The following is a 57671-nucleotide window of genomic DNA, read 5'->3' on the forward strand; positions in this document are numbered from 1 at the left end:
TATGAATTACCCACAAATTGCTTTTACAGAAGCTGTGAAGGATTTCCAGGTGCGTTATGGAAGCCGGGCCAGTTATGGCCGGCAGGAGGAGTTTAGATATACTGATGGACTTACAGAAAGCGAGGCAGATTTCATAGCTCACCAGGATAACTTTTATATGGCAACCATAAGCGAAAGCGGATATCCTTACATCCAGTTTCGAGGCGGGCCAAAGGGATTTTTAAAAGTACTTGATCATGAAACTTTAGGTTTTATTGATTTTGGCGGTAACAAACAATATATTTCAACAGGAAATTTAGCTACCAATAGTAAGGTGGCTTTATTCCTATTAGATCAGGCTGCAAAGGCCCGTTTAAAAATATTTGCTGAAGCAAGTGTTTTAGATATTGATGGCAATACAGAATTATATGATAAACTTAACCTGGATGATTATAAATTTAAACCAGAGCGTATTATTCTGTTAAAGGTTAAAGCGTATGACTGGAATTGCCCTCAGCACATTACCCCCAGGTATACGGTAGAGGAAATACGGGATGAGTTTATGGCGCAGCATGAGTATATTAATAAACTGCGGACCGAGAACGCGGAACTTAAGGCGCAATTAGCATCAATTAAATGACCGATTCGCAAAATACATTTACACTGGTTGATCCGGTGAGCGGAAACCTTGCCTTTAAGTTGTTTTTATTTGAGGATAATAGTTATTTCGATCATTTACAACGAAATAACTATTTTTCGGTTATTTGGGTAAAAGAAGGATCGGGTAAGTTAAAGTCCGATTTTTCGGAGTATGATTTTGAAGAGAATAACCTGCTGGCATTTACTCCATATCAACCTTTTATGTTATCTACAGAAAAGCCAATAAGCGGAGTAGCCATTCAATTTCACCCCGATTTTTTTTGTATCCATAAGCATCATAAGGAGGTTTCGTGCAGTGGCATTTTGTTTGACAATATTTATCATCCCCCCTTTGTGAGGATTGATGAGGTAAGCGCCGCTACATTTAATGTGGTTATTGACCAGGTAAGAGCCGAAATGCAAAATAAAGGGTTAGCCCAATTTGAGATCCTGGTTTCCTATCTCAAAATTTTTCTGATCACGGCATCGCGGTTAAAAGCAGAACAGCAGGAATTGAGCCGGCATCCGGATGATGTTAATAAAGAGCCGTTTATATTGCAGAATTTGCAGGAAGCCATTGAAGCACATTACAGAACCAAACACAGCGCAAGCAATTATGCCGATATGCTCAATATTTCTGCAAAAGCATTGGCCCGTATCACCAAAGCTCATTTCAATAAGACCATTAGTAACCTCATAGCCGAACGTATTATTATTGAGGCTAAGCGGGAACTTTATTTAACCAATAAGCCTGTAAAGGAAATTGCGTGGGAATTGGGTTACGATGATGAATATTATTTTAGTCGTTTTTTTAAAACCAACGCCGATGTTTCACCACAAATGTACAGAGATACGGTAGGTTTCGGTAGGGCAAGTGGAGATCAGCATATAAACTAAAACTTATACATTTATATTTGGTTAAAATTTTAATACTAAATATTATGCCCGAATTACCAGACCTCCAGGCATTCAGCTATAATCTCAACAAAAAAATTGGCGGCAAAACCGTTAAGGAGATTATTATTGTTAATGCTAAAAAACTGAATGTTACCCATAAAGAACTTAAGGATACACTTGAGGGCCAAAAGCTGGATAAGGTATACCGAGAAGGCAAAGAACTTTACTTTAAATTCGACAAAGGTGATACATTGGCACTACACCTAATGCTTCATGGCAAGCTGTTTTTGTTTGAGGGAAAGAACGGAAATAAATACCCGATAATTGAACTACATTTTAGTGACGATACTGGCCTGGTACTCACAGATTTCCAGGGCATAGCCACCCCTACTTTAAATCCCGAAGAAAAGGAAGCGCCGGATGCGATGGAGATCGACAGTAATTTTTTAAAAACGCGGCTGGCCAAAACAAAAACCAATATTAAAACCGTACTGCTGGATCAAAAGATCATCAGAGGTATTGGTAATGCATATGCTGACGAGATTCTATGGGATGCGGGAATCTCCCCTTTTTCGGCAAGTAACAAAATTCCGGAGGACAAGTTAAAAGACTTGACGAAATCAATTGAAAGCGTTTTAACCAATGCCGAAAAATCTATCCTTAAATCAAATCCGGATATCATCAGTGGTGAAATAAGGGATTTTATGCTCATTCACAACTCCAGGAAAACACATAGCCCAAAAGGTGCTGAGATCAGGATAAAAGAAGGCACCCGGAAAACTTATTATACTGATGAGCAGGAGTTGTTTGAGTAAATAATAATCCTTAGCTCAATTATGCTAATTTCGGTATAACTGAGCTAAGGTTATTGTTTATTTCAGTTTCTTTACCAGTACATTAAAATCGGCACCAACCACCGGAATTTTCTTCCACTCGGAGCTGTTGGCATTCTTATGGAAAGTGCCGCCATTAAATAAACCACAGGCAAAACCAATATATAATCCGTTTTTGGTGGTCAAAAACTCTATCGACACTAAAATATCTCCGCTAACATTAATTTTGTATGGAGACAGATCAACGCTAACTAACTGGTGCTCTTCCGTGTTATTTTTTTTAATGATACCTTTTATCTCCTCTTTTACAAGGTTAGTATCTGATGGTAGTTTTCCATTCATTTGATAAACATTTACTTTAAATGCAATGCTATCACCTGCCCGGTTATCTGCGTGGAAATTAAGCTTAAGCAGTTCTACAGGTTTATGTCCCGCATTCATCATGACGCCAACTTGCGCGCCTTTTACAGCGGTAAAAGAAGTATTGGTTGATCCTTTTCGGGCCTTGTTCCCAATGGTTTTGGTTTTATCCTGCGCAAAACTACCTATCGCAATAAAGCAAAGTAAGCATGCAGTGATAATTTTTAAGGTTGAAGGTTTTGATAAATTGTGATATTTAAGTTTCATAAAGCAATTATATAAGATGTGTAATTAAATGGAAGACGATGGTATGCTTAAATTGGTTGCATATCACCATTTTAAATTCATTTAATTATTGTCTTAAATATAACTATCTATAAATAAGTTAAATAAGATTTTATTTTTTGATCATTTTATAATGCCTGATACCTGCTTCTTCAAATTCGGGCCCGGTTTCTTCAAATCCAAATTTTTTATATAATGAAACTGCCTGTATCTGGGCATGCAGGTAAATATAAACAGCATCAGCCGGGAGATCATCCAGGACGGCTTGTACAAGAGCTTGCCCTACACCAAATCCTCTGAATTTTTGTAATACAGCAAAACGCTCCAGCTTATAACCTTTGTCAGTTTTTCTCCACCGGCAGGCACCTGCAGCTTCACCATCAACAGTAGCTAAAAAATGATTTGATTCATCTTCAAATTCCCATTCCAATTCAGGGGGGCAATTTTGTTCAACTACAAAAACTTCTGTGCGTACGGCATATACTTTGTCAAGATTTTCCTGTGTGGTTGCTTTGCTTACTACGATTTTTGAGGGCATTGATGTAATGAGGTTTTAATTTATAGGAATTAATTTTATTGGTATGATTTTCTTCTGCAGCATCAATTGAATGTGTGCAGGTAATGTCGTCTTCCTCCTCTGCAAGTTCAGATAATTGCACATAAAATTTATGCAACAGATCAAGTTCCTGTTCGTTTAGGTCCTCAATATCAACCATACGGTTACTCGCTCCCTGGTGAGACGCTAGCAGTTCATTTAATTTTAAATGTATGGCTTTTGAATCTTTATTCTGTGATTTTTGAATCAAAAAAACCATTAAAAAGGTAACAATGGTGGTACCGGTATTAATGATAAGCTGCCAGGTGTTTGAGTATTGAAAAATTGGACCTGTAACTCCCCAAACAACAATTATGGCTACTGCGCCTATAAAAGCTGCCGAACTACCGGTGGCTATAGTTGCCCAGTTGGCAAACTTTTCAAATAAATTTTTTTTCTTTCTAGCGCTCTTTGCCATTGGTGTGTTTTTTATGTAAAGTAGATCGCCTTATTTAACAACAAAGCGCCAATACAACAAATGTACCGGCGCTTTGTTAGTTTTTAATGAATATTATAATTTACTGTTAACGTCAACGCAATTAAGGTCTTCGAAAGCAACAGCAAGTCTTTTTACAAAGGTTTCTTCACCTTTACGCAACCAAACACGTGGATCGTAATATTTTTTGTTTGGAGAATCTTCACCCTCTGGGTTTCCAATTTGGTCTTGAAGATAAGCTTCTTTTGATTTGTAGTAATCTTTTATACCTTCCCAGTAAGCCCATTGCATGTCTGTATCAATATTCATTTTTACAGCGCCATATGAAATAGCCTCACGAATTTCTGCCTGGCTTGAGCCGCTACCACCGTGAAATACAAAGTTGATAGGTTTATCGGCAGTTAAACCAAATTTTTGTTTTACATACTCTTGTGAGTTATGCAGGATAACTGGCTGTAATTTAACATTACCTGGTTTGTAAACACCGTGTACGTTACCAAAAGCAGCAGCTACTGTAAAACGCGGGCTAACTTTTGAAAGGTGCTCATATGAATAGGAAACCTCTTCTGGCTGAGTGTATAAACGTGAGCTGTCAACATCAGAGTTGTCAACGCCATCTTCCTCACCGCCGGTTACGCCTAATTCAATTTCAAGTGTCATACCCATTTTAGCCATACGCTCAAGGTATTTAGCACTGATCTCGATATTTTCTTCCAAAGGTTCTTCAGAAAGATCAAGCATGTGTGATGAAAAAAGAGGTTTTCCTGTTTCTGCAAAGAATTTTTCGCCGTGATCTAACAATCCATCAATCCACGGTAAAAACTTCATTGCAGCATGGTCTGTATGTAAAATAACAGCTACACCATAATGCTCTGCCAGCAAGTGAACGTGCTTTGCAGCAGATACACCACCTAATATACAGGCTTGTAATTTTGAATTATCTAATGATTTGCCGGCGTAAAATTGTGCACCGCCATTTGATAGCTGAATAATAACCGGGGAGTTTACCAGTTTAGCTGTTTCCATAACTGCGTTAATGGTATTTGTACCAATAACGTTTACTGCCGGTAAAGCAAACTGATGCTTTTTAGCTGCTTCAAATAGTTCCTGCACTTGATCTCCGTGCAGAACACCTTTATAATTTTTTAAATCCATGAGCTTTTATTTGGGCCTCGAAGTTATAAAATTTCTTTGTTTTAGGTAAGAAAACTTGTTATTATTGATTGAATATTAACATTTTGTTCAGCAAAATTGGCAAAGTATATTTAAAAGGTAGTAAAAATGGGATTTATATATCAAAATAATGTTTTTTACTAAAAATAAAGCCCTTTTATTGCGGATTTGGCATAAAAACGGCCTTGCGTATTTTTGATAAATAATTTTTATGCCGACAAGTTTTTTATCCCTTAGTACTTGTTTAATATTTTTCGTTTCTTTGTAGTCAATTGAAAGAGCTAGATATAGATATGGCGTGGTTTAAACGAGAGTTGAAAGGGATAATTACGACTACTGAGGAAAAGAAGGAAACCCCTGATGGTATCTGGAATAAATGCCCTAATTGTAAGAAACCTTTACATTATTCTGAGCAGGTTGAAAATCAATATGTTTGCCACTATTGTGGCTATCACCTGCGCATTGGTTCAAAAGAATATTTTTCTGTTCTGTTTGATGATAACGAGTTTACAGAACTGTTTGAAAATCTTACATCGGGCGATCCGCTGCACTTTGAAGATACCAAAAAATACACCGACAGGCTTGCTGAAACTCAGTCAAAAACGGGTTTAAAGGATGCAATACGTTCTGGTGTAGGTAAAATAGACGGACAGGATATTGTTATTGCCTGTATGGATTTCAATTTTATTGGTGGTTCAATGGGTTCTGTAGTTGGGGAAAAAATAGCCCGCTCCATTGATTATAGCATCGCCAACAAGATCCCATTTCTAATGATCTCGAAATCGGGTGGTGCAAGAATGATGGAAGCAGCATTTTCATTAATGCAAATGGCAAAAACATCAGCTAAACTTGCTTTATTATCACAGGCTAAGATCCCGTATATATCTTTATTGACGGATCCAACAACGGGTGGAGTAACTGCATCTTACGCCATGCTGGGCGATATCAACATAGCCGAACCAGGTGCTCTGATAGGTTTTGCCGGCCCGAGGGTGATTAAAGAAACTATTAAAAAGGATTTGCCTAAAGGCTTCCAAACTGCAGAGTTTGTTCAGGAACATGGTTTTCTTGATTTTATCGTTGACCGCAGGGAAATGAAAGAGAAATTAGCGTCGTTTTTGAAAATGATGAAGAATTAGGTTTATTCGATACAAAATACAAATTAAAGGCTATCCGTTTTGGGTAGCCTTTATTCATTAAAAGCAGCGAGTTATTTTGTTATCGCAGCGCATTGTGCACCGGCTCCAGGTATTTCTCTGTCAGGAAGGTCAGCAAAGCTTCCATCTTCATGCAAAACTCTTAGATTTTTTCTGTTAGGCCCAGACCTTTCCAGGTTGAATTCATTTTGGTAGGTACTCATATCAAAATTTCTGTGACTTCCTCCTACCCTGTTGTTGTAGCCCCGATTTCTATCGGGTTCTCCATAGCTGTTCATTATCATGTCCTCCTCTATATTTTATGGTTAAAATATTAGTTCTACTAAACATTTGTTTAGCACTGGTTCATGACAATATATTTATTCAGTATTAAGTAAGGCCGACCCTAACATGTGCCAGGTTTAATTTGTCGTCATAAACCCTATTGTTACTTTAACTCATTATTATCCAAATTATTATCCAAAATCGTTTTCGAATTTTAGACTGTTTTGGAATTATATTAGATGTTTACAATTTAGCGCGGTGTAGCGGGTGTTCTTATATTCCCTCTGTACCAGGTTCGTGCCCTATCATTCTACCCGTTGTTCTTCCATGCGGGCGACTTTCAAAATCTGTTTTAGCTGGCCCTACGGACGGGAATTCTTTTTTGTTGGGTGGAGTGACGTCGTTTTGTTCACTGTATGAAGTATCGGCGCCTTTTTGTGGCTGATCAACTTCTGATTGGGTATGGTAGCCTGTACCTTCGTTTTCAGATTCATGTTCCTCTGGTATTTCATCAGGGTCATCACCGTTTTTATTCTTTTTCAAATTATCGTGCCTTTGACCTGGAAACGAATTGCTTGTTCGTTTCAAATCGTTACGATTTTCATCCTGGTTATTCCGGGATTCTTCTTTATTTGTGTTCATAGGTTTTAAATTTTATATTAATTAATAAACCTATTGAATTATTATTTTGTTTTCGAAATAAGAAAATAATTTTCTAGAATTGAGTGGTTATGCTGAATTTTCGTCTTTTTTTGCAATGGCGTTTAAGAGGGCCGCCCCGCGTTCGATAGGTAGATTAGTTTATGCAAAGATTGTGTAGTGCCTGTTCGGGATGTCTAAACCTAAAAAACTCGTCGAGGTAGTTTTGTCTTTGCAAGCTCCATTGCTTTGTACAAGTTATGGTGAGCAAAAAAGAGCGGGAGAAGAATTATAAATATTCAATGCTTGAGTCAGCGTTGAAGTAAGGCAAGATCAATTGGCGCTTAATGAGCCTTACGAAGTCGTTAAAACTTCGTAAGGCTTATGAGCAAAGGATTATGCGTTAACCAAACAAAGTTCTTTTACTTTGGCAACGGTAAAATCAACTTCATCTTTTGTGTTATATTTTGAGAAAGAAAATCTAACCGAAGGCCGTGATGAGCTTGCCCCAATTGCTGTAAGTACATGTGAACCAATATCGGTACCAGAACTGCAGGCGCTGCCACCAGAAGCCGAGATTCCAGAAATATCAAGATTGAATAACAACATGTCAGCCATTTCCATTTCCGGAAAGGCAACGTTAAGCACTGTATACAAGCTCTTGTCCGCGTCAATTTCTCCATTAAAGTTTACACCAGGTATCTCGTTAGTCAATTTACCTATCATGTATGATTTTAAATTCTGGATGTGGGCCTGGTGTTGTTCCATTTCGGCATAAGCTATTTCAAGTGCTTTAGCCAGGCCTACTATACCATAAATATTTTCGGTACCACCACGCATATTGCGTTCCTGGGCGCCACCGTATATAAATGGTTTTATTTTAATGCGGTGGTTAATATGTAAAAAACCTACACCCTTTGGCCCATGCAATTTGTGGCCTGCGCAAACTAAAAAATGAGTTTTAAGCTTGCTGAGGTCGTGGCGGTAATGCCCCATTGTTTGTACAGTATCGCAGTGATAGATGGCGTTATAGGATTCGCATAGGTCGCCAATGCGATTCATATCCGATAGTGTGCCTATCTCATTATTCGCATGCATAATAGATACAAAACTGCGTTCGTTATCCTTAAGCAAGGTTTCCAGATGATCATAATCAACATTGCCTTTGCTATCAATATTAACAAAACTCAATTTTATAATGCCCGATTTTTCCATCGCTTCCAGCGTATGGAGCACAGCATGATGTTCAATATGACTGGTTATGGCATGCGTAATGTTATGATCAACAATGCCACAGCGGATTGCGGTATTATCAGCTTCGGTACCACTTGATGTGAAAAATATCTCTGCAGGCGAAGTATGCAGCAAGTTGGCAATGGTTTTGCGTGATCTTTCAACCAGGGTTCTTGCCTCACGGCCATGTGAGTGGATAGATGATGGATTACCAAAATGGCTTTCCATTACTTTATACATTTCTTTTAAAACTTCCGGATCAAGCGGCGTTGTAGCAGCATTGTCAAAATAAACACGCATCTTATCTAATTAGTGAGTTGGTGAATTTGTGCGTTAGTGACTTTTTTTTGACCTTCAATCACTAACCGTTAATTCAATAGTTAATTCAAAATTTCTTTAATATCAGCAATTATCTTATTTGCCAATCCGTTTGCAACCGTTTCTGAGTTGCCTTCGGAGTAAATACGGATAATTGGTTCAGTGTTTGAACGGCGCAAATGTACCCATTCTTTATCAAACTCTATTTTTAGACCATCAATGGTGGAGTGAGGTTGTTTATCGTATTTTTCTTCAACCTTGATTAAAAGGGCATCGATATCCATTTCGGGTGTTAAGGTTATCTTATTTTTAGATATAAAATAACCCGGATAAGACCGGCGCAAGTTTGAAACCGATTTGCCGGATTTAGCCAAATGAGTTAAAAACAGAGCAATACCAACTAATGCATCACGACCGTAATGCAGTTCGGGATAAATTACGCCGCCATTACCTTCACCGCCAATAACCGCGTTAACTTCTTTCATTTTGTTAACTACGTTTACCTCACCTACGGCCGAAGCGTGGTATTCGCCACCGGCTTTTTCTGTAACATCACGCAGGGCCCGGGTTGATGACAGGTTGGATACTGTGTTCCCCAAATTATGCTGTAAAACATAATCTGCAACTGCCACCAGCGTGTATTCTTCGCCAAACATATTACCGTCTTCGCACACAAAGCAAAGGCGATCAACATCCGGATCAACAGCTATACCTAAATGAGCTCTTTTACTTAAAACCTCTTTTGATAAAGCGGTAAGATTCTCTGGAAGTGGTTCCGGGTTGTGAGGGAAATTGCCATCGGGTTCGCAATACAATTCGTGAATAGTATTTACCCCCAGGGCTTTCAGTAAAGCCGGTACAAAAATACCGCCTGTGGAGTTAACACAGTCAATTACTACATTAAAATCAGCTTTTTTGATTGCGTCAACGTCAACCAATGGCAAAGCCAGCACAAGGTCGATATGTTTTTGCAGCCAGCTGGCATCCTGGGTTATTTTACCCAGATCATTAACATCAGCATATGTAAAATCACTGTTTTCTGCAATCTCCAATACTTCTTTACCATCGGCATCACTTATAAATTCACCATCGGCATTAAGCAATTTTAAGGCGTTCCATTGTTTTGGATTATGGCTTGCCGTAAGGATAATTCCACCTGCAGCATGCTCGCCGGTTACAGCCAATTCTACAGTAGGCGTGGTTGACAGGCCAAGATCAATAACATCAATGCCTAATCCCTGCAGCGTGCCAATAACCAGGTTGTTTACCATGATGCCGGATAAACGTGCATCGCGGCCAATAACAATTTTCTTAATGCCAGATTTTTTGACCGCCCAGGCACCATAGGCCGAAGTGAATTTTACAATATCTAGCGGTGTTAAACCATCGCCAACCGCACCACCGATGGTGCCGCGTATACCCGAAATTGATTTTATAAGTGTCAAGATGTTGTTGTTTTTTTGTACCACAAAAGTAAGGTATTTAACCAATAGCAGGGTACAAATTATATTTTTCTGCAAACGTTTGCTCAGCAAAAAATGCCCAGAATAACTCAGCAAACAGCCTTATAACATTATTATAGTTTAATGAGCATAGGGTATCCTGTAGCTAAAGCATATTTACCAGTAAACTAAAATGAGTTTAAAAGTTTATTAGCTCGCTATTATAAAACTTGTTTTAAAGTATTTAATAACTTTGAGCCGAAACTATAAAATTGACAATTACATCAATGCCAGATTATATCTTACAGCTCGACCGGCATTTATTTTACTTTATCAACCATGACCTAACGAACCCATTTTTCGATTTGGTGATGCCCTGGCTGCGTAATCCTAAATTCTGGATCCCGCTGTATATTTTCATTATTGTTTTTTGTTTGTGGCGATATAGAAAGGTAGGTGCGATTATTATTGTATTGCTGGCTACAACGGCTGGTTTTGCCGATTTTACAAGCGCCAGCATAATCAAGTACAATGTTAAGCGGCTTCGCCCCTGCCGCGACCCTGTTGTAGGTATTACTGATATAAACCGCATCCCCTGCGGATCGGGTTATAGCTTCCCCTCAACACACGCTACCGATCATTTTGCCATGGCTATATTTTTATGCCTCGTTTTTGGAAAAAAATGGCGCTGGGTGTGGTTTTTAGCAATTTTATGGGCATCGTTGATTTGTTTTGCACAAGTATATGTTGGCGTGCATTTTCCGGTAGATGTGATCTGCGGAGCCATTTACGGATCTGTAGTCGGTATCTTGTTTGCTTACCTGTTTAAAAAAATACAACCTGCGTTTTAATGGAGATCTGGAAAGTTTTAATATTGTTTTTAAGTGCCTCATGCGGCGGATTAGCCGTTTTTCTTTTTAAAGGTGATAGCCATAAAATGCTGAAACTGGTTCTCTCGTTTAGCGGGGCATACCTGTTTGGTATAACTGTTTTGCACTTAATTCCTGATGCCTATCATGGCAATGATAATTATGTAGGTGTATTTATATTGATCGGTTTCCTGTTCCAGATAGTACTGGAACAATTCTCAGATGGGATTGAGCATGGTCATATGCACAGGCATACCCATGATCTGGCTATGTTTCCTGTTGGTATTATGGTGAGCCTTTGCCTGCATGCTTTTCTTGAAGGTATGCCGTTGGCGCAGGGAAACCAAAATCAATTGGTTTATGGCATAGCATTACATCATATACCAGCCTCTTTTGCTTTAGGTACCGTGTTATTGACTAATAAACAGGGAAAACAAAAGACCGTATTTTTTATCTTGCTATTTGCTATAATGGCACCCGCCGGATATTTTTTTAGCAACGCATTAAGTACCGGTGATATTGGTAATCTGCAGCATTACTTTAACCGGATAATGGGTATAGTTATTGGAATATTCCTGCATATTTCCACCACCATCCTATTTGAATCAAGTGCCGATCATAGATTTAACTTGCGGAAGATGATGGCAGTGTTGTTGGGCGTTGCTATTGCGCTGGTTGGATTTTTGGGAGAGTTATAATATAAGTTCAAGCCCATCCTTAAAGGACGGTCGCTTGAACTTATTGTTTAATTTATGCTTTCTAACATCTTAATATACAATTCAATACCTTCCCTTATTTCATCTACATATACAAATTCATCTGCTGTATGTGAACGTGCTGAATCACCCGGACCCACTTTTATTGATGGGATATCCAACAGTGATTGATCAGATGTGGTTGGTGAACCATAAGTTGTTCGGCCTAAAGCAATACCAGCCTGCACAATAGCGTGTTCCATTGGTATGGATGATGGTTTTAAGCGAATAGATCTCGGTTTAACATCACAATTTACATGCTGGCGAATAATCTCCAATACTTCCTCGTTACGGTAGGCATCAGTAACCCGCACATCAACCGTAAATACACAGCTGGCCGGTACAACATTATGTTGCGAGCCGGCATTGATAATGGTTACAGACATTTTTATAGGTCCAAACACTTCTGATTCCTTTGGGAATTTGAAACTGCGAAACCATTCAATATCTGCCAATGCCTTGTAAATAGCGTTTTCACCCTCCTCGCGGGCGGCATGCCCCGCTCTGCCGTGTGCGGTGCAATCAAGCACCATTAAACCGCGTTCGGCTATTGCTAATTGCATTAAGGTAGGTTCTCCTACTATTCCAAAATCCAGTTTACCCAATTCTGGTATGATCAATTCCAGCCCGTTTACTCCGGAGATTTCTTCTTCGGCAGTAGTAGCTAAGCAAAAATTGTATTTTAAGTTTTCCTTATCATGAAAATAAAGAAACACCGAGATAAGTGATACCAGGCAACCGCCTGCGTCGTTACTGCCGAGACCAAAAAGTTTGCCATCTTCAATTTGGGCATCATAAGGATCGCGGGTATAGCCCGAATTTGGTTTTACTGTATCATGATGTGAATTGAGCAGGATTGTAGGCTTTGCGGGGTCAAAATGTTTGTTCCAGGCCCATATATTGTTTAGTGTACGATGGGTTGTTACTCCATGCTGCTGTAAAAATTCATTAATAAGATCGGCAGTGCGGTCCTCCTCTTTGCTAAAGGATGGTATAGATATAAGTTGCTGCAGTAAAGTAACTGCCAGTTGAAATAAATTGTTGCTATCGGTCATAGATGTTGGGCTAACTCCCATAATGTTAAGTGGGCAAAATTAATATTTTTTATGTAACGGCAGTGATAAACGGATGGTATAAAATAACCGGGGCAGCTTTAGCATTATAGCAATTAGATGGCATACATCTAAAATAAAGATAAAAAGTACCATCTTCCTGGCCGGGTAAGTTGGTAACCCACAAACCAATATTTATTATGAAAATGGTTATAAACTACATTGTTAAATCGCCTGGAAACCCAAAACACATTAACTCTCCGGAGAACCGTTAAAAAGCTACAGTAAAAAACCGGCACATCTTAAAACTCAAATTAATCCTCTTCCATTTTGGAGTGCTTCCTTGTATCGTTCATGGAAATATAGAGTACAAGGGATAAGGCAATACAAACGGTTACATACCAATAAAACCATTGTGGATGATGATGATTTTTGAATAACAAGGCGATGTATTCCGCCGTTCCACCAAACATGGATACTGCTATGGCATAAGGGAAACCTACACCAAGGGCACGCACATTTGCAGGAAATAGTTCGGCCTTAACAACAGCATTGATTGATGTATAGCCGCTCACAATGATCAATGCGCACAAAATGAGCGCAAAAGCCACCCAAACATCTTTGGTATGGCTTAATAGAGTAAGAATGGGTATAGTACTAACTGTTCCCAATACACCAAAGCCGATCAACAGGGGTTTGCGGCCTATCTTATCTGAAAGTAAACCAAAAACGGGTTGAACCAGCATAAAAACAACCAACGTAAGTGTTGATATTAATGTGGCGCTGGCTTTGCTAAAACCCGAACTGTTTACCAGGAACTTTTGCATGTAGGTGGTAAACGTATAGAAAGCCAGGGTACCACCAATAGTTAGGCCAATAACAGTAAGTACAGCTTTAGGGTGTTTGGCCAACGCACTTATGGTACCATGCATGGAGTCACTTTGATCTTTTTCTTTAGTAAATGATGCCGATTCCTGCAAATTGCGCCTGAGGTACATAGTAATAACGGCTAAAAAAGCGCCTATGCCAAAAGGGATTCTCCACCCCCAATCATGTAATTGTTGTTCGGTTAAAAATGCGCGTTGCAATAAAATGAGTACGCCGAGGGCAAGCAACTGCCCCATTATAAGCGTTACGTATTGAAAACTGGAATAAAAACCCCTACGCTTTTTGCCCGCAATTTCACTAAGGTAGGTGGCACTGGTGCCGTACTCTCCTCCTACGCTTAAACCCTGGATGATACGGGCTATTACCAATAAAACAGGAGCGGCAACACCAATAGATTTATAGCCAGGTGTAACAGCGATGATGAGCGAGCCCACGCTCATTAGTAATACCGATGTGGTGAGCGCTGTTTTGCGGCCGCGTTTATCGGCAAATGTACCCATCAACCAACCACCAATTGGGCGCATTAAAAAGCCGATAGCAAAAATACCGGCTGTGTTTAATAACTGTACAGTTTCATTTTCCTTAGGAAAAAAGGCATCCGAAAAATAGAGGGAAAATGCAGTGTAAACATACCAATCATACCACTCAACCAAATTACCCAACGAACCTGCAATAATTGATTTAATACGGCCACCTGTTGTTTTGGGAAGCGTTATAGTAGAATTAGTCATATTTTAGATGGGGTATGATCAAAGCATAAATGTAAGAGATAAATTTAATTCAAACCGCTTATGTAAATGATTCTGTTGTCAATTTATCCCCTTCTGCTAATGGTCACTACCGCCACCATAAATTGCCCCTTATGATCAGTGCTTGCTCATATCAATGGACGAGGAACTACTCCCCTCATAGTTGCCAAGGTTTTGCAGCATATCGGCAGTCATGCTTTCCAGGTCATAAGTCGGAGCCCAGCCCCAGTCATTCGCTGCCTGCTGGTCGTCAATAGATTCGGGCCAGCTATCCGCAATAGACTGTCTTAAGTCCGGTTGGTAGGTTATCGCTAAAGGTAGAAAATTGTTAATCTGCGCAGCCAGTTCTGCAGGTGTAAAGCTTATCCCGGCCAGGTTATAGGAAGATCGGATAGATAAATTTTCAGCGGGCGCGTCCATCAGTTCCATAGTGGCCCTTACAGCATCTGGCATATAAAGCATTGGCAGTCGCGTTTGCTCACTTAGGTAGCATTCGTAATAACCCTTGCCTACCGCCTGGTGAAATATATCAACAGCGTAATCAGTTGTACCACCGCCTGCTTGTGCAGAATGACTAATTAACCCCGGATAGCGCAAGCTGCGTACATCCAGTCCGTATTGTTTATGATAATACCGGCACCAATGCTCTCCAGCGGCTTTGCTTACCCCGTAAACAGTAGTTGGTTCAATAAGCGCATACTGGCCGCAAAGCTGTTTAGGCGATTCCGGCCCGAAGACAGCTATACTGCTTGGCCAAAAAACTTGCTGTAGCTTCTCCACGCGGGCTACTTCCAATACATTAAGCAAGCTCTGCATATTCAAATCCCATGCACCCAGGGGATTCTTTTCACCATTAGCAGACAGCACCGCTGCAAGATGATAGATATGGGTAACATTCAAACTGGTTACCAATTTTTGAAGTTCGTGCTTGTCCAACACATCAAGGCGGAAATACGGACCTTCTGCGGAAGAAGTTTCATCAATGCTACGGATATCTGTAGCTATCACCCTTTCACGGCCATATTTATCCCGCAATACTTTTACCAGCTCCGTACCAATTTGCCCACAGGCTCCTGTAACCAGGATAATGTCTTGATGATTCATTTATATAGGATAATAGTTGCATCAAAATTCACATTTACAACAATATATTGCTATTTAATTTTTTTATTTGGTTTATTTAATCAAAAAATAGGTTTTTTTAGGTTAAATAATGCGTAATTAATTAAGTTTGATTGTTAATGTGGAAAATCTAATCATATGCTTCATCAACTCGATAACACTGATATCAGCATCCTGAAGATATTACAGGAGAACGCTCGACTCACTAATCAGGAAATAGCCGACAAATTGCACAAAACCGCCTCACCCATATATAGAAGAATTAAACGCTTGGAGGAAGAAGGTTTCATCAAAAAATATGTGGCTGTGCTGGATCCAAAAAAAATAGACCGCGGTTTGATGGCCTTTACCCATGTACAGCTTAAAGATCACTCCCAGGATAGTTTAAGAAATTTTGAACAGGCCATTATTCAGTTACCAGAAGTATTGGAATGTTATCACATGACAGGGGCTTTTGATTTTATATTGCGTGTAGCCGTAAAGGATCTGGATGCCTATCACCAATTTCTGATGCATGAATTGTTTGGCATCATGGCCATCGGATCGGTTCAAAGTACCCTGGTGATGAAACAATCTAAACATGAAGCCGCGTTTCCTATAGATGTACCGTCGAATCCTTTTCCTTCTGCTGGTAAAAGTTAAACGGGTGTAATGAAAATAACTGCTGAGGGTTACTGTTGCTCCTGTTTAAGGATTTATTAGAATTTGATGGGTTAATGATGTTCCAAGCACTGAAATTCGTAAAAGCGGATATTATTAGTGAAATTCGTGGTATGAATTATTTTGAGTTTTATGGCATACCCGAGTCTTTCCATATTGAACCGGCTACGCTAAAAAAGAAGTTTTATGAGCTAAGTAAACTTTATCATCCCGATTTTTATGCCGGAGAAGATGAAGCTAAACAACAGGAAATATTGGAACTATCCACCCTAAATAATAAAGCTTACCAGGTTTTAACCGACCCGGCGCGCAGAATGGAGTACATTTTAAAGCTGCATGACCTGGTTTCTGAGGGTGCAAAACCACAATTACCGGCAGATTTTTTAATGGAAATGATGGATATTAATGAACGCCTGATGGAAGTTGACGACTCGGGAGAGTTAGGATCTATAACAGCGGAAGTGCTTGCTATTGAGGGGGATATTAATGAAAAATTATCCGGATTAACTGCGGGTTATACCAAGCTTGACCATAGTGCGCAGGAAGAACGCCGCATAAAAATTGCAGATATTTATTATAGACAAAAATATTTGTTGCGAATTAAAGAGAGTTTAGATACATTTGCAGCCCGCCTGTAAGGGATCAACGATCACATTACAGCATAGTAAGCCCAGCTGGCGGAATTGGTAGACGCGCTGGTCTCAAACACCTGTGGGAAACCGTGCCGGTTCGACTCCGGCGCTGGGTACTAACCGGGATCTGGTTAGAAAATTGAAGGGGTTGCTTGTAAAAAAGCAACCCCTTTTTTATTGACTTTCAGTACGTTATCATAGAACGCTGGATGGATAAAAGCGGTTCTAAACATACCATTACCATAAGTTTGATTGCCAGGCAGGGTTATTACGTTTAACTTGGATTATATTCGCGATGTATCGGATAATGACCTGTAAAAACCATAAGCTATTGTCTCCTCTTTACTAATTTGTTTTTTTGTATTCTGAAATTGGCGGAACGGTTCAATCAGATTAGTTTATCCACTTTCGTGAATTATTTGGGGGCGTTAAAGACCTCAGTTAAGGATTTTATAACCAGCGCTGAAGCCGCTTCTCCAAAATCAAGCCCGGAATAATCGGGGTTAAAGCCGCCGATAAAAGGTACTGCCATAATATAGATCCGGTCATTAAAAGCATTATATTCATCTACCGCCTGGAATGAATCATTAATCGTGATACCGGGAACATTCAGGAAATACTTGCCGTCACTATCGGTTTTAACTTTTTCATTGCCTTTATCATGCAAAGTTTTCCCATAGTTTTGATCCCGGAAATATAACCTGGCCCGGCTTACCGTTTTATTGTTGATCAGGCCAGGAAAAGGCAATTCTTCAAATGATAAATGCGGCTGTCCGATACAATCTACAAAAGTTTCAAATGCCTCATGTTTTTCCTGTCCGTCTATGCTATAGTGATATATAATACCGCCTGTTTCTACGGGTTCTACTTCGTTATCATCACCAACCGCAACAATATCCAGTACACCCGCTTCGTGCATGGCCAGCATTTCCGCCGCTGAACTTTGTGGCACATAAGCGATCACCACGGAGATCAGGGGCATCAACACTTTTTGTAGCCGGAGCATATCTTCTGCACTAAAGTATTTGGCCGGGTAATTCATAGCGAAGCTTAATACACCCAACATCTCTTTCCAATAGATCGACACCCGGCGCTTAATTGATTTTTCTGCCTCAGCATATTCTGCTGCTAACAATTGGAATGGGTCCAGCTTTTCCCGGAGCTCCATGACATCATTTACAAAATCCTCTAAAGTGAAATCTTTGATGCGCTCATAAAACTCCCGATCATTTTCTTTTATACCCTGCCTGAAATTCTTATCGAAAACATAATCGAGTGGCAAAAATCCATCATTGGTTGCTCGTACACTTTTGATTTCTTCCGCAGTCAGCACGGTATTCTTTCCAAAATGCGAGTCTTCTAAATGAAAACGCAATGCCGGCAGCAGGCCATTCCTGGAATGCATCACGATTTTAAAATTCGGTGTATCAGTTTTGACCGTGTAGGTGAGCTTACCATTTTTATCTTTAGCAAAATCACCGTTGTAACGTCCCAAGGTCCTGATGGCGTCAACCGCCGTAAGTGAAGAACCACGTACAGCTATTGGGTGGTCAGCTTTAAATCCAAGCTTGACCGGCGGATATGGTGAATCAAAGTAGCCCGGGGTCTTTCCCTCATGTTTTTTGGGCCATAAATGGCCGGTGCAAATCACGATTGCATCAAAGTCATGCTTCTCCTGGTCATTGGCAATTACCGTGGTAATTTTGGTTTCTTTATCGTCAATGATATCAGCCACCTCTGTATTAAAGAGAATATTGGTTTGAATACCCTTATCCTTGGCTATCTTTTCCAGCATTTTAAATTGAGCTGTCAAATATTGACCAAATAGCAAACGGGGCAGTGTTTTGTATTCATTGAACCGAGAGGCATCAATATGGAATTTATCTAAAGTGTCCTTAGGTACTGTGTTGATCCAATCCGCAATTGAAGTAACAATTTCAGGGATCTCATTGCCGGATACATTAGTGATATGTTCATCATTTGCCCCTTCCATACTGTAAGGCATACCCTCGCCTAAGCGGCTTCGCTTCTCAAAAATTGTGATCTCCATATTGGGGAGATCTGCATCCACCAATCTTTTATAAATAAAAAGCGCGCTCGGGCCTCCGCCTAAAATTCCGATTTTAAAGTGTTGATGTGTTGCCATAATCTTAATTTTTGAATTCGAGCTAACAACATGTGTTCCAAACAAATGTGTGAGGCAGTGACGAATAAAGTTTTGCTCAGGGAAATACATTTTAGTGTTGAACTAAATAATTTAAGCTTCCTGATACTTGTGTAAAAAATTGGTCAGTTTTTAAACAATTTGTAGAAATAATCCTTTTATAGCTCGATATGGAAACGAAAACTTTAACCCCGGAAAATAAGGTAGCCGGAATGGGCGCGATAATAACTGATAAAGGCACTTACTTCAGGGTTTGGGCACCAAACGCAGAAGCTGTATTTGTATTCGGAAGTTTTAACAATTTTGACAAGGGGGCTTGTCCATTAGAAAATGAAGACAATGGTTATTGGGCGGGATTCGCTGAAAATGCCAAAGCTGGTGATGAATATAAATACTTCCTTCAAACTCCTTTTGGAGAGTTTTTTCGGAATGACCCCTATGCCCGGCAGATGACCAATTCTGTGGGTAACGGCGTGATCTACGACAGTAACCAGTTCGATTGGGGTAATGCAGAATATAATATGCCTTCCTGGAATAAATTGGTGGTATACGAGCTACACGTTGGCACCTTTAATGTGAAGGAAGAAGGTAAGCCCGGCGACCTTTACGGCGTAATCGAAAAATTACCCTACCTGAAAGATCTGGGCATCAATGCCATTGAGGTGATGCCGCCCTTTGAATTTCCCGGTGATTTTTCCTGGGGCTATAATCCCTCCCAGCCTTTTGCTATAGAATCAGCATATGGCGGGCCGGATGCATTCAAGAGCCTGGTGAAAGCTGCGCATGAATTGGGCATTGCAGTAATTCTCGATGTGGTTTATAATCATTTTGGCCCAAGTGACCTTGACCTGTGGCAGTTCGATGGCTGGTCTGAAAATAATAAAGGCGGCATCTACTTTTATAACGATTGGAAATCAGAAACACCCTGGGGAGATACCCGCCCGGATTATGGGCGTGCAGAAGTTCGCCAGTATCTGCGTGATAATGCGATGATGTGGCTGGAGGAATACCGGGTAGACGGGTTACGTATGGACATGATCCCATATATCCGTAACGTTCATGCAGATGAAAGTCCGGACAGCATGCTGGAAGACGGTATGAGCTTATTGCGGTGGATCAACAGCGAAATTGCTGAAAAATTCCCCTGGAAACTGACCATTGCAGAAGACCTGCACGGCCTTGATGAGATAACGGATAAAGTGGAAAACGGTGGACTGGGTTTTGGCGCACAATGGGACGGCGATTTTGTACACCCCGTTCGCAACGCCATTATCGCACCCGAAGATGGGGAGCGCGATATGTTTGCCATGGAAGCAGCGCTTATCCGGCGCTACAGTGGCAATCCTTTTCACCGGGTAGTTTACACCGAAAGTCATGATGAAGTGGCAAATGGTAAGGCCCGGGTAGCTGAAGAAATCGCTGATGGTGACGTCAATAATTACTACTCTAAAAAGCGTGCTTCGCTTGGGATGTCTATGGTGTTAACAGTGCCCGGTATTCCCATGATCTTCCAGGGTCATGAATTGCTGGAGGATCAATGGTTTTCGGATACCGACCCGATCGACTGGAAACGAAAAAAAGAATTTAACGGCTTCGTTAACCTGCACCGCGATTTGATACGCTTGCGTTTGAATTATAATGGACAAACCGATGGGCTAAGCGGGGAACATTCAGAAGTAATTAGAGTGGATAATGAAAAGAAAGTCTTGGTTTATCAGCGCTGGCAGGAAGGCGGTGCAGGCGATACCACCGTGGTCGTATTGAATTTTTCAGGGCAGGCCTATGAAGATTACCGTATCGGTATGCCTGATCTGGGGCTTTGGAAAGTTCGCTTCAACAGCGATTGGGAAGGCTACGATAAGGAATTCGGGGATTTTAAGGCTTTTGACACGGAAGCAGAGCAGCTGGAATGTGATGGCTATGCGCAATCTACAAACGTTGCCGTAGGTGCTTATTCAGCTATCATTTTGTCACAGGATAAATAATGTTAATTTAAATTATTAATAAATATTAAATTATTAAACAGCGCCGGGTGTAAAGTAAAGACTAAGGGTTTATGTAGTAATAAAGTTGCCTTTAAAGGATAATTTGTTTCTTTCTAACTAAAAATCTAACTTTACTTTACATCCGGCTCGTCCTTTTAAACATTTAAAACTTGTTCAAGAAGGCTGTTTATTTATCGAATAAGTTTATATGTCTAAAAAAAAATATGACTCGGACTTCTGTGGAAGTCTTCCTTTAAATCACATTAACGTTATTCAATCTTACGGCTATTTGCTGGTGGTCGAAAATCACACCTTCAAAGTTTTACAAGTGAGTGAAAACGTGGTAGAATTATTTGATAGACCTTTACAGGAGATCATCGGAACGTTGCTTGGTGAAGAATTTGATCTAAGTCAGTTGAAGGAATTGCAGGGCCGTTTCGAAACTAAAGCCAATCAAAAAATTCCATTTACCATCATGATTAGCGACCGGAAAACTCCGGTATTGGCTCATTTCAAACCCGGCTATATCATTTTGGAAGTGGAGAAAAGCGAGGTGGAATATGAACGCACTTTCACGAAGGTTTTTGAAGAGGTGAAATATGCCATGGCGGCAATCGAATCAGCTTCATCGGTCATCGAGGTGAGCCAGGCTGCCGTCCATGAATTACGGAAAGTGACGGGCTTCGATGGCATTATGATGTACCGGTTTGATGATGACTGGAACGGTACCGTGATCGCTGAAGAAAAGGTAGATGAGCTTGAAAATTATTTAGGTCATACCTTCCCCGGTTCTGATGTGCCCAAGCAGGCGCGCGACCTTTATTTAAAAAATCCCTATCGGTTGATACCTGATCGTCAGTACGAACCGATCAGGCTGTACCCGGTGGTTAATCCGGTAACTAACGCGTTTATCGACCTTTCTGACTGTAACCTTCGTGGCGTTGCCTCCGTTCATCTGGAATACCTGAAAAATATGAACGTCAAAGCGTCCATGTCTTTCCGAGTGATTGACAATGATAAATTATGGGGCCTGATCGCCTGCCATCATATTGAACCGCTCTATCTTAATTTTGAGTTGTGCGCAATATGTGAGTTGATCTCCTCAGTAACCTCTAACCGGATCGCTGGTATCCTGCATAAAACAACGCGGGAAATAGAAAGTGATCTCCAAAATCAGCAAACTGAACTTTTCGCTCAGATCTATACGCTTAACGATATCAACAAAGGCTTATTAAATGCCGGGAGTAATAATTTGATGCACTTGCTCCATGCGACCGGCATCGTTTCAAATTTCCAAAACGATTATCAGCAGATCGGCGCTGTGCCTGACCGGGACATGATCGAAAACTTGTTTCTTTGGCTTCAAAATAAGCAGGTTGAAAAGATTTTTTATACCGATCATCTGCCGGAACTTTTTGAAGAAGCTTTACCTTATCCTGAATTGGCGTGCGGCCTTTTAGCTATTCCCCTCAATCTTGAAAGCGGCGAGTTTATTATTGCTTTTCGGCCTGAAGTTGTTCAAACTATTAACTGGGGTGGCGATCCAAATAAAACGATCAATTTTGAACCAGATGGTAAGAAATATCATCCCCGGGCATCTTTTAAGATTTGGAAACAACAGGTAAATAATACTTCCAGTCCATGGTCTAAACAGGAATTAGCAGTTGCTGAAAACTTGAGAACCTTTTTATATGAATTTATCACCAAATCTAAAGGTTAATTAAGTGACTGATATTAAACAAAATTATTTTCTGGGTGCCAGGTCCGCAGAACTTTGTGTGGTAGCTATTGGTGCGTCAGCCGGTGGTTTGGAAGCGATCAATGAATTTTTTGACCATATGCCGGAGGATTCCGGGCTTACCTTTATCGTTATCCAGCATTTATCGCCGGATTATAAAAGCTTGCTGGTAGAATTGGTGGCAAAACATACCACTATGCAGGTTTTCGAGGCAGCTAACGATCTGAAACTTCAGCGCAATTGTATCTATATCATTCCGAATAAAAAGTTGATGACCATTAAAGGTGCTAAGCTTAAACTGGCCGATAAAATAGCTGACAAATCCCCGAACACTGCGATCGATCATTTCTTTTTTAGTTTAGCCCAGGATAAAAAAGATAAAGCGATCGCCATTGTACTATCGGGCACAGGCACCGATGGTTCTAAAGGGATTGCGGCAATCAAGGAATTTGGCGGAACGGTTATCGTCCAGGAACCAACTACTGCAAAATTTGATGGTATGCCCAATAGTGCAATTACCTCCGGTAATGCAGATCATATCGCGGCACCTAAAAAAATGTACCTGGAACTGGAATCTTTTCTGAGTAAAAGAGCTGAACCGGAATTGAATGAGGACAATTTCGATAATGTTGTCCTTAACGAATTATTTCAGCTGGTAAGTGCCAGCAGTGGTCAGGATTTCGACCTCTATAAAACACCAACCATACTGCGGCGGATCGCACGGCGGATGAATGTGGTGGAAGTTGCCGATTTGAAAGCTTATGTAGAATTCCTAAAAGAAAATGATAAGGAAATTAAACTTTTAGCCAAAGATTTCCTGATCAATGTGACCAAATTCTTTAGGGATAAGCCAGCGTTTGAGATTATGGCGAAAGATATCATTCCGGAGATTATCAGTCATAAAAAAGACGGCGACCTGTTCAAGATATGGGTTTGCGCCTGTAGTACTGGTGAAGAAGCTTACACTATTGCGATACTGATCGATGATTGTTTGGATAAGGCCGGGAGGCATCTGGATGTCAAAATCTTCGCCAGTGACCTCGATGATGCTAGCATTGAAGTGGCCGCAAAGAACAGCTACCCGTTGACCATCGCCAAAGAGATCCCGTCACCACTACTGAAAAAGTATTTCATAAAAGACCGTACCTCCTATTCTGTTATTCCTGCGATCCGTAAACAGATCGTTTTTGCCAAGCATAACGTAGTAAAGTCGCCACCTTTTATTAAGAATGACCTGATCACCTGCCGCAATATGCTGATCTACATGAATAATGTGTTGCAGCAAAAGATCATGGCGACTTTTCATTTTTCCTTACTGAAAGAAGGTTATTTATTTTTAGGTTCCAGTGAAAATGCTTCGAGCATAAAAGATGGAATTACGGAGATCAACGGCAAATGGAAGATCTATCAGAAAACGGGAACCATCAATTACGGGCTACATCACACTTACACAACAGTTACGCCGCTGATCAAAAAAGCACCGGAGAAAAAAGAGGTTAGCAATGCCTTACCTGAAAATACGGTGGAGCAGGATTTTTTAAATCTGATCGTTGAAGAGTTTGATTCGGTTGCGGTATTTATTGACAAAAATTATACAGTCCGGGATACGATCGGTAATTACCGGCAATACCTTAATCTACCGGAAAAGAAGATCGATCTGAATATATTGAACCTGGTTAGCCGCAACGTCGCTGTGATCCTGAATACCGCCATTCGTAAAGCCTGGAAAGAGAACAAAAAAACCTACCTGAACAAGATCAGGATGAGCCGGGCTGGTGAGGATGTGTTTTTGCAGATCACCGTAAAGCCACCTGAGCCTGCCTCAATCCATGGCTATACCATTCTGATGCTTACGGAAAGTAAAGCTGAGCCGGGCAACAGGGAGGGCATTGCACTTTCCCCGATTGGGCCGGAAGATCAGCAGGAACATTTACTGGAAGTGGAAGCGGAACTGATCGAAACCAGATCAAATCTCCAAATGGCTGTCGAGGAAATGGAGACCACTAATGAGGAACTCCAGTCCAGTAACGAAGAACTGATGTCGGCCAATGAGGAATTACAATCCGGTAATGAGGAGTTACAGTCTTTAAACGAGGAGTTGCACACTTTAAATACGGAACACCAGGCCAAGATCAGGGAACTGGTTGAGTTGAATGATGATCTTGATAACTATTTCAAGTCAACCGATATTGGCCAGATCTTTATTGACAGCAACCTTAATATCCGCAAATTTAACCCGGCAGCGATCAAGCTGGTTAATCTGATCAACGCAGATATTGGCAGGCCAATCAACCACATTTCCCGTAACATCCAGTACGACAATTTTATTAATGATATTCACGCCGTTTTAGCAAACGGTTCCACCATTGAAAAGGAAATAGAACTTATAAACGGGGCGACCAATCTGATGCGTATTATGCCTTACATCCGAAAGGATAGGCAGAAAGACGGCGTAATAGTTTCCTTTATTGATATTTCCAGAATTACGGAACTCAGTAACATTATTTCCGGTGTATTTAACGCCAGCTCTGCTGCTATATTTGCTTTTAAAGAGATTCGCGAAGACGGCAAAAAAGTATTAGATTACAATTGTATCGCTTATAACGAAGCTGCGCTATCCTTACTATCGCAAACAAATGCTGAGTTCGACGCAAATCCTTCCTATAAGTCACTAGGGCTCATTTCAGGTACGATAAGTTTGGATAAGCTGTTTCATGTTGTTGATACTGGCAATCCTTTACAATCCGAACTCCAGATTGCTGATGGCAATTGGTACCAGGTACTGACGGCAAAAATGAATGACGGTTTTGTAATGAGCCTGACCAGGGTAACAGAAAGAAGAAACGCAGAACAAAAACTTCGTAAAAATTACCAGGAATTGATCACTGTTCGTGAAGGCCTTAAAACGCTTAACCTAGAATTGGAAGACCGGGTGAGTGAGCGAACCCGAAAGCTGGCCGAAAGTGAGGAACGGTTTAACCTGGTGGCTAAAGCGACCAATGATACTATCTGGGACTGGAACCTGGTAGACAATACGATGTGGCGGAGTGAAACTTTTGTCAGCATGTTTGGCTATGAGCGGAATGAAGAGGCCAACTCTATTAATTTCTGGTACGACAAAATTCACCCCGAGGACCGCGAGCAGGTTAAACAAAGCGTCAATGAGGCCATTAACAGCCATCAGAAACAATGGACTTCGGAATACCGGGTTCTGAAAGCCGACGGTGATTATGCGTTTATTTTGGACCGTGTCAGCATTTTGGAAGATGAATACAGTACGCCATTCCGCCTGGTAGGTTCTATTGTAGATGTCACCGCCCGAAAGGAAGCAGAGATCCGCCGTATCGAATTGCTTGACCTGATTAAAAAACAGCGCGACGAATTTTACAGCATCTTTAATAACGCGCCGGCCTTGATCACGATCAGGCGGGGTACGGATCTGATATATGAATTTGCCAATTTATCTTTCCGCGAATTTGTCGGCCAGGAAGAGTTCATTGGTCGTAAGTCGGTAGATGTGCATAACGAATTTAACCAGCTGGAACTTTCAGTAATTGAACAAACGGTGATCACCAACGGCGAAGCCTATATAGGTAAAGCCTGTCATTTAAAGAAAAAGGCGCTGGGAGATAATGATGTGGAGGACTATTGGTTTGACCTTATCATCAACCCGGTATATGCGGCTAACGGAGAAATAGATGGCATTGCTTTTTTCGGATTTGATGTAACCTCTTTGATCCGTGCTAACGAGGCAACGGAAGAGCTGATGCACAAAAAAGATGAATTTATGAGCATCGCCAGTCACGAGTTGAAAACTCCCGTTACCAGTTTGAAAGGATCACTACAGATCTTGCAGCGAATGGCCGTCAAATTGGAAAAGAACGACCAAATGATTTCATTCATTGAGAAAGCGGCTAAACAGACCGGTAAACTGACCGTGTTGCTCGATGATCTTTTGGATGTAACCAAAATCCAGGAAGGTAAACTATTATTGAATTATAGCCACTTTGATGCCTGGAGCATGGTCAAAGAAAGCGTTGACGAAGTACGGGTTCAGAGTCATTCCCATGAATTGATCATTGATGGCGACGAATGTATCATGGAGATCAGTGCTGACCGCATCAGATTAGAACAGGTGATGAATAATTTTCTGACCAATGCCATCAAATATTCTCCCAATGGTAAAAAGGTGGTCATTAAATGTGCTATCGTTAAGAATGAATTTCGGGTGGATATACAGGACTTTGGTATCGGTATACCTAAAAGTAAAAAGGATTATCTGTTTGACCGGTTTTACCGGGTGCAGGAGTCATCTACGCACTTCGCCGGTTTGGGTTTAGGATTATATATAACTGCGGAGATCGTGAAACAGCACCACGGTACTTTAGGCGTGGAAAGTAGCCCGGGTGAAGGTTCGACTTTTTGGTTTTCCGTGCCTATTCAGGGGGTTCATTAAATTTTAAAAGGTATATTTTATATATGAATTCAACAAACCGCAAAATCATAATATTTGATGACGATGAATATGTTGTATCAATCTGCCAGTATATTTTAGAAGAAAATGGCTGGGAGGTTCATTTTTATACGGACTGTATTAATGCAATTGAGAAGGTTTCAGCAGTTATGCCTGATATCATCCTCATGGATAACTGGATTCCTGATGAAGGCGGAATTGTTACCACTCAACTATTAAAAAGTTCGCCTGCTTTAAAACACACACCGGTAATTTATTTTTTCGCCAATAATGATATCCAAGCTTTAGCCAATACTGCCGGAGCGGAAGCATTCCTGGCTAAGCCATTTGATCTGGAAGATTTAGAAAGGATTATTGAAGCTAATTTGAGAAAGGATTAGACCCAAGTCTTATTATAATTACAGTGTTTTATAATGAATATCAAACCATTCGCTAAATTTCTGAAAAGTTTGATTAGCGGAATTGATCACCTGTTCATTTGTCTCCGGTAAATTCAATTTATCTAGCGCAGATTTAAAAGAAGCCCACATCTTCATCGTATCATCCCCATACCCGTTAAAAAAAGAGGTAGCGTAATTTTCAGCAATACCTAATTGCTTACCCAGCATCTTCTTAATGATCTGGCCACCAAGCGTTGAACCTTCCATGACATATAAAGCACCTAAGGCTTCTGCCGTATTGGTAATGTTGGGCAAATGGTCATCACTGGCGAACATTGGAGTTTTGGCTTTAAGAATTAGCAGATCAGAGGATAGCAAAACCGCCTTCCTTCTTTCAATATAATCAGGCAATGTTTTAGCGCTGATATGTGGATTGATCAAATTTTCCAATCCACCAAAATAGCTGTAAAATAATTGCAGCAACAAAGCATAATCTAATACACTTTGCATAGACCGCATTTTACCGATCAATTTTTTTTCCAGTTCCTGGTGCTTAACTAAAGTTTGTTCTTTTAAATTTTCTGACAGCATGTGATACGGCTAAGGTAAAGGTTTTTGCTATCGTATCACTATCTTCTTCGGTTAAAAAGCGTAGCGGATCGTACGTCAGTTCACCATATAAAAATCTACAACTATGTTTCACCACGTCAAATCTCTACAATTCGATGCCAGGGTCTAAATTACAAGACAACTATAGTACGATATTATTTTAATTTACAGATATTGGTACTATATTGCACAAATACAATTGACATTACATTTCGAAGCTATTGATCGAATCGTTGAAATGGCCTGGGAAGACCGCACCTCATTTGATGCCATTAAGCTGCAATTTGGGATTAGCGAACAGCTGGTGATCAAATTAATGTGAAAGGAATTGAAGCCTTCCAGTTTTAGAATATGGCGGGAACGGGTACAAGAAAGAAAAAAACATGGCAGTGTATCCGGTAGATTCAAATGCGACAGTCAAAGTCAAATAAGCGGTAATAAGATCAGTAAAAGAAATTAATCACTTTAATGGACACAAAAAAGATTGCCCTTGTCTGGTTTAAAACAAACCTTCGCTTGCGAGATAATGAATGTTTAGTCAGAGCGATAGCTGAAAATGATTTCATCGTGCCGTTTTATTGCCTTGATGATTTACTTTTTGCAACAACCTCGTTTGGATTTAAAAAGACGGGAGATTTCCGGCTGAAGTTTCTGCGTGAAAGTTTGAGGCAACTAGAGAATGAATTAAGGAACTTAGGTTCCGGGTTAGTTTTATTGAACGGAAATCCCGAACAGGGGATTTTTAAATTAGCTGAAGATTATGATGCTCACCGTATTTATGCCGAAAAAGAACGTGCACCTGAAGAGTTGAATACGCAGCAGAAAGTAGCTGCTGAACTTTTAAAGTTAAACTGCACCTTTTTAACTTCTGAGTGCCGTAATCTGTTGGATACAACTGATCTGCCATTTCCAATTACCAACTTGCCCGAAGTATTTACCGAGTTTAGAAAACGAACGGAAAGGACGGTTGCCATCAGGCCCGTATTGCCGATACCAGTTTCTATAGCCTCTCCTGGTCTGCCTCCTATAAATTTAGCGCTGCTTCCGGATCTGGTGATCGCAGACCCACGCGCCGTTCTGCAATATCAAGGTGGTATGTTAGCAGCACATGATCGCTTGCGGCTCTATTTTTACGATACGCAGGCATTGTCATCTTATAAAGTAACTCGTAACGGAATGGTGGGTGAAAAGTATTCCTCCAAATTTTCTGCCTGGCTGGCATTAGGCTGTATTTCCGCAAGAGAAATTTATCATGCCATCAAAGCGTATGAAACTAACCATGGCGCAAACGAATCCACGTATTGGTTGTTCTTTGAGTTGCTGTGGAGGGACTATTTTGGATTTTGTATGGAAAAAAACGGACCACAATATTTTTTAAGGGCAGCAAACCAACAACTTAAAGCGGTTGATCCCAATAAATTCAACTCGGCGTTAAATAAATGGGTTAATGGCCAAACCGGTGTGAAATTTATAGACGCCAATATGATCGAATTAAAACTAACGGGTTTTATGAGCAACCGCGGCAGACAGAACGTTGCCAGTTATTTTTGTAATGACCTGAAGCTGGACTGGCGCTATGGCGCAGCTTATTTTGAGCAGCAACTAATTGACTATGATGTTTGTAATAACTGGGGGAACTGGGCTTATCTCGCAGGTGTAGGCCACGGTCCCAAAGCTAACCGGTATTTTAACATTGCCAAACAGGCTGCAACCTACGATCCGAATAACCTGTTTCAAAATCTTTGGTTGACATGAATCACTCCGCAACCCTTATTTTCCCTCACCAGTTATTCCAGCACCATCCGGCCTTGCAAAAAGGCCGCGTTGTCTATCTGGCAGAAGAGTGGTTGTTTTTCCGGCAGTATAATTTTCACTGCCAAAAATTGGTATTGCATAGGGCGAGCATGAAATTTTACGAGGACTGGTTGCAGCAACAGGACTATACCGTTCATTATATCGAAGCCAATACTCCGGAAAACGATTGCAGGCAATTAATGGCAACCCTGGCTGCTCAGCAAATCGATCAGGTTCATATGGCTGCGGTATCAGATGACTGGCTATTTAAAAGAGTGCAGCAGGCCTGTGATCAGAATGATATTTCGCTGCGCGTTTACGATAGCCCCAACTTTTTAAATACGACCGAAAGCACGGCCGATTATTTCAGCAAAAAGAAAACTTATTTTCAAACCGACTTTTATAAATGGCAACGGCAACAGCGTAGTGTTTTGCTGGAAAGTAATGGCCAGCCCATTGGCGGACAATGGACCTATGATTCGGATAATCGGCAGAAGTATCCTAAAAAAGAAAAAGCGCCGATAATTGAATTACCGGAAGAAAACAAATTCATTACTGAAGCGAAAGATTATGTTAAAACAAATTTTCCAGATAACTACGGCGATGCATGCACACCCTGTTTGTTTGTCGTTACCTTTGATGATGCCGCTCAATGGCTGGATGATTTTTTACGGCACCGTTTTGAAAAATTTGGTGTTTATGAAGACGCTATCGTTGCTCAGGAAACCGTGCTTAATCATTCCGTGTTAACACCGATGCTTAACATCGGGTTATTATTGCCCGGCCAGATTATTGAAGCGGCATTATCCGCTGCCCAAGACTACGATATCCCCTTGAATTCTTTAGAGGGATTTATTCGCCAGGTTATGGGCTGGAGAGAGTTCATCCACCTGGTTTACGAACGAGAAGGCGTTAAGCAACGTACCACCAACTACTGGAAATTTAAAAGAAAGATCCCGCATAGTTTTTGGACAGGCGATACCGGCATTGCGCCTATCGATATCACCATCAAAAAAATCTTAAAGACAGGCTATTGTCATCATATCGAAAGGCTGATGGTGCTTGGAAATTTTATGCAACTATGCGAGTTTGATCCCGATGATGTTTACCGCTGGTTCATGGAAATGTTTATTGATGCGTATGACTGGGTAATGGTGCCCAATGTTTATGGAATGACGCAATTTGCCGATGGTGGCCTGATGGTGACCAAACCTTATATCAGCGGCAGTAACTACCTAATGAAAATGAGTGACTACGAAAAAGGCGACTGGCAAAGAATATGGGACGGGCTTTTCTGGAGGTTTTTGCATGTTCACCGCAGCTTCTTTTTGTCCAATCCGCGTTTAGGCATGCTGATTAGCACATTTGATAAAATGAGTAGTGAAAAGCAACAATATCACTTAACGGCCGCCGAAAACTTTTTAATAAAATTGGATCAGTGAAGCAGGTAAATAAGCAAGATTTACCTGCCAAAACCTGCCCGGTTTGTAGCCGCCCTTTTTCGTGGCGGAAGAAATGGGCAAAGAATTGGGAAGAGGTAAAATATTGCAGTGAAAAATGCAGAAATAGCAAGTGATCTTTTAACGATCCATGTTTTAAATAAATAGGCAGTCAAAATCACCGAAACTTTTGGCCTTTCGGCAATAAGGCAATTGATGGGCGCTAGTTGCTATTTCCCAATACGTCCAACAGGCTGCTCCACGTTACAGCATAGCGGTCATTATCCAAGGTTTCATTGCGCGCACTGAACATGCTGTGCATGTACTGGCTTTGCTGCCAGTTAGCGTATGTTAATTTTCAAGTGCATCTTCAATATTCTGTGAGCCAAGGTATATGTTAGATGTAGCGTAAAGTTTACAAAATGACCTAATTTGCTATTTAGGGACGGAGTAATCAAGGTTTTGAAACGTACAGTTTATCATCCATGTGGACATCAACCGCCTTGATTGTGTATGGCTAATCATATGTTTGGTGAGCCTGTGTAGCCGAAAAGTGGCCCTGAGAAAGGAATTTTTAGCATTGAAAATCTCTATCTTTATAGGACGTAATTCACACATTGTTAACATTTTATATTAATAAAAGAAGATTATGATAAAATATAAACATTTAGGTATACTTTTTTTTATCATGGCTGACACATAAAATGCTTGTTTTATTATTGTGCCTGCCCTCAAAATTCATCACATAACTCTCAAACAATTATTATGAAAAACCTTTCACAAATTAAAGAAACCGACAAATTCAGGAGAATTGCGGTAGCCATCAAGGTCCGATGGAAAAGAAAAGCAGATGATCTCTTTAAAAAACAGAACACTCATTTATTTTGGCCGGCAATTAAAACCAAGCGAAAGTCGCTTTTTGAATTTAATGTAGCTGACCTTAATGTCTTTAAGTTTAGTGCAATTAGTATTTGGCCAATTAATGGCTAAGGCGAGATAGAAACAGTATTTTAAGCTTAATCATCACTATTGCGGCGAACTTGAAATTTACACATAAATTAAAACTATGAATTAAATTCAATTTCATAATAACTTAAAGGCCGCTGATGCTCATGGTTTAAGATCTTATTTTTTAAACTTTTAAATGATGCTCCTGTGGAAAAACATTACGGACAAATTGTGGAAATGCTGGTTAGAAAAAAAGGATTCAGCATTAGTGAAATCGCTCGTTTAACGCATGTTAATCGTAGATCTGTGTATAATTGGTTTAATCAGAAATATTTAAAAACAGAAATAATTTACAGAATTGGACTAATTCTTAAACATGACTTTTCTTCTGAATTCCCCAATTTATTTACTAAAGAAGATTTTGGAGAAATTCTTAATTACAAACAACCAGATAGCGATGATCCAATATTCTGGGAATTGCCGACGCATCATGTATGGAAAGACCGATACATTACACTTTTAGAAAACTATAATAAACTGCTTTTAGATTTTACAAAGCTTTACGCTTCTGACAATCAAAATGACGCATCACCCTCACAAATGCGGCAATAACATGTCATAATTAAAATGTTTCAATAGCATACAGGCAGTCTGAAGGTTGCCTGTATGCATATTTATCTGGTACAAGTTTGCAATACTTAAGAATTTGGCTTGGGGTTTGGCCTTCAATTATTCTATTATTACTTTACTACTATGTGTAATGCCTGAATAGGTAACATTTATGATGTAAATACCTTTAGGTAAAAATTCGCTGTTAATATTTATTTTATTTTCTCCGTTAACAACCTCAATTGTTTTTTTGTAAACCTTTAAGCCAGTAAAATTGGTAACGATCACCTCTCCGCGATGTGCTTTAGATGCATTGAACTTTAAATTTATAGCATTTCGTGCCGGATTTGGATAAACCAACAATTCCTCGGAAACTATATCTGTAGGCGCAGCAACTGAATCTGTTGAGATAAATTTTGCCTGTGCAGACTGAATAAAGGGCGACAAGCGGTTGCATGATATGGGGGTTTCCATACTGCCACCAGGCAATTGCCAGCTAACTGATAAATTATCACCGCCGGTATTTTCTTTTTGAAGGGCCTCAATATAATACCTGGTTCCGGCCTTTAAAGCTATAGGGGCGGATTTTTGAGTTGCATATTTATTATATTGCCTTGAATAAGTATAAGCGTTAACAGTAGCTATCTTCTTTTTTTGCGTTGTTGTAGCATCTGTACTTACCCAAAGTTCGGCTACATCATCGGCAGCTAAGAAAAAGGTGTAGTTACCATTTGCGGGCGCTGTAACGTACCCCCTGATGCGTACACCATAGCTATCGCCCGTGTTCAGTGGAGATTCAAATGAAGTTAGCCTGGTTGTAATAGTAGGATGATCGGGATAGTTTTTATTAGCAGTTAAATTACTTACCAGGTTACCAGGAATATTATTGTATTGCTCCCTGGTAACATATGATTGATTACCGCAGGGCGCAGGTATAGGCATTTCTACCTTCCATATCTTGGGCGACGAGCCACCGTATTCAAGTACATATATTATATTTCCCACCATTTCCGCATCTACGGGATTGTTAAATTTCCATGCTATGCGGTGAGTTTGTATTCTATAATTGTCAGTAACGTTATCATATATAAATTGTACATGAAGTAAATCCTGACCCGGGTCTGCAAATGGACCAATTTCCTTGGATGTATCTGAAACACCCGCCGTCCAGCCCAATAAAAAACCATGCCCTTTAAACTCATCTGTCAAAAGGCTATCTCTGTCAAACACAAGCCCTAGGGGCGACCGATGGCTTGTAAATGTGGTCATTTTTAGCCCCGTTCCGTTAGCATCCAAAATTTCGCCGGTTTTAGGATCTCTAACTTTATCAGCATCAGTACCGATATTTACAATTCCCGCTGTAAAAATGCGGTTAGGCTTCTTTGGATACGCCAGATCGTTATAAAAAAAACCTTTTTTTGCGCCGTTGCAATTGGGATTAAGTAATTTATCAGTAGCTGGGTTATATCCTGCAAATTGCATGGGCGTTTCATTGCCACCCAAATTCCACGGAAAGCCGTAAAAATGGCCCTGCCTTATCCAATTTAATTCGTCTGGATCGTCTCTGTCGCCTGAGTTTTCGCATCCGTACAAATTCCCGTCGGGCCCGAAAGCCAGATCAAAACTATTTCTCGTTCCATCCGCATAAAGATACCCCAACGTCGCCAATCTTGCCGAATCATTTGGCAACACCAGGTTTGACGAATTGATGGGAATTCTAAATATCGCAGACGTAAGGGGTTCTTCTCTCAAATCTGTTTTTAAGCCCTTCCTTGTCTGAATTTCGCCGTGATCAGTTCTGGATCCACTGCTGATAAAAAGATAGTTGCTGTCCGGACTAACTACTAATCCACTATACCCATGATTATAAGCGGTGTTGGTATAACCATATTTTTCGGTTGTCATGACCTGTGTCCAGCTTCTCTTTCCTGTATTCTGCAATGTACCCTTTACAATTTTGCCTTCATAACTAATGCTATCCGCATTTCGGTTACCTATCAGGAAAAGCGATTTTCCCTTAAATGCCAATCCCTGAAGCAATGTTATTCCATGATCTGTTGCTGTGGCTCTCAACACACTGGTGTAAGTGCCGTTGCTATTCATAACCTCATAAACATCTCCGTTTTGATTTACAAAAAACAAGTGGCCAGATACGGGATCTCGGGCCAGCCTTGAGCAGCCGGTTGGTACATCTAAAAGCTTGGTGACTTTTATATCAGTCCTGAGTGAAACTGGTAAACTTTGCGCCTTCACAGATTTGATCATTACAATTTCTGACACTAACAGAAATGCTAACTGTAGTAACTTTGTGCTGCGTTTCATGATAAAGGTTATTTAGATATATGCTAGCTTATGACCAGAAATGGTAACCCAGGGACAGCTTATAGTATCAAACATTGGCTTAAGGTAAATTCAAATATTTAAACTTATCGTAAATGTTTAGATTACTGCAAGTTATAACCTATAATACAAAAATTTAACAATTAGTAATTATTGTATATCCAACTGTGAAATATTGGCAAATTTTATTCTTTTTTAATCAACTCATAATTAAATTGATTTCTTTTATTGAAGGCTATCCCGGAAATCTTGCTGTATTGTTTTATTGATGCAAACGTGTCTAAAAAAAACAAAGCTCACGACCATTAAGGTGCGTGAGCTTCTGCATTTTTGTTAATCAATAACCCTATTAACTAACTGTGAAATCAACAAGCAACTTATTAATTTGTTTATAAAAACGTATTCCTAATACTACTATTTTAACAGTTATAGCTTATTCTACTTGTAAATAATTGAAATTATAACACAAAAAAATATTCTTTAAATAAGGAAAGAGGCTGCATCTATTGATGAACCAGCCTCTTTCAACCAAGTAATAAGTTTTTTTTAACCGGTTACTTTTCTATTTATTAGCTACAAAGGTTTGTGCTACTATTTTCATTGAATATTTATCATACATGGATGTCCATTTTAATAAACCAAAACTTTTCTCGGCCGACGCTCTCTCCGGTTCATCAAAAAGCTCATAGCATAACACTGCTCCTACTTTGGGATTTTTCTTCACTTTTTTTACAAAGTTGGATAAGAAATCGCTTTGAACTTGCTCAATATTAGCAACCGCATCCGGCCTTTGACCAACCTCTGTAAACCAGATAGGTTTATTAAACAAACTTGTCAGCTTTAATGAAATATCGGGTATTTTAATTCTTGTAGCTGTTGCTTCCATATCAGAATACCAATGCCATGCAACAATATTAAATTTATTCCCGTACGATATCATATACTGAAGGAAGTAGTAATGCAACCAACCTGCATCAATCATAGTTTGAGCAGTTGGCTGTATGGATTTAATACCATCATCCAAGCCTTTTAAGTAAGCCGCCGCTATTTTAAGCTTGTTGGCGTCATAGTCTGTTGATACGTCACCATTGCCTCCTTTAAGTACCTTATTGTCAATCTCATTACCCAACTCATAGTATTTAAAGTATCCGGCATTTTTAGTTGCGGTTTTTACACCAAGCGATTTCCCGGTAGCATAAGCGCTGCTTTCGCTGGCAGAAAAATCAAGGCTTGTGGTATTAATCATCGGCAAAATTGTAACACCGTTGGCCGAAGCCGCCTTATAAAGTGGCAAAAAGATATTTGAAAGCGGGATGGAACCGTCGGAATTGATGTTAATATTTTGACGGTAACAGCTCATCCCCATTTTAGTTAGTAGTGATATTTGATCTTCCTGGCTAACTGTCATGTAAGCCGGCAATCCTAATGAGTGTCCGTTAACACCTAACATAAAAGAATTGGTACTGCCGGTTGTTTCATCTGATGGTGTGGCAATAGGCGCTGATGTTTTAACTTTAGCTTTAGCAAAAACAAAATATTGATTTAATATGCCTGCAGCACCGCTCGCATTAGCACCGCCAAGTTTTACAGTGCCTGCATCAAAAACTTTACTGTATAGTGCATAATAGGTAACTTTTGAGTCATTCAGAGAAACCGTGGCTTTAAGCTTTGTCCAGGCTTTTAACCAGGTTGGTAAAGATGTTGCTCTCGGATCGAAGGCAACGTAAACCGTTGAAGCTTGACTCAAGTTAAAAGACATGTAAGACGATGAGGCGTTACTCTTATCGGCATTGGCCGTTTTGATCATGTCAAGATTAGCGAGGGAATCAGGTACGCCTGTAATGGCATAATTCCGGTCAATGTAGTAGGCTGAACCTTTTATTAAAACAGATACTTGATTAGTTAAACCGCTTGCAACAACTACATTGCTAATGACGGATGAACTGGTTGCGGAGGTTGCAAAACTTGTAGTTGCATTGTTTGACAGTGTTAAATCTGGGCTGGTAGCTTCCTTTTTACAAGCAGAGAATGAAAAAGCAAGCGCAGCAAAAAGGGCAATTCTTTTTGGATACGACATGAATTTAATATTTTAATCAATAGTTAATTTCTGCTCTTAACGGGAGAATTAACGTCTTAGTTACATTTTTTCTTTTGTTATTTTTTAATCAACTGAACCTCAACTGATTTCTTTTCAATTTTTACAGAAAAAGGCTCATTCTGATCATTTTTATCAATCAATTTAAATTGTCATTGTATTATTTTAGCGTTTATTGTTAATTTATTTAACCCAATGCTATATTCATGAAACAAAAAAGCATCGCCAAGTCAATCAAGTCGAATTTGATAGCAATAAGCGTTAAGAAAACGTCAATAACCTTCCAAATCTTATACGCGAAGACAAAAAATAAACAATTTGATTGATTATTGAGAAAATAACACAAAAAAATGCTATATTTTGGTTAGATAAGGGTTTTTTGTCATTAAATTGTTAGAAATATAGATACGAAAATTGCGATATGAGTTATAGTTAAGGCAATTTAAACCTATAATTAATAACAAAACTAAAACCCATCTGTTTAATTTACAGTTATTTACCACAATCGGCGAACATGAATAAATTAACAGAAAGCGCAAGTAAAGTTTTAAAAAATAATAGCTTCCTAATGAAAGGAGATTGCGAAATTATACCCTATAAAAGTGGCAAACACACCAAACTGATATTTAAAATAAATGGGGAGATACGAAACATTGAATTTTACTTTTCAACTTCGGAACTAAAATTGATATTTGATCTGATAGAAAATCTTTAATTATTTTAACATCCCTCCTTTTTTGAGATGTAGATTAATGTCATGTAACTCAACGAGATCAAATTTTTATATGTTTTCTTTCTAAATGAAAATGGCTTCTCTCTTAAAATGGCCAAATCACATAAGCCTTTAATTTTGCTTTTCCATATTTGAGAAACCTTTCAAAGCAAAAACTTGCGATAGGATATTTGCGTATCACTATCGTATAGACGTACTCATTGGCAGATTTTGCGAATGTTGTTATCTATCTATCAATTCGCAGCCAATAATTATACTAAAAAGTTGACTCTCAATAAGTTCATACTTTTTTACAACTTTTTATCGTTTCACACCCAACTAACATTTTTGATAAAAAAAAATATCACTTTTGCGCCATATAGCGTTTTGAGGTTTCAAAAGAAAATGCTGTCATAAAAATTAGGTTGAGCCGAATAAAGGTTTATCAATAATAAAGAGATAAAGCAGCCTTAAGGGGATAACTTATAAATGTATAGTACTTATTCTTAGAATATCTAATACCATTAAAAAATAACTGATATTCATTGGAACAACAAAGATTAATCTGGATAAAAAACAAGAATATTATATTGTAACAATACTGATAATAACGTTCAATTTAAAGTGGTTTTGATTCCTTAACGAAAAAAATGTCGTTTTTTTTCGTTAAGGAAAAATCACTCCTCAAAAAGCGATAAACCGCTTATATACAAATAGTTTTAGCCTACAACCTATTGTTTTAAAATGATTGTTTTTTGATATAATTTCAAATTATCAATCGATTTAATACAACTTTTTAACATTTTTTAACGTTAAGTTTCCACAAATGCATTTTTATTAACTTTTAAATAACCCTATTAAAACAACTCAAATGAAGCTTTTTAAAAAAACTATCATCGCGAGCTCCTTATTATTGACACTTTTTTCATGTAATAAAGAAAATAATATTACGCCCGCTCCAGTCCCGGAAAGCCCTTCGACGATCGACGCTGCATCGTACATGAGCTTTGCAGCAACATCCTCGGCCCTCGTTACAAATGTCAAATCAGGAACGTCAAAACCCTATCTAACACAAACGGTAGCTGCAAACGCCGTTTATTACACCGACAGAACTTATAAAATCACTTCTGTTCCTTCTGTTTTATCAGGAGCTACCTTGATTAAAACTGCTTGCGATGATAAAACCAACAAAACTTCCAGCCTCAGTTTTACATTAACAACTTCAGCTACCGTTTACGTAGCTTACGATTCACGTGCAACTATCATACCAGACTGGCTCAGCGACTGGACAAAAACAAATACTGAAATTCCCGTTACAGACAACGTTTCTTCTTTAGAAATATACAGCAAAACATTTGACGCAGGAACCGTTACACTTGGCGCCAATATGGCTTCGCCGGCATTAAATGTAAGCTGCCAATACATTGTTTTGGCTAAGGCATCAACATTATCGTCTGCCCCTTCAACATCAGGCTTAATGCTGGGTGTTAATGGCCATTCATTAAGTATTAAAGCCTATTTATCCGTATCGGTGGCTCAGCAAATAGCAATGATGAAAAAAATGGGGATGAAAGTTTATCGTCAGGATATTGTTTTCAATGCTGATGGTTCAATTCCGTCATGGACACCATTTGATGAGCTTTATGCAGCTGCCAGTGCTGCCGGTATAACAATTTTGCCGATGATTAACACCAGAACTTTAGATTTTAAGAAAACAGAAAGTCAATCATACACAGCCGGGAAAACATTAGGAACTAACATTGCCGCAAAAAACTCAAAATATTTTAAATATTACGAACTAGGTAATGAGCTTGATAATCGTGTAATTAAGGCGGCAAGTAATGGAAATCTTACTACAGATTATAATGCAAAAGATTTTAAAATATTGGCTGCCTATTTAAAGGGCATGGATGATGGTATAAAATCAAAACAACCAACAGCACAAACCATGGTAGATGCAGGTTGGGTTCATTATACATTTTTGCAGATGCTACAATCATATGGTGTAAAGTTCAACATCATTGCCTACCACTGGTATTCTGATATGGAAGGCGCTGCCAAAAGTAAGGGCATTCCAGATATCACCCAAAAGCTTTCAAGCCTATTTACCCAACCAATTTGGTTTACGGAAGTTGGCCAGCGTTATAAAAAGATAGCGAATTTTGAACAAATACAAAGCGACTTTACCGGATCGTTTATAAAAAAATGTAAGGCAAATTCACAAGTGAAGTCTTTGCAGTTTTATGAACTTATAGACCAACCAGACCGGGTTGCAATTGAAGGTAACTTTGGCTTTGTTAAGTGGACTATTCCATACGTTAAATGGGCATATAAACTTTCGGCACAAGACCTATTTGTAAACTAAAAATTAGCTTTTTTGCATTTAAAAAGAAGAGTGTGTAAAAGCACTCTTTTTTTATGTCCGATATTTTATTTGGAATTTACCCGGATTCTGTGATGCCAGTTCGAACTTACTTTAATAACCTATCATGGCATTACACACTATTCCACACTTTTTTACCATCTAAACCTGGTTCCCATATTAAGCTTTCTTAAAAGCATATATTAGCTAAGCTGCATCAATAATGTAATCAGCAAAATATAGTTTCTACGGTATGCTATTAACAAAGGCTATAATATGTTCGTACTTGCTTATATTTTTATCAACAAGTGGAATAGCCCAAATATCCAATAATTCTTTTCGTTGGGGAGTAAATGGTCATCCGCTTACCCAATCCGACTACAACAAAACAACCTGGGATAAACAGATATCTTTTTTAAAGGAATTAAATTTAAATACATATCGTGTTGATGTAATGCTTGATACCCAAGGCTTACCCAAAAATGAATATTCATTTCAAGAACTTAATAGCAAGCTAAACTCAAATTCAATTAGCATGTTCCCCGTGCTCATCATCACCGGGTTATCTGGTTTGGATGCCGGCCAGATATACACACAATGTTATAATCAGGGCAAAACCTTTGGATTAAAATATGGCAACAAATTTCCATGGCTGGAAGTAGGCAATGAGGAAGACAATAAAGTAATAGCATCAGGAAATGGCATAAAAGCATCTGATTATAATGATCAGAAAATACCGAATGTTATGGCCAAACTTAAAGGCTTTATTGATGGGTTAAAATCTGTAAGTCCGGATATTAAAGTAAGCATTTCTTTTGGTTGGGTTCACTTCTACTACCTGGAGTTGTTAAAGCAAAATAATGTGAACTATGATATTATTGGCTACCACTGGTATTCAAACATGGGTGGCGGTGATATTACAAACGTTCATACGCCTTTTGTATCCGGCAATTTATTAAAATCTGTTAGTGATAAGTTTAATAAAGATATTTGGATCACCGAATTCAATTATTACAGAGGAACCAAAAATGGCGACTATACCAAGCAAGCCGATTATATAAGTCAAAGTATAAAATCCATTATCTCACAAAACATCATCAAAGGCTTTTTCATATACGAGTTGTTTGATCAGTCGGCATCAGGTCAACGGTCTCCTAACGAAGCTAATTATGGGCTGGTTATGAAACAAGATGCAAATCCTGATTATACAAAAAAGGAAGTATACACACGTTATCAATCGTTGATTAATGATTACAAAAAATAATAACATGACAAAGACACCGGTAAATAGACTTCAATGGGTTGATTCGCTTCGCGGCTTAGCCGCTGTAGCTGTTGTGGTTGTTCATTTGTTTAACAAATCGAGACGATTGTATCCACATGATTCATTTTTCAGTTTGGATGGCATTCCTGGATTAATCATTAATGACTTTTTAAACTGGGGTAAAATTGGAGTTGTTGTGTTTTTTTTTGTGAGTGGTTATGTAATACCCTACAGTTTAAATAACAGAACCTTAGATGAGTTTGCTATTACGCGTTTTTTTCGTTTATACCCTGCTTATTGGGTTTCAATAATATTATCAGTTATTTTTGTTGGCGTACCTTCATTACTGGTATTACTCACAAACATTACCATGTTTCAAAGATTTGTAGGCGTAGCCGATTTAAATGTTGGTTATTGGACTCTACAAATTGAACTGATATTTTATGTTATTTGTGCTTATTTGTTTTACAAAGGGTTGCTGTACAATGCCAAAACAATTGTTAAAGGCTTTTACCTTTTCCTGGTGGTTGCTGTTCTTTTATCCGTAGTACGATATTTCACCGGGCTAAAATTACCGGTTGCTGTTCCTGTTTCGCTCAATGTAATGTTTTTAGGTTTAATGGCCAGGAAGCTTAGCAACAATGATGAGATTTTTACGCGTAGCTATATTTTAAAGCATGTAGCAGTATTTGTGGTAACATTGTTACCAATTTGTTTCTTGGCTTATAACAAAGATTATGGCTATGATGAAAAATGGTATAAATATTTTTCATCTTATATTACCGCGGCAGCTTTCTTTGCCCTGTTTTTTCACTACAAATGGAGCAATAAGGCATTCGCCTTTTTGGGCGCCATTAGTTATTCTCTTTATTTACTTCACCCTGTTGTAGGGTTTGGTGCAATGAAATATATAAGGAACATATTTCCGCATATATCATCACTTAATTACATACTGTTATTTATGCTCTTTTCAATAATTTCAGCACTCCTGTGCTATTATTTAATTGAAAAACCAGCCATTGCTATCGGGAAATCATTTATAAAGTCGAGAAAAAAACCTTCCATAGTAATACAGGCCACTGCAGCTGTCGAACCCTAATATTGCTGGCATCGCACCTATTCGCCTGTCAGTTGTTAACTGTAAATTGATTTAATATCGCAATATTAACTTTTGGTATACACAATTTCCCAAAGTATGCACAACAATAAATGTGTATCTGCTTTGGGTTGTAAAAGGGCTTATCTTTAATAGAAGAATTTGTTGCTTTCTGCGCCGGTTCTGATTGATATTAATATACCTATCAATTATGAGAAAAATCACTTGGGTTTGTTATGCCAAAGCTGCGTATACATTAAAGCCCTTCATTAAATTTGCACATATAATCCTGATAATCAATTTAATGACAGGATTGTCCTTTGCTAAGACCAATACGCGTCCGGCTTTTACAACAATAAACATTGCATTTTTACCGTCAACCTCCACAGCACCTGCTGGCTACCTGGCCGATAATGGTTTAGCCTACAGTTCAACCAGGGGTTATGGCTGGGTAAATCCAACAACAAAAGCAGCACAATCAATGACTGCAAATATGCGTATACGTACGGGTACGAGCGCCAAACAATTGCTTGGCCTTGTTCAAATGCAGGCCTCAGACAAAGACCAGTTGCCCGGCACATGGGAATATGCAGTACCTAACGGCAAATACAGGGTGACAATTGGTGCCGGCGACGAAGGGTATTTTGATAGTGATCATCAAATAAATGCCGAGGGCTTGCCCGTTATTTCCGATTTGATTACCAGCTCAGTCGCCAAACACAAAGTTGCTATAGCCGTGGTAACCGTTTCAGATGGCAAGCTTACTATTGATGCCAACGGCGGTATAAACAGTAAAATGAATTTTATAACAATTGCTGATTCCGGCACTGTTACAGATACAGCTGTGCCAACTGCAAGTTTAAGATTAGTTGGTTCAACTCAATCCGCAGGTGTTTATACTGATCAGGCACAAGTATTTATAACAGCCACTGATAACGGTAACTCGGGCCTGGCTCAGGTACAGTATTCAATCAATGCTGCAGCTTATGTTAATTTCATGGCTCCATTTACCTTAAATACAGCCGGCAATTACACTATAACTATAAAGGCTACAGATGCAAATAATAATCAATTTATAACTGCTGCTTATAAATTTAGCATAGTTAGCAGCGCGGGTCAAAAAACACCGGGCGTTTACATGGTTTTGAAAAATCCCGACGGCTTCCCTGGTGATGACCAGCTTGTTTTTTCATTAATACAAACGCCCTGGAGGCGCACGAGTCCCGATACTACACCCTATAACTTAAATCATGACAATATAAAACTCAGAGTCAATAATAAGGGAACAGGAAAACTTACTGTAAGTAATTTGAAACTGTCTAATCCTGGCTCATGGAAGATTACAGCAATTAATACGGATAGTACTGCAAAGTTACCCTTTAGCGTTAATTCTGAAGCTTTTACAGATGTAACCGTAAAGTTTATAGCTAAAAATGCCGCTTCGAGGATCAAAATCTTTAGCGATACATTAACAATAGTTAGCAATGACAGTATTGCACCGGTAAAGAAAGTTGGGCTTCACGGCATTTGGCAAATAGCAGGCGAAGGCTTAAATGAACCTTATGCCCAGCAGATTATACAAGCATTCGGTTTAGGAACAACCACGGGTTATGCCCATGATGATGGCAATATAAATGGAACAACAATAGTGCCGAGCTCAAGTGAAGTGAAAGCAGATTATTTTGTAATGGCCGATCCCTCAAAACCAGTAACGGTCCGTCAATTAGCGGCCTATCATGGGTGTTGTGCAGCAACAGAAGCTATTCGGTATTTTACTAAAGGATCTTCATCTACCAAAATGGTTTTTACGCATAATAATCTTTATGGTCAATCTGTAGTACCCAGAATTTACGGTAGTAATACTATCCCTTCGGTTGGAACCTTCACCATTACCGGCTCATTCGGTTTTAAAGCTGGCAGTGCCTCATCAGATAGGACCCAAAACGTTAATGGACTTATAGGTATGAGAATTTTAAAGGCAATAGATGCTGCCGGAAATGTAATACCAAACGCCTATTTGTTGGATTGTGATTACCTGGGTACACAGTTTACCAATTACGATTACCAGGACAATGTATATTACGTTGAAAACATTATGCCCGAATCGGGATCAAAACATCATGCCGATCTGGCCGCGCTTCCGAATACGGCTATTAACTTTACGCCATCTTTAACAGGAACCTCTTCATCTATTAGTGTTACGTTAAAGAATACGGGAATAAATTATCCCGATAGCTCAACTGATGGCGCAATAACATTACAAAGCTTACAAATTGTAGGGCCCAATGCCAGTGAATTTTCGGCAGGAACGTTTGCAACTACATCGTTGGCAACACAGGCCACAACCGCAATAACTGTAAAATTCACCCCCAATAGCGTAGGTATAAAAAATGCGGCGTTATTAGTGAATTACAAAAACGGAACGTCGCCGCTGCGGATCCCTTTGTATGGAATTGGCAACACCTCTACATCTACAGTAACTGCTTTGAAAAGAATAAAAGGAGGATCCGATGCTGCTGTCACGATTGGCGGAAATACTTATGAGGCAGATGCTACTTATAGAAAAGGGTCTATAAAACTGGATAAACAGGTTATAGCCAGCGGTGTAGCCGGTACAGATATAGATTTATTATATCAAACATACTTATCGGCCAATGCGGAACTGGCACAAACAAGTTATGAAATCCCTATCGCAAATGGCAATTACCTGGTACGGATGCATTTTGTAGAAAATTATTGGACAGCAGTTGGTATGAGGGTATTTCATATTGCGATGGAAAACAAACAGGTGCTCAACAATTTCGATATTTATAACGAAGTAGGTTACCGTGCCGCGCTGGTGAAGGATTTTAGTACAACAGTGGCAGATGGGAGTTTAAGCATTAAATTTGACCCTACAGCCAACCGGGTGGGCATTGCTGCTGTTGAGATATTCCAGGTGAAAACTACCGCAGGCGCATCAGCCTTATCTGCTAACGCTACCGACAGCCTGGCGGAAAAACAACGAACAATTACGGTTTATCCTAACCCCAATAATGGCGCTGCATTCTATTTAAACGCTAATAATTTCCAAAAGTCAGAAAAAGTAACATTATCTGTTACAAGCATGTCTGGTAGACTGTTGCAGAAACAGACATTTGTTACTGATGAAACTGGTGCTGCTAATACACTAATTAAATTAAATAGCAGTTTGGGTAAAGGAGTTTATATTATAACTGCAGAGTCTCAAACAGGAGTTTTAAGCTCAAAACTATTAGTTGAATAATATCCTTTCGCTTATTAAATAACTTTATTACCTTTTTGCATCATCCCCTGCTTTACTAAAGAAGAAAAATGCCGGCTTTCGTCATGTTTAATTTATGAAGAAACAAAAAACGGCAACCAATAGCCTGATATCTGCTATTGGTTGCCGTTTTTGTGTTATTTAAAATAACAGTTAATTCGGGCAAGTAATTTTGATGATGGTAAAACAATCAAGCGTGTACCATATTCCTTAGTGAGAATTAAACGTCAGTTTGCAGCTATACAAATTATCAAGTTAGGGGATTAGATTTATTGAATGGCGACCTCTTTAGCAGTAGCTTGCCGCGATGATTTATTGTATTGAAACAGCCATCCAAATTTAGGTTGATGAATCGACAGGTATTTTAATCCTAATGGGAAACATAAGCCAACTAACGTATTAAACACAATGTGCACTATAGCATTGTCAACATGTAAAATTTTCTGTAAAAATATCCTGAAACCGGCCGTAAAAAGTACGTGCGACAAAAATATAATCATTGAGTTTTCACCGAGGAAATTAATTACTGTTTTTGACCTGGTTTTTACGGCATAAAAAGATAATTGTATCACAAGTAAGGTGCCCAAAACCTGGGTATCTAATGTGTTAAACCATGTCCATCTTCCGTATCTGAAATATAAAAATTCAGCGCCAACAAAGAGGAGAAAAGTTAAAATAATACACAGTTTGTTTTCAAGTACAAACTTCAAATATGTCATGTTCCTGGCCAGTAAAATACCAAAGTTAAAATAGATCAAATTATAGAATGTTTTATCAAATGATCCAAAATGAGGCTTAAATACATAAATTAAAAGCCAAATTGAGCAGGAGATCAATAAGCCGTATTTTCTTGAAACTTTATAGATAAGTACGTTAACAACATTAATAAAAAACAGGGCAAACAAAAACCAATAAACAGAACGAGGAATAAACAAACATGTGTACAATGCCTGAACTGGCAATTTCGCGTTTGTCTGGCTGGAAAAAGCAACCTCAAAAGCGGTTTGTATTATTGACCAAATTACAAATGGATAAAGAATAGTCTGCAGTTTATTTATCAAAAATTTCTTCTCGCGATGTTTATCTAAGCTTTTCTCGAAAAAGAATCCGGACAAAGCAAAAAACAAAGACATATGAAAACTATAAATAAATGTAAATAGGGAATTAATCACAAATAGATTTGTTGGTATATGGGCTTCTTTTATACCCACTAAAGCATGCCCCAGTACAACAAGGATAATTCCTAAACCCTTGGCATAATCGACCCAGTCTACTCTTAGATGCTCTGTTTTCATTTGCTAATTATTTGATTAATGTTGATGGTTTATTAAACTAAAGTGATATTATTTGGACGTTACTTTTTTGTGCAACCTTTTGGTTACTTAAAAATGTTGTGGCAAGAGGCTTGAATCAAAGCTTACTTTTAAATAAGCCTTTTATGAGAGAAATCTAATTTAAAAAAAAAATGGAAATGAGAAAACCAACGACGAGCTTATGTCGTATATCAAGAGTAGTAGGAAAATAATTTATTATAAAAAAATAAAGAGGATGTATTGAAATACACCCTCTGATTCAGGCACATAACTCTCACATTTGTACCAATTATGAAAAACAAATTTCATTTAAATCTTATACGATAAATATTTATATATGTTGTAGGAGTTAATAAAAAAAAAGAATAAAGGTTTAACTCGCTTGGTGTAATTGATCTATATCAAATCTATAAATTATTTACGATAAAAAGAAAACTTACTATTAAGTTATTCAAAATTGTGCTATTATGTATAAATTTTGTGAAGTTGATGCTGTAATTTGATAGTCTTTCTCCCTCAAAATAAGAATATTACGGCACTAAGATGATACTTCGCCATACCTCAGCGCCTGTTCTTTTTGCTGTGTTATGAAATATTTGTCTTTGCTCCCTGCTGTAAACATTCAGCGTTATGTTTTGATCTTCTACTGGTGTAACTTTGATATCTAAATCATATTTGGATTGATACCTAAAAACATACGTGGCCATTGTTCCCTCAACATCAAAATCATTTAGCTTATCATCTGCGCCGAACGTAACATGACATTTCTTTTCGCAGTCAACAGTTAGCTTTCCGTATCCATAATAACTTACATCATCGACCGAACTTTTTTTGCAACCGGTAAATAAAAAGATAGAGGAACTAAGAAAGATTGCACAAACGATGCATTTTCTTATTGTGGGGATGTTAAATAACCCGCTTCTTCCTGAAGCATGTAATAGAGTTTGATTTTGTTTCATGTTTTTTTAATTTGTAATTATTAAGATAATATTAGCGTGAATTTCAAGTGTGCAGTTTGCAAATGGTATGCATTTTAAAAGGATAGTATGCGATACCATAAAAGAAGAAATCTTGTATTGCGGCTATTTTCCTGTGGCAGAGTATAAAAACTTACCCAAGCAATATGACGGCAGATAGTCGTCTGAAATTTGTATAAAAGCTAAAAAGAGGTTATTTTTTTACGCTGGCTATGTCAACATTTTTTTTATCGATTATTATCAGCTTCTTTTGTTCGTAACCAAATGGTCTTACGTTAGCTACCAAATAAACATTATCCTGGTAATCATAATTGGTTCTAGGTTGCCCAATAAAGTCGCAGGCTATGATATAACTATTTTTTAGCTCCTCACCTTTTAAATTAATGGCTTTCCAAACACGAACACCGATTTTGTTTTTATAATTTTTCATACGGTCTGTACTTGATGAGCCCATTATAAAGCCGAATTTTTTTTGCGGATAAAAAGAGATAAAATTTACAGATGGTTTAACAAGCATTCTAGGTAATAACAACTGTGCAGCACCTGGCTCGTTATTGAATAGTGTTATTGCTGTTTTATCTCCTTTATAAAAAAACTTCAACGCATCATCTTCCTTGAGTGAATTAAACGCGTGGTAAGCAGCAAGCTGAATTATTTTAACGCCTGTAGTATCACTAACTCTTTCAAAATAGGATGCAGCAATCTCATCCGAATTAGAAATGGTTGCATCGCCGTTGGAGCCGTTATCGAAATATTTGAATCCGACGTTGGTTTTAAAATTTAAATTTGTAAGTATTTTTTGCAAATCTGGTTCCCAGTCGCCCTCCGCCCTATATTGCCATAGGCCATTTAGATACAGTCTTTTAAACACTTTATCCTGGGTGTATAAGATTAGTTCATTACGAACTGTTATACAGCTGCTTAATAAATCAGATTGGCAGTTTAGTGATTTTGTATATCGCAATAAGTTCCACTGTAATTTAAATAGTGCATTCCAGCCCACCCGCCTTGCCCGCTTTTCAAATATATCCGCAGTAAAGTTTAATGTGATCTCTGCAAAATTATTTACTCCGATTGTAATTGGAAATGCACTTTCATCAACATTGAGATTATTTATTCTACATATTTTCCAAAGGTCATTTTTTAAAAAAACAGCTTTATTTATAGTTAAATCCTTATCACTATTATTTTCAATACGAATAGTTACCAGGCCATGATCCTTTATATTAAACTTAGCGTTCTTTTTTTTACCTAGTATTTTTCGACCCTTATCACTCAAACGAGAAAAAAATAAATAGTCATTACTTGAAAAATCATTTATCACGTCAACTTTTACGCCGGCACCGTTAACGTTGATATGCCTATCTGATACCAAATGAAAATCATTTACGGCTTTGTTATTTAATAAAACATCTTCTTTTACAGGACTTTCCTGAGAAGAGTATTTAGTTTTTAATAATGTTCCGAAAATCAAATTTGAAACTATACAAAGCACAATTACAATTTTGCGGAAATAGACCTCTTTAACGGAAAGAAATGCCGGCACAAGAAACATGGCCGATAAAATACCCCAAATTAACGGTAAGAAAACATTTAATAATGCATGAAGTCCATCTTGGCTGAAATCAATTGAGGTAGATATAAACTCCGAAATAAGAATGCTTGATAGCAAAAAAAAAAGCAATAAATTAACAGAAAGCTTCTTCATAATTAATAGGGGTAAAAAATAAAAAGCATTTTTTGATTGTATATTAAAAGTTCATAAAATCAACATCTAATTTGGCTCGCTGGCCGATCCAAAACTGTATCCGATACTAAATCGCAAAGTATTGGCAAGAGGGCTTTTGTCTTGGCTGGCTGCTAGATATGAAAAGTCAATATTGATGTTTTTTGTAACCAAACCCAGGCCAAGGGTTACATAACTTCTGTTTCCTTTGTTAGGGTTTTCGTAAAAGTATCCGGCTCTTAATGCAAACTTGTTGTCGTACCAGTATTCCAATCCGGTTGAGTAATTTATTTCCCGAAATTCTTCTTTAAAGCCGCCAGGAGCATCACTAAATGAGCCGAATATGCCTGAAACAACTGAACGGTCATCATTCCTTCCCCTCACTATTTTATTTGTACTATCTCTTATCGGTGGCGTTGGAACAAGCAATTTATTCAAATCAATTGCAAGTGTCACCTTATTGATATTATCTAAAAACAGCGTATTGGCAAATCCTATTCTTAAATTGGCCGGTAAAAATAGCTGGGGCCCCTGAGCAGAGTAATTTATTTTTGTACCTATATTAGAAATATTTACCCCGAAGCCAAAAGTAGCATCTTTGCCAAATTGCTCGGTATTATGATTGTTAAACAGGGATATATCTGTAGCAACAGCATTAACACTGTTTGACCCTGGGCTATTTGAGCTAAAGCCTCTGTAAAGCCCAGAATGTATATACCGTAAAGTAAGACCTAACGACAATTCTTCACCAAATTTGCGAGCGAAAGATCCGTCAATTGAATATTCATTTGGGTGATAAGTACCCTGTGATACAAGATTATCATCAATTAAATCGATCCTGCCTAAATTAAAATATCTGATTGAAAAGCCGATGCTATTTCTATCATCTAATTTATTTGCGTAGCTTAAATAAGCAAGATTGATATCTGAAACAAGCTTCCTTAACCATGGTGAATATGAAAGGCTAAAAGATGAATTGTTTTGCAAAAACGGGAGTTTCGCTGCATTCCAGTAAGTGGCATTTGCATCAGGAGCTATAGCCACCCCAGCATCTCCCATCGCGCCAGAACGGGCATCGGGAGATATTGTTAAAAACGGTACAGCAATTGGTATGGCGGTATTACTGCTTCCATTAGTATTAAAGCTTGCTTGCGCCTTTGATTCCAGGCGTATGATACAGCAGCCAACTATAAATAAAGCATAAAATTTAAAGGTATGAATTGCCATATTATATACAATGTAAAAACAGGTTAGCGTAAGCTTTTAAAATAATTGGGAAACACTTAGTATGCGTTTTTCTCGCCTTTAAATATGTTATAGATGGTTAGGAAAATTATTTTAACATCCAGTTTTAACGACCAGTTTTCTAAATACCAGATATCATGCTCAACGCGTTTCTCCATTAACTCGTCATTTTTTGTTTCCCCTCTAAAACCATTAACCTGAGCCCATCCGGTTATACCCGATTTTAAAAAATGACGAACCATATATTGATTAATTAATTGGCCATATTGTTCTGTCATTGACAGGATATGGGGTCGGGGGCCGATAACGCTCATATCACCTAACAACACATTTATAAATTGCGGAATTTCGTCTACACTGGTTCTGCGGATAAATTTGCCAATTGGCGTAGTTCTTGAATCATTTTTGGTGGCTTGCACAAACTTTGTCTCATCCTGGATCCTCATACTCCTGAATTTATAGCAAATGAAAGGTTGATTATCTTTACCAGTGCGTAATTGTTTATATAGTATAGGACCGGGGCTTTGCAGTTTAATTATTAACCCTAATATTGGATAAAGCCAGCTTAGAATAAATACGATCACCAATGAGCTGAAAATTATATCAAAAAGCCTTTTTGCAAATCGGTTTTCCATTTCTTCCAACGGCTCCTTTCTTAAACTCAAAATTGGAAAGTCATCCATATAATTTACTTTACAGGACGATTTAAAATAGGTATCCCAATCAGGCACAAATTTCAACCGAACGCAATGCTTTTCGGCCATCTTTAGCAAGTAATTGGCATCGGCCAGTTTATCAATTGGCATCGTGAGATATACTTCGTTTATTCCGCTTGCCGACGCGTTCCTTATGTATTCTTCAACCACCTCATCACTTGAATTCTCTTCAGGCTCGATGGTTCCATCACCTTTGTTTAAAAAGCCTTTAAAGGAAAAATTATTTTCAGCATTTTCAAAAAATGTCGCCAACTTCAAACTCATACTATCGTTACCTATCACCGCCACAGACTTATTTATGTTGAAGAAACGTTTAAAATAAAACTCAAATAATGTTCCTAGAAAACGGCTCAGAATGAGCCCTGCAAATATGAAGTTGTAGTAAACTATTGTAACCTTTAATACACTTATAGAATCTTTTGGAACTAAGATGAGCGACGTAAAAAAAAATACGAATAAAATAAAAGCCTTAATTGATCCCGTGTAAATCCTTATATGCTTCTGTGATATAGCAGCTTTATAAACACCTGATAATGAAGTCGCTAAAACCCATAAATAGTTACATAAAAGCAAATAGATCAGATAATCCTCAAATGGTTTATTAACAAATTTAAAAGCCAGGATGAAACAGGCGTTCACCAAAATCTGGTCTGTAACTTTTAGTACAAAGTATAATAGATATAAGTACTGTGTTTTCATATAATTTGATTTATAAAGTGATTGTAACCATCATTTTGAAACAAGCCGATTTGTTTAACCAGTTTTAACTCACTTAAATTCGTCGGCACTCAAATTGTTATTGCTAATAACATCAGGAAATATAATAGTAGCTATTCGCTGCAGGATCTGTTGTGGATCTGCGCTAGGGATGGGAAGTGTCTGGCGTAGTATATATTAACAAATTAATGATTTGCCAGATAGTATACAACGGTTCTGCCGGGATGATGTGATATTGTGTAGTTTTGAGATACCCCCACGCATTAGGCTGTTAAATCACGATTATTTTCTGAGTAAAATTTCGCCTCTATTGCTAATTCATACAATTTATCTTTGTGGTTGCCCCATAAATCCTTCCACCAGTATAAATATTTGCGTGGGTATTTTAGCTGTTCGTAATGATCGGCGCGCGATAATCCTTCAAGCGCCATCAATTTATGCATTACTCTACGGCAATGATCCATCACAGAGTGCGATTGCGACGTATAACCGTATTCTATTCCAATTTTCCTAGATGTTTTATCGAGCAGTATTTGGCTAAATAATTCGATATGATAAGTAGACAAGCCCTTTGTTTTTAAATAAGGCTTATTTTTATATCCTTTGGTTTGCATAAACTTCGGGTTTTAACATTAATTATCGCACACATCGTTAGCCCTTTAATGAGCCATTGCGGTAAACAGTGCGATAGTTGATACTTGTTAATGGGCGTCCTATGCTGTTATAATAAAAGCCCATTTCATCCATTAAGTCAACATTATATAAGTTCCGTCCGTCAAAAATCATTTTGTACTTTAAAAGATCTCCAATTTTAACAAAGTCGGGATTACGAAAAACGGCCCATTCTGTTAAGATCAGTAATGAATCACACCCTGCCAGCATTGTATAAGGATCATCACCGTAGCTGATCTTTAAATTTGTATAGTTGCTGAAATTATTCATTGCTTCAGGATCAAAAGCTACAACATCGGCCCCTTCTGCTAAAAGCTCCCTTATTATAGTAATAGCCGGCGCTTCTCTGATATCATCTGTTTCCGGTTTAAAAGCTAAACCCCACACAGCAAACTTTTTTCCATGAAGATCATGATTAAAGTGTTTTTTTACCTTTTGTACAAGCACAGATTTTTGCGCGGTATTAACTTCCATTACGGCATTCAAAATCTTAAAGTCGTAGTCATTTTCGTTAGCTGATTTAGACAAAGCCTGTACATCCTTGGGAAAGCAGCTTCCGCCATAACCAATTCCCGAAAAAAGGAAGCGTTTACCAATGCGATCATCTGTACCAATGCCCAACCGTATCATATCAACGTCTGCTCCTACTTTTTCGCAAAGGTTGGCTATTTCATTCATGAAAGTGATTTTTGTAGCCAGGAATGAGTTAGCAGCATACTTTGTTAATTCAGACGAACGCTGATCCATAAATATAATGGGATTCCCCTGCCTTACATAGGGTTGATATAAGCGGCTCATCAAAACTTTAACCTTGTCGCTATCCGTCCCTATAACAATCCGATCGGGCTTCATAAAATCATCAACCGCAACACCTTCCCTCAAAAATTCGGGGTTGGATACTACGTCAACCTTTATATCAGTATTAGCCAGAAACACCTCTTTAACCCAATCGGCTGTTCCAACCGGCACCGTTGATTTGGTTACTATCACCTTATAATCTTTAATTAATTTAGCGATCTCTGCAGAAGCGTTAAGTATAAAAGTTAAGTCGGCTGAGCCATCAGCTCCCGGAGGGGTTGGCAATGCCATAAAGATAATCTCAGCATCGGTTATGGCTTCTTCCAGTTCTGTGGTAAAATGCAGGCGATTCTGAATAATGTTTCTATGAAAAAGCTGCTCCAAACCAGGCTCATAAATAGGTAACTGACCTTCCTGCATCATTTTCACCTTTTGTTTATTAATGTCAACGCAAATAACATTATTCCCTGTTTCTGCTAAACAAGTTCCCGTAACAAGGCCTACATAGCCGGTTCCTACTATTGCAATATTCATAAATGATAATAAGTTAAATTATGTTTGATTAATTATTTGAAAGTATAACTGCTGTTGAGCGTTAAGCCCGAGAAGCTTTTTTACCTTTACTGACTAAAAATTTTTCGTATGCTGTAACGATAGAAAGATAATACCTCAACCTGAATACGGTGATTTTTTGACTTAGGGTCAAATCTTTACCTCTGCTATTTATAAGCTTGATACTTTTAATTGGAGGGCGTAAATCATATATGAATCGCGAAATTAATTTGATAGATTTTCCGTCTTCGCCGCGGGAAAACTTGGCTTGCCCCCCTCCTACACGTTTTGCCTTTTTCAAAAGCTCACCTAAATGATACCGGGCCGGGTGTTTTACAGTGGCATTATCTAAATAGCGTATTAATATCCCGCCTTTTTGTGCTCTTACAGACCATTCATAATCGCCTCCCGACATTAGGCTTTCATCAAAAAAACCAACCTTATCGAATGAACTTCTATAGGTAAAAAGGTTTGCTGTAACCGCTGTTGCATCATTTTTTACATAAAGCTCCTGGTTAAAGGCATATACCTTTTCATACAGTTCAACATTTACGAGTTTAGAGGACCGATAAAACAGCTCGATTTTTCCGGCAATACGGCCAATATTAGGATGGGCAAGCATATATGTGCGGGCATTTTTTATCCAATCTTTATCCGGGATACAATCAGCATCAGTAAATGCCATAATTTTACCCTTTGAAATTCTGATCCCGGCATTGCGTGACGCGTATGATCCCGGCTTATTTTCGTCAATTAATATACAATTGTCTGGAAGTTTATAATTTTCAGGAGGCTTTGACCCGGGCATGTTATTTATAACAATAATTTCAAATAACTCCTTTGGATAAGATTGCTTTGACAATGCCTCGAGACAAAGAGACAAACAATCCCAGTCATTATAGGTAGGTATTATAACTGATATAAAAGCTTTGTTCATAGGATTAATTTGATTTTTTATGATACTAAACTTAAAAGCACGAAGATTTGGATTGCTGGTTAGGCTTTAAATAAGCGCTTTACCTTAGTTTTGAAAACTTTCCTTTTTGAAACGTCCAGGCGATTGTTTTGGAGGTATAAACCCACAAATTCGGGCAAAACATCCAACCAGGTCGTTAATTCGGTGTAGATGTAGGTATCAATTAATCGATTTAATTTGGGGGAAAATAAACCCATTTGTGTAAGGTACATCCTGATTGCAATCCGCAGGTTTATTCTGTTTTTAACAATTTCAACTAAGCGGCGTTTATTGCCACTTTTGGATATCGAGCTATCTGATTTATATATATTGGTTTGTACCAGGTTGTGGTAAACAAAGGTTGCCCCTATTTTTAGCAAATTGAATAAAAGATTATACTCCTGAGAAGACGTTAAAGAAGTATCCCATCCGCCAACATCCAAAAGTGTTTCCTTTTTCCAGAGAATGGAACTCGTGATTCCTAAATTTGATTCTATTAAACCTTCCCAGGGTTTAGGATTGGCATATTTAATATGCTTTTTAATTTTACCATCTGTTGAATAAATCAAAACATGATTACCAATAACTACATCAGCTGCAGTCAATTCAGCCATTTCATATTGCGATTCCATCTTTAATGGCATCAGTTCATCATCGGCATCTAAAAACTGAATAAATTCTCCTTTAGCTTCAAACAGTCCTTTATTCCTGGCAGCAGGAGCGCCTTTGGTAAATTCACTAAAAACTCTTATCACATCCGGATACCTTTCCTCAAAAGAAAGCAGCTTTACTAAAGTTTGATCTGTTGAATCATTATCGATGAGTATTATTTCATAGTCTTTAATGGTTTGATTTAAAACACTTGATATCGCCCTGCCTATAAATTCCGCGCAATTGTAGCAAGGTATAATTACAGATATTTTCATAGGCTTAGGTATTAGTTGATTTGAGTTGCAGGTTTAAATATTTGGTATATCGCTTTTAGCTCGGTGTTCATTAACCAGTATACCGCTAACGAATAGCTGATGAATAAGGCAATACCCGCAGTGATGTAATTGACATGGGCTACGGATAAAGCGTAAGCCACAGCATATGAAATAAAAGATGCAATTACCGCCCCCTTAATAGCCATGCACAGGTCAATTACTTTAATCTTTACAGCCGAAATTTGCCGGAAACTGTATTGGGCTACGATAACAACTACCAGCTTATTAAACAAAATGGCCCAGGCCGCACCTACAATGCCATATTTTTCAATTCCGAAAGCAAGCGTTGGTAAAAAAACGAGGGCCTTTACTATTTGTAGTTTCATTTCAAGACCTGGCCTTCCAACACCTCTTAAAAGTGCAGTATTACCACTTACCAGGATATGGAACATAACAGATCCGGCTAAAATTTGAAGCGGCACAACCGCTTCCTGCCATTTTAAACCAAATACATTTACAATAAATGGTTGCCCTAAAACAATAAAGAAAACCATAATAGGGAAAATTAAAATGCAATTGAACTGTACTACTTTTAGGTAATAGCTTTTTAAAGCTGTAAAATCATTTTGCTTGCGGCCGTAAACAGGATACATTACATTATTAATAACTGCCATAACTCTGCTGCGAAATGTATCGGTTAAGACAAACGCAAGCGTATAAACACCCAGAACAGAGGCTCCTAAAAGCTTGCCTATCAGCAAATAATCAATATTATTATACATGTAGTTCATTATATTTGAACCGG

The 57671-nt window shown here is 38.6% G+C and carries 45 protein-coding genes, 1 tRNA gene and 1 pseudogene (1 of these 47 cut by a window edge); 23 read left to right on the top strand and 24 right to left on the bottom strand.

Annotation, left to right across the window (positions count from 1 at the left end; translation table 11 throughout):
• The first annotated feature begins 1 nt into the window (after position 1).
• From AC1DYB_RS20545 to AC1DYB_RS20555, 3 genes are read left to right on the top strand one after another with little or no spacing between them, the layout of a single operon-like run.
• Positions 2-619 (top strand): pyridoxamine 5'-phosphate oxidase family protein, encoded by a 618-nt coding sequence (locus AC1DYB_RS20545; protein ID WP_477437590.1) that lies wholly within the window; start codon positions 2-4, stop codon positions 617-619.
• Positions 616-1515, top strand: a complete 900-nt coding sequence (locus AC1DYB_RS20550; protein WP_477437592.1) for a helix-turn-helix domain-containing protein — start codon at positions 616-618, stop codon at positions 1513-1515. Before AC1DYB_RS20545 ends, AC1DYB_RS20550 begins: the two co-directional genes overlap by 4 nt.
• 44 nt (positions 1516-1559) lie before the next feature.
• Positions 1560-2330: a DNA-formamidopyrimidine glycosylase family protein gene (locus tag AC1DYB_RS20555; RefSeq protein ID WP_477437594.1), complete on the top strand. Its 771-nt coding sequence runs from the start codon at positions 1560-1562 to the stop codon at positions 2328-2330.
• A gap of 57 nt (positions 2331-2387) precedes the next feature.
• On the opposite strand, the gene AC1DYB_RS20560 is transcribed toward AC1DYB_RS20555, so the two are convergent.
• From AC1DYB_RS20560 to fbaA, 4 genes are all read right to left on the bottom strand, one after another.
• Positions 2388-2975: a hypothetical protein gene (locus AC1DYB_RS20560; RefSeq protein ID WP_477437595.1), complete on the bottom strand. Its 588-nt coding sequence runs from the start codon at positions 2973-2975 to the stop codon at positions 2388-2390.
• A 130-nt stretch (positions 2976-3105) separates the two neighbouring features.
• Positions 3106-3531, bottom strand: coding sequence for a GNAT family N-acetyltransferase (locus AC1DYB_RS20565; RefSeq protein ID WP_477437597.1), 426 nt, complete (start codon positions 3529-3531; stop codon positions 3106-3108).
• Positions 3482-4006, bottom strand: coding sequence for a low affinity iron permease family protein (locus tag AC1DYB_RS20570; protein ID WP_295718728.1), 525 nt, complete (start codon positions 4004-4006; stop codon positions 3482-3484). Before AC1DYB_RS20570 ends, AC1DYB_RS20565 begins: the two co-directional genes overlap by 50 nt.
• A 93-nt stretch (positions 4007-4099) precedes the next feature.
• A complete protein-coding gene (fbaA, locus tag AC1DYB_RS20575; protein WP_295718729.1) occupies positions 4100-5179 on the bottom strand; it encodes a class II fructose-bisphosphate aldolase in 1080 nt (359 codons plus the stop codon).
• 311 nt (positions 5180-5490) lie between these two features.
• Between fbaA and accD the strand changes: the two genes are divergently transcribed.
• Positions 5491-6336 (top strand): acetyl-CoA carboxylase, carboxyltransferase subunit beta, encoded by an 846-nt coding sequence (accD, locus tag AC1DYB_RS20580; protein ID WP_295718731.1) that lies wholly within the window; start codon positions 5491-5493, stop codon positions 6334-6336.
• 555 nt (positions 6337-6891) lie between these two features.
• Here accD and AC1DYB_RS20585 read toward each other — a convergent pair.
• The 3 genes from AC1DYB_RS20585 to glmM all read right to left on the bottom strand — a co-directional run bounded on the left by AC1DYB_RS20585 (position 6892) and on the right by glmM (position 10253).
• The gene (locus tag AC1DYB_RS20585) at positions 6892-7260 is read right to left on the bottom strand and encodes a hypothetical protein (RefSeq protein ID WP_477437599.1); all 369 of its coding nucleotides are present in this window, start codon (positions 7258-7260) and stop codon (positions 6892-6894) included.
• A 393-nt stretch (positions 7261-7653) separates the two neighbouring features.
• Positions 7654-8790 (bottom strand): cysteine desulfurase family protein, encoded by a 1137-nt coding sequence (locus tag AC1DYB_RS20590; RefSeq protein WP_477396733.1) that lies wholly within the window; start codon positions 8788-8790, stop codon positions 7654-7656.
• Positions 8791-8870: 80 nt separating this feature from the next.
• Complete coding sequence (gene glmM / locus AC1DYB_RS20595; RefSeq protein WP_477437602.1) at positions 8871-10253, bottom strand: phosphoglucosamine mutase; 1383 nt, start codon at positions 10251-10253, stop codon at positions 8871-8873.
• A gap of 284 nt (positions 10254-10537) precedes the next feature.
• Here glmM and AC1DYB_RS20600 point away from each other — a divergent pair, with 284 nt between their 5' ends.
• Positions 10538-11101 carry a phosphatase PAP2 family protein gene (locus AC1DYB_RS20600; protein WP_477437604.1) on the top strand — a complete coding sequence of 188 codons (564 nt, stop codon included), beginning with the start codon at positions 10538-10540 and terminating at the stop codon, positions 11099-11101.
• The gene (locus AC1DYB_RS20605; protein ID WP_477437606.1) at positions 11101-11817 is read left to right on the top strand and encodes a ZIP family metal transporter; all 717 of its coding nucleotides are present in this window, start codon (positions 11101-11103) and stop codon (positions 11815-11817) included. Before AC1DYB_RS20600 ends, AC1DYB_RS20605 begins: the two co-directional genes overlap by 1 nt.
• Before the next feature lie 47 nt (positions 11818-11864).
• Here AC1DYB_RS20605 and AC1DYB_RS20610 read toward each other — a convergent pair whose 3' ends face one another.
• The 3 genes from AC1DYB_RS20610 to AC1DYB_RS20620 all read right to left on the bottom strand — a co-directional run bounded on the left by AC1DYB_RS20610 (position 11865) and on the right by AC1DYB_RS20620 (position 15667).
• Positions 11865-12950 carry a M20 family metallo-hydrolase gene (locus AC1DYB_RS20610; RefSeq protein WP_477437608.1) on the bottom strand — a complete coding sequence of 362 codons (1086 nt, stop codon included), beginning with the start codon at positions 12948-12950 and terminating at the stop codon, positions 11865-11867.
• A gap of 290 nt (positions 12951-13240) precedes the next feature.
• A complete protein-coding gene (locus AC1DYB_RS20615) occupies positions 13241-14545 on the bottom strand; it encodes an MFS transporter (RefSeq protein WP_295718744.1) in 1305 nt (434 codons plus the stop codon).
• Between the two features lie 135 nt (positions 14546-14680).
• The gene (locus AC1DYB_RS20620; protein ID WP_477437611.1) at positions 14681-15667 is read right to left on the bottom strand and encodes an NAD-dependent epimerase/dehydratase family protein; all 987 of its coding nucleotides are present in this window, start codon (positions 15665-15667) and stop codon (positions 14681-14683) included.
• Positions 15668-15823: 156 nt separating this feature from the next.
• Here AC1DYB_RS20620 and AC1DYB_RS20625 point away from each other — a divergent pair, with 156 nt between their 5' ends.
• From AC1DYB_RS20625 to AC1DYB_RS20635, 3 genes are all read left to right on the top strand, one after another.
• On the top strand, positions 15824-16327 hold the full coding sequence (locus AC1DYB_RS20625) for an Lrp/AsnC family transcriptional regulator (RefSeq protein ID WP_295718751.1): 504 nt from the start codon (positions 15824-15826) through the stop codon (positions 16325-16327).
• Positions 16328-16401: 74 nt separating this feature from the next.
• Complete coding sequence (gene hscB / locus AC1DYB_RS20630; protein ID WP_477437613.1) at positions 16402-16983, top strand: Fe-S protein assembly co-chaperone HscB; 582 nt, start codon at positions 16402-16404, stop codon at positions 16981-16983.
• A gap of 30 nt (positions 16984-17013) precedes the next feature.
• Positions 17014-17093, top strand: a tRNA-Leu gene (locus AC1DYB_RS20635).
• Between the two features lie 299 nt (positions 17094-17392).
• On the opposite strand, the gene AC1DYB_RS20640 is transcribed toward AC1DYB_RS20635, so the two are convergent.
• Positions 17393-19123 (bottom strand): FAD/NAD(P)-binding protein, encoded by a 1731-nt coding sequence (locus tag AC1DYB_RS20640; protein WP_477437615.1) that lies wholly within the window; start codon positions 19121-19123, stop codon positions 17393-17395.
• Positions 19124-19311: 188 nt separating this feature from the next.
• Between AC1DYB_RS20640 and AC1DYB_RS20645 the strand changes: the two genes are divergently transcribed.
• The 4 genes from AC1DYB_RS20645 (at position 19312) to AC1DYB_RS20660 (ending at position 27718) form a co-directional block, all read left to right on the top strand.
• Positions 19312-21126, top strand: a complete 1815-nt coding sequence (locus AC1DYB_RS20645; protein WP_477437617.1) for an alpha-amylase family glycosyl hydrolase — start codon at positions 19312-19314, stop codon at positions 21124-21126.
• A gap of 208 nt (positions 21127-21334) precedes the next feature.
• Positions 21335-22846, top strand: a complete 1512-nt coding sequence (locus tag AC1DYB_RS20650) for a GAF domain-containing protein (RefSeq protein ID WP_477437619.1) — start codon at positions 21335-21337, stop codon at positions 22844-22846.
• A 4-nt stretch (positions 22847-22850) separates the two neighbouring features.
• Positions 22851-27320 carry a chemotaxis protein CheB gene (locus AC1DYB_RS20655; RefSeq protein ID WP_477437621.1) on the top strand — a complete coding sequence of 1490 codons (4470 nt, stop codon included), beginning with the start codon at positions 22851-22853 and terminating at the stop codon, positions 27318-27320.
• A 23-nt stretch (positions 27321-27343) separates the two neighbouring features.
• Positions 27344-27718, top strand: coding sequence for a response regulator (locus AC1DYB_RS20660; protein ID WP_477437623.1), 375 nt, complete (start codon positions 27344-27346; stop codon positions 27716-27718).
• Between the two features lie 18 nt (positions 27719-27736).
• Here the strand turns inward: AC1DYB_RS20660 and AC1DYB_RS20665 are convergent, their stop codons facing one another.
• Positions 27737-28309 carry a biliverdin-producing heme oxygenase gene (locus tag AC1DYB_RS20665; RefSeq protein WP_477437625.1) on the bottom strand — a complete coding sequence of 191 codons (573 nt, stop codon included), beginning with the start codon at positions 28307-28309 and terminating at the stop codon, positions 27737-27739.
• Positions 28310-28526: 217 nt separating this feature from the next.
• Here AC1DYB_RS20665 and AC1DYB_RS20670 point away from each other — a divergent pair.
• From AC1DYB_RS20670 to AC1DYB_RS20695, 6 genes and pseudogenes are all read left to right on the top strand, one after another.
• Positions 28527-28787: pseudogene (locus AC1DYB_RS20670) on the top strand (TIGR03643 family protein).
• Positions 28788-28795: 8 nt separating this feature from the next.
• Positions 28796-30082 carry a DASH family cryptochrome gene (locus AC1DYB_RS20675; protein WP_477437627.1) on the top strand — a complete coding sequence of 429 codons (1287 nt, stop codon included), beginning with the start codon at positions 28796-28798 and terminating at the stop codon, positions 30080-30082.
• Positions 30079-31563, top strand: a complete 1485-nt coding sequence (locus AC1DYB_RS20680; protein ID WP_477437629.1) for a cryptochrome/photolyase family protein — start codon at positions 30079-30081, stop codon at positions 31561-31563. Before AC1DYB_RS20675 ends, AC1DYB_RS20680 begins: the two co-directional genes overlap by 4 nt.
• Entirely contained in the window at positions 31560-31697 is a 138-nt protein-coding gene (locus AC1DYB_RS20685; RefSeq protein ID WP_477437631.1) for a DUF2256 domain-containing protein, read from the top strand. The genes AC1DYB_RS20680 and AC1DYB_RS20685 overlap by 4 nt, the downstream gene beginning before the upstream one ends.
• Positions 31698-32325: 628 nt before the next feature.
• The gene (locus AC1DYB_RS20690) at positions 32326-32550 is read left to right on the top strand and encodes a hypothetical protein (protein WP_477437633.1); all 225 of its coding nucleotides are present in this window, start codon (positions 32326-32328) and stop codon (positions 32548-32550) included.
• Between the two features lie 165 nt (positions 32551-32715).
• Positions 32716-33120 (top strand): helix-turn-helix domain-containing protein, encoded by a 405-nt coding sequence (locus AC1DYB_RS20695; RefSeq protein ID WP_295718788.1) that lies wholly within the window; start codon positions 32716-32718, stop codon positions 33118-33120.
• A 117-nt stretch (positions 33121-33237) separates the two neighbouring features.
• On the opposite strand, the gene AC1DYB_RS20700 is transcribed toward AC1DYB_RS20695, so the two are convergent.
• On the bottom strand, positions 33238-35439 hold the full coding sequence (locus tag AC1DYB_RS20700) for a T9SS type A sorting domain-containing protein (protein ID WP_477437635.1): 2202 nt from the start codon (positions 35437-35439) through the stop codon (positions 33238-33240).
• Between the two features lie 580 nt (positions 35440-36019).
• Positions 36020-37534, bottom strand: coding sequence for a glycosyl hydrolase (locus AC1DYB_RS20705; protein WP_295718795.1), 1515 nt, complete (start codon positions 37532-37534; stop codon positions 36020-36022).
• A gap of 1601 nt (positions 37535-39135) precedes the next feature.
• Between AC1DYB_RS20705 and AC1DYB_RS20710 the strand changes: the two genes are divergently transcribed.
• The 4 genes from AC1DYB_RS20710 (at position 39136) to AC1DYB_RS20725 (ending at position 46251) form a co-directional block, all read left to right on the top strand.
• Positions 39136-40629, top strand: a complete 1494-nt coding sequence (locus AC1DYB_RS20710; protein ID WP_477437638.1) for a glycosyl hydrolase — start codon at positions 39136-39138, stop codon at positions 40627-40629.
• Positions 40630-40912: 283 nt separating this feature from the next.
• Complete coding sequence (locus AC1DYB_RS20715; protein WP_477437640.1) at positions 40913-41890, top strand: glycosyl hydrolase; 978 nt, start codon at positions 40913-40915, stop codon at positions 41888-41890.
• Between the two features lie 4 nt (positions 41891-41894).
• Entirely contained in the window at positions 41895-42989 is a 1095-nt protein-coding gene (locus AC1DYB_RS20720; protein WP_477437642.1) for an acyltransferase family protein, read from the top strand.
• A 208-nt stretch (positions 42990-43197) separates the two neighbouring features.
• On the top strand, positions 43198-46251 hold the full coding sequence (locus tag AC1DYB_RS20725; RefSeq protein WP_477437644.1) for a malectin domain-containing carbohydrate-binding protein: 3054 nt from the start codon (positions 43198-43200) through the stop codon (positions 46249-46251).
• Positions 46252-46538: 287 nt separating this feature from the next.
• Here AC1DYB_RS20725 and AC1DYB_RS20730 read toward each other — a convergent pair whose 3' ends face one another.
• From AC1DYB_RS20730 to AC1DYB_RS20775, 10 genes are all read right to left on the bottom strand, one after another.
• The gene (locus AC1DYB_RS20730) at positions 46539-47564 is read right to left on the bottom strand and encodes an acyltransferase family protein (RefSeq protein ID WP_477437646.1); all 1026 of its coding nucleotides are present in this window, start codon (positions 47562-47564) and stop codon (positions 46539-46541) included.
• 548 nt (positions 47565-48112) lie between these two features.
• On the bottom strand, positions 48113-48541 hold the full coding sequence (locus AC1DYB_RS20735) for a hypothetical protein (RefSeq protein WP_477437648.1): 429 nt from the start codon (positions 48539-48541) through the stop codon (positions 48113-48115).
• Positions 48542-48752: 211 nt separating this feature from the next.
• Positions 48753-50267: a hypothetical protein gene (locus tag AC1DYB_RS20740; protein ID WP_477437650.1), complete on the bottom strand. Its 1515-nt coding sequence runs from the start codon at positions 50265-50267 to the stop codon at positions 48753-48755.
• Between the two features lie 66 nt (positions 50268-50333).
• A complete protein-coding gene (gene porV / locus AC1DYB_RS20745) occupies positions 50334-51512 on the bottom strand; it encodes a type IX secretion system outer membrane channel protein PorV (protein ID WP_477397867.1) in 1179 nt (392 codons plus the stop codon).
• A 56-nt stretch (positions 51513-51568) separates the two neighbouring features.
• Entirely contained in the window at positions 51569-52945 is a 1377-nt protein-coding gene (locus AC1DYB_RS20750; RefSeq protein ID WP_477437652.1) for an undecaprenyl-phosphate glucose phosphotransferase, read from the bottom strand.
• 281 nt (positions 52946-53226) lie between these two features.
• The gene (locus AC1DYB_RS20755) at positions 53227-53577 is read right to left on the bottom strand and encodes a hypothetical protein (RefSeq protein ID WP_295718820.1); all 351 of its coding nucleotides are present in this window, start codon (positions 53575-53577) and stop codon (positions 53227-53229) included.
• Between the two features lie 37 nt (positions 53578-53614).
• Positions 53615-54967: a UDP-glucose dehydrogenase family protein gene (locus AC1DYB_RS20760; protein WP_295718821.1), complete on the bottom strand. Its 1353-nt coding sequence runs from the start codon at positions 54965-54967 to the stop codon at positions 53615-53617.
• Between the two features lie 61 nt (positions 54968-55028).
• The gene (locus AC1DYB_RS20765) at positions 55029-55922 is read right to left on the bottom strand and encodes a glycosyltransferase family 2 protein (RefSeq protein ID WP_477437655.1); all 894 of its coding nucleotides are present in this window, start codon (positions 55920-55922) and stop codon (positions 55029-55031) included.
• 59 nt (positions 55923-55981) lie between these two features.
• Complete coding sequence (locus AC1DYB_RS20770; RefSeq protein ID WP_477437657.1) at positions 55982-56866, bottom strand: glycosyltransferase family 2 protein; 885 nt, start codon at positions 56864-56866, stop codon at positions 55982-55984.
• 11 nt (positions 56867-56877) lie between these two features.
• Positions 56878-57671, bottom strand: partial view of a lipopolysaccharide biosynthesis protein gene (locus AC1DYB_RS20775; protein WP_295718827.1) — the 3' portion only. The gene runs 670 nt beyond the window's last position; the window shows 794 of its 1464 coding nt (coding positions 671-1464); its start codon lies beyond the right edge, outside the window; its stop codon occupies positions 56878-56880.

It is taken from the genome of Mucilaginibacter sp. P2_A4, assembly GCF_056405015.1.

Bases quoted from the DNA above. Each gene is read 5' to 3' on its own strand.
- AC1DYB_RS20770 (WP_477437657.1), bottom strand. From the start codon at position 56,866: ATGAAAATATCTGTAATTATACCTTGCTACAATTGCGCGGAATTTATA.
- AC1DYB_RS20565 (WP_477437597.1), bottom strand. From the start codon at position 3,531: ATGCCCTCAAAAATCGTAGTAAGCAAAGCAACCACACAGGAAAATCTT.
- AC1DYB_RS20555 (WP_477437594.1), top strand. From the start codon at position 1,560: ATGCCCGAATTACCAGACCTCCAGGCATTCAGCTATAATCTCAACAAA.
- AC1DYB_RS20735 (WP_477437648.1), bottom strand. From the start codon at position 48,541: ATGAAACAAAATCAAACTCTATTACATGCTTCAGGAAGAAGCGGGTTA.
- AC1DYB_RS20730 (WP_477437646.1), bottom strand. From the start codon at position 47,564: ATGAAAACAGAGCATCTAAGAGTAGACTGGGTCGATTATGCCAAGGGT.
- AC1DYB_RS20610 (WP_477437608.1), bottom strand. From the start codon at position 12,950: ATGGGAGTTAGCCCAACATCTATGACCGATAGCAACAATTTATTTCAA.
- AC1DYB_RS20640 (WP_477437615.1), bottom strand. From the start codon at position 19,123: ATGGCAACACATCAACACTTTAAAATCGGAATTTTAGGCGGAGGCCCG.
- AC1DYB_RS20740 (WP_477437650.1), bottom strand. From the start codon at position 50,267: ATGAAGAAGCTTTCTGTTAATTTATTGCTTTTTTTTTTGCTATCAAGC.
- fbaA (WP_295718729.1), bottom strand. From the start codon at position 5,179: ATGGATTTAAAAAATTATAAAGGTGTTCTGCACGGAGATCAAGTGCAG.
- porV (WP_477397867.1), bottom strand. From the start codon at position 51,512: ATGGCAATTCATACCTTTAAATTTTATGCTTTATTTATAGTTGGCTGC.
- AC1DYB_RS20645 (WP_477437617.1), top strand. From the start codon at position 19,312: ATGGAAACGAAAACTTTAACCCCGGAAAATAAGGTAGCCGGAATGGGC.
- AC1DYB_RS20720 (WP_477437642.1), top strand. From the start codon at position 41,895: ATGACAAAGACACCGGTAAATAGACTTCAATGGGTTGATTCGCTTCGC.
- AC1DYB_RS20705 (WP_295718795.1), bottom strand. From the start codon at position 37,534: ATGTCGTATCCAAAAAGAATTGCCCTTTTTGCTGCGCTTGCTTTTTCA.
- AC1DYB_RS20680 (WP_477437629.1), top strand. From the start codon at position 30,079: ATGAATCACTCCGCAACCCTTATTTTCCCTCACCAGTTATTCCAGCAC.
- AC1DYB_RS20690 (WP_477437633.1), top strand. From the start codon at position 32,326: ATGAAAAACCTTTCACAAATTAAAGAAACCGACAAATTCAGGAGAATT.
- AC1DYB_RS20665 (WP_477437625.1), bottom strand. From the start codon at position 28,309: ATGCTGTCAGAAAATTTAAAAGAACAAACTTTAGTTAAGCACCAGGAA.
- accD (WP_295718731.1), top strand. From the start codon at position 5,491: ATGGCGTGGTTTAAACGAGAGTTGAAAGGGATAATTACGACTACTGAG.
- AC1DYB_RS20615 (WP_295718744.1), bottom strand. From the start codon at position 14,545: ATGACTAATTCTACTATAACGCTTCCCAAAACAACAGGTGGCCGTATT.
- AC1DYB_RS20560 (WP_477437595.1), bottom strand. From the start codon at position 2,975: ATGAAACTTAAATATCACAATTTATCAAAACCTTCAACCTTAAAAATT.
- AC1DYB_RS20660 (WP_477437623.1), top strand. From the start codon at position 27,344: ATGAATTCAACAAACCGCAAAATCATAATATTTGATGACGATGAATAT.
- AC1DYB_RS20590 (WP_477396733.1), bottom strand. From the start codon at position 8,790: ATGCGTGTTTATTTTGACAATGCTGCTACAACGCCGCTTGATCCGGAA.
- AC1DYB_RS20755 (WP_295718820.1), bottom strand. From the start codon at position 53,577: ATGCAAACCAAAGGATATAAAAATAAGCCTTATTTAAAAACAAAGGGC.
- AC1DYB_RS20675 (WP_477437627.1), top strand. From the start codon at position 28,796: ATGGACACAAAAAAGATTGCCCTTGTCTGGTTTAAAACAAACCTTCGC.
- AC1DYB_RS20620 (WP_477437611.1), bottom strand. From the start codon at position 15,667: ATGAATCATCAAGACATTATCCTGGTTACAGGAGCCTGTGGGCAAATT.
- AC1DYB_RS20700 (WP_477437635.1), bottom strand. From the start codon at position 35,439: ATGAAACGCAGCACAAAGTTACTACAGTTAGCATTTCTGTTAGTGTCA.
- AC1DYB_RS20765 (WP_477437655.1), bottom strand. From the start codon at position 55,922: ATGAACAAAGCTTTTATATCAGTTATAATACCTACCTATAATGACTGG.
- AC1DYB_RS20585 (WP_477437599.1), bottom strand. From the start codon at position 7,260: ATGAACACAAATAAAGAAGAATCCCGGAATAACCAGGATGAAAATCGT.
- AC1DYB_RS20650 (WP_477437619.1), top strand. From the start codon at position 21,335: ATGTCTAAAAAAAAATATGACTCGGACTTCTGTGGAAGTCTTCCTTTA.
- AC1DYB_RS20545 (WP_477437590.1), top strand. From the start codon at position 2: ATGAATTACCCACAAATTGCTTTTACAGAAGCTGTGAAGGATTTCCAG.
- AC1DYB_RS20570 (WP_295718728.1), bottom strand. From the start codon at position 4,006: ATGGCAAAGAGCGCTAGAAAGAAAAAAAATTTATTTGAAAAGTTTGCC.
- AC1DYB_RS20550 (WP_477437592.1), top strand. From the start codon at position 616: ATGACCGATTCGCAAAATACATTTACACTGGTTGATCCGGTGAGCGGA.
- AC1DYB_RS20750 (WP_477437652.1), bottom strand. From the start codon at position 52,945: ATGAAAACACAGTACTTATATCTATTATACTTTGTACTAAAAGTTACA.
- hscB (WP_477437613.1), top strand. From the start codon at position 16,402: ATGATGTTCCAAGCACTGAAATTCGTAAAAGCGGATATTATTAGTGAA.
- AC1DYB_RS20710 (WP_477437638.1), top strand. From the start codon at position 39,136: ATGAAGCTTTTTAAAAAAACTATCATCGCGAGCTCCTTATTATTGACA.
- AC1DYB_RS20760 (WP_295718821.1), bottom strand. From the start codon at position 54,967: ATGAATATTGCAATAGTAGGAACCGGCTATGTAGGCCTTGTTACGGGA.
- AC1DYB_RS20605 (WP_477437606.1), top strand. From the start codon at position 11,101: ATGGAGATCTGGAAAGTTTTAATATTGTTTTTAAGTGCCTCATGCGGC.
- AC1DYB_RS20625 (WP_295718751.1), top strand. From the start codon at position 15,824: ATGCTTCATCAACTCGATAACACTGATATCAGCATCCTGAAGATATTA.
- AC1DYB_RS20600 (WP_477437604.1), top strand. From the start codon at position 10,538: ATGCCAGATTATATCTTACAGCTCGACCGGCATTTATTTTACTTTATC.
- AC1DYB_RS20725 (WP_477437644.1), top strand. From the start codon at position 43,198: ATGAGAAAAATCACTTGGGTTTGTTATGCCAAAGCTGCGTATACATTA.